The organism is Sphingomonas montana (genome assembly GCF_001956315.1).
GTDB lineage: Bacteria > Pseudomonadota > Alphaproteobacteria > Sphingomonadales > Sphingomonadaceae > Sphingomonas_R > Sphingomonas_R montana.
This window is the reverse complement of sequence record NZ_MOLY01000020.1, coordinates 1-48,749: the sequence shown is the minus strand read 5'-3', so window position 1 is coordinate 48,749 and position 48,749 is coordinate 1. Positions and strand designations below refer to the sequence as shown.

Genomic DNA, 48,749 nt, shown 5'->3' with positions numbered 1-48,749 from the left:
CCTCGAACGATGGGAACCGGCGTTGCGCATCCACCATCTGAACTGCGGCACGGACTGCCCCCTGGGCGGGGCGCTCTTTGATGGGCGCAGCAGGGGGTTGCTCGGCCGGATCATATGCCATTGCCTGCTAATCGAGACGGACGCGCACGGACTAGTGCTGATCGATACCGGCTATGGTTTGCGTGATGTCGCCCATCCGCACCGCGGTCCGGAACCGCGTATCACCCGGCCGTGGCGGCTGCTCCTGAACATTCGCCTGCGGGAATGCGACACCGCAATCCGACAGATCGAGGCGCTCGGTTTCCAGGCGTCGGACGTCCGTCATATTGTGGCGACGCATCTCGATTTCGACCACGCCGGCGGGCTGGAGGATTTTCCGAACGCCATCGTTCACGTCATGGCGCGTGAATATGATGATGCGACGGGGCCGCACGCGGGCGTCGTCGCGCGCAACCGCTGGCGCACGTCGCAACTGAACGACGTACGCAACTGGCGTCATTACGGCGCCTTGGGCGAACCCTGGTTCGGTTTCGACGCGGTGCGCAATCTGGACGGCCTACCGCCTGAAATACTGCTCGTGCCGCTGCCCGGCCATACCTGGGGCCACGCCGGCGTTGCGGTCCGCGGGTCCGACGGACGCTGGCTGCTCCATGCCGGCGATGCTTATTTCCATCGTGGTGAAATGCGGCAAGCGCGGCGACACTGCACGCCGGGCCTGCGCGCGTACCAGCGATTGATGGAAGTCGATGCGACCAGCCGCATGGCCAACCAAGGGCGGCTGCGCAGCCTTTCGATCGAACGTCGTGCCGAAGTGACCGTCACCTGCGCGCACGATCCCGTCGAACTGGAACGCTGTCGCGCCGGTTCGCCGCTCTGACCCTGCACCTCCAGGCTTGCGATCGGTCTCGACGACGCGAGCGAGGTCCCCGCCGATCCTCCCATGATCCCATCAAAGCAGCGGGTCCGCCCCGGTCGGCGGTCGGCATGATCGTGCACCTGCGCCTTGCATGGGCTTCGATCTCGACGGCAAGTGACGGTTTCACGCCGCCCCCTAGACGGACGGAATATTCGCCTATGCAGCAACGGTGAACCGGGCCTGATCGGTGCGGAACATGTTGCCTTTGTTCACCGGCCGATTGATTGATCCAGATCACATGGCAATAATATCATAGATCAAATATAATGCGAAAATCACTATTATTCCACCACAACCTTCAACTAATTCGGAACGAGTACGAAATTGTGATGTTCTGGTAATCACTGGATAACGATTAAAGCAGGGAACATCATGGCGCATCCTCGATATATCCTGTTTGCTGTCGCGAGTGCGGGGTTCATACCGACCGCGCTTCCTGCGCAGAACAGTATGACCGGTATCGCGACCGAGACACAGGAGCGACGGTCCGAAGGTCAGGACCAGCAGATCCCATGGGATTATCTGGGCCTGCTCGGTCTCGCCGGCCTTGCCGGGCTTCGCAGACATCATGCCGCCCCCGCCCCGCGAAACTGAAGTCCCCCGAACAAACCAAAGGATATTGTCATGAAGACACGGCTTTCGATCGTCGTTGCGGCATCGGCACTTGCTGCAATCACCCCTGCCACCGCGAATGCCCAGTCCACCAGCGACGGCGGAACCGCAACGACGCAGACCCGGGAAGACGATGATTTTCCCTGGGGTCTGCTCGGACTCGTCGGGCTGGCCGGGCTCATCCCGCGCAAGCGGCCGGTTCATGTCGACACCCGCACCGCGCGCTAGATCTGCCGACGGCTGCAATCGACGCTCCGATCGCAAGATCGGACCAAATCAGGGCTAGCACATGCTTGCGATGAATTACCGCGGTCCGTATCGGGTCCGCGTCGACGAGAAGCCGATGCCGATAATCCTCCATCCGGAGGATGCGATCGTCCGTGTTACTCGATCCTGCATTTGCGGGTCCGATCTGCACCTCTACCACGGCATGGTCCCCGACACGCGGGTCGGCATGACGTTCGGGCACGAGTTCTGCGGGATCGTCGAGCAGGTGGGGCCGGAAGTGCGCAACCTGACGGCGGGGGATCACGTCCTCGTCCCCTTCAACATCGCCTGCGGCAAGTGCCAGTTCTGCCAGCAGGGCCTGTTCGGCAATTGTCACGAGTCCAACGCGCAGGCGACGGCAGTCGGCGGCATCTTCGGCTACTCGCACACCGCGGGTGGCTATGATGGCGGTCAGGCGCAATATGTGCGCGTCCCCTATGCCGATGTCGGGCCGATGGTAATCCCGGACTGGATGGATCCGGACGACGCGGTGCTGCTGACCGATGTCGTCCCGACCGGTTACCAAGCCGCCGAAATGGGCGGCATCCAGTCGGGCGACACGGTCGTCGTGTTCGGTGCCGGGCCGGTCGGGCTGATGGCCGCGCGGTCCGCATGGCTGTTCGGTGCAGGTCGCGTGATCATCATCGACCACATCGAATACCGCCTCGATTTCGCGCGGACGTTCTGCCCGGCGGAAGTCTATAATTTCCGCGAGATCGACGACATGGTAGTGTTCCTGAAGAAGCAGACGGACTCGCTGGGTGCGGATGTCTGTATCGACGCGGTCGGCGGCGACGCGGCCGGCAATGCTCTTCAGACCCTGATCGGTACCAAATTGAAGCTCGAGGCGGGCAATGCGATCGCGCTGCACTGGGCGATCAACGCGGTGAAGAAGGGCGGCGTGGTTTCGATCGTCGGCGTCTACGGCCCGACTGGCAACATCATTCCGATTGGGAATGTCGTGAACAAGGGCATCACGATCCGCGCCAACCAGGCGTCGGTCCGGCGACTGCTGCCCCGGCTCATCGACCATATCCAGGCCGGGCACCTGAACCCCAAGGCGATGATCACGCACCGCGTGCCGCTGGCCGACATCGCGGATGCCTATCATCTTTTCTCGGCCAAGCTCGATGGCTGCATCAAGCCTGTGGTTCTGCCCAATGGCGCATGAAGGAGAACCGGTCATGAGCAGGGAACTGGTCGATACGTCGAAGATCCCCGGCTGGGGTGTGGACGCAGACACGCGCAACAACCCGACCTACCCGATCCGCCACCGTGAGGATCTACAGACGGACGGGCTGAACTGGGACCGCCCGACGCAACAGGCACCCGATGTCGAGATACTGCAGTCGATCGAACATAACCGCCTGCCCGCAGTAGTCGGCACGTCGACGCCGCCGACCGGGCTCAGCGGCATGATCCGCCGCTATGCGTTCCGCCGCAGCGAGTCCGACTGGTGGCATTGGCTTCTGCTGATGGGTGCCGATCGGATCAATGTTGTCGAGGGCGTGATCGAGGATCTGAGTCACGGCAAGGTGCCCAACATCCCGGCCGAAATGGGTGGACGTGCCGAATGGCAGCACAACAAGAAGGGACTTGCGGTCAAGGTCGCGGTACTCGCCGGTGTGACGCTGGGTCTGCTCGCCCTGCGCAGGCGGCGCTGACACAGGGCCGGAACCCCGGGGAACGCGGTACGCGCGATCCAGCCATCTCTCTTCAACCCATGCATCCTTGGCTGCGCAGCGTTGCCGGTCACATCAACGCCGGCACCGAGCGGCGGCAGCGATGCCCGCTCCGCCGCCCCTCGCCGCCGCGCTGCCGGACCGGACTTGCTCGTGACTGCCGTCCGCGCCGGCTTCACCATCCCGAACTTGGGCGCATGACGGGACCGATCACCGACACGGACCATGCCGACGAGGCACTGGCGATGCCGCGCCGTGGCGGCCGCCTGCGCCAACTGCTCCCGCTCGCGTTGTTTTCGATGTGGCGATCCCGCTGAAGTTGTTGTTATTCAGCGGCGTCGTGCTGCGTCTGCTCTGATCATCGCGATCGGCGGCAGGAACGATCACGCGAGGGACCCGCCGGATCATTGCAGATTGGTCTTGAAGGAAAATCCATGCGGCCTTTGCTCCTCCTGATTTCATGCTGCCTCGTTTCGGCCTGCGGCTTCGGCTCCGACGCGCCCACCGTCATCGACGGCACCAGCGCGGAAACGTTCAATCGTACGTTGCGTGCGGCACAGGCCGATCTCGGCCCACGCGACCGGCTGAAGTTCGAGGCCGCTCTTTCCGAGTTCAAGGCCCGGACATTCGCCAGGGCAGACTCCCGTCAGGAATATCAGCGCCTGCTCCGCCGCGGGCTGGACGGACTGACCGCGCCGCGCATCGTTGACCGGTTCGACCGGGATGTCGGCCGGGTTGGCGATCAGGCCGCCGACGCCGTGTTCGATGCCAAACGTGCCCTGAACAGCAAGTAGACAGCAGGATGAGCGCGCTTCATGGCCGTCACAGATATCGCGACTTGGACCTACGATCACGGCTTCCGGCTTGACCCGATCGTCCGCAGCCTGCTCGACACCGATTTCTACAAGCTGTTGATGCTCCAGATGATCCGGCATCTCTACCCGGACGTGCAAGCGACCTTCGCGCTCATCAATCGCACGAAGTCGGTCCGCCTGGCCGACGACATCGACGAGGCGGAGTTGCGGGCACAGCTCGACCATGCGCGCACGATTCGGTTCAGCAAGAAGGAGCCTATCTGGCTGGCGGGCAACAGCTTCGCCGGACAGGCACGGATCTTCAAGCCCGACTTCATCGCCTGGCTGGCAGACTTCCGACTGCCCGACTACTAGCTGACCAAAGTCGACGGGCAGTTCGAACTGCAGTTCGCCGGACCCTGGACGCACACCACGATGTGGGAAATCCCGGCGCTGACGATCATCAACGAGCTTCGGTCCCGCGCGGCGACAAAGGGTATGGGTCGCTTCGCGCTCGATGTCCTCTATGCGCGTGCCAAGTCCAGACTGTGGGGCAAGGTCGAGCGGCTGCGCGCCTTGCCCAACCTCGTCCTCTCCGATTTCGGCACGCGCCGCCGTCACGGTTTCCTGTGGCAGCGCTGGTGCGTCGAGGCGCTGAAGGAGGAGCTGGGCCCCCGTTTCATCGGCACGTCGAACGTCCTGCTGGCCATGGACAATGATCTGGAAGCGATCGGAACCAACGCCCATGAACTGCCCATGGTGCGCGCCGCACTGGCGGAAAACGACGGGGATGTCCGCGCGGCCCCCTATCGCGTGCTCGACGACTGGCGGCACCATTATGCGGGCAATCTGCTGATCGTGCTGCCCGATGCCTTTGGCACTGCGTCCTTCCTGGAACACGCACCGGACTGGGTCGCGGACTGGACCGGCTTCCGCCCCGACAGCGCGCCCCCCATCGCCGGTGGCGAACGGATCATGCGCTGGTGGCAAGCGCATGGCCGCGACCCGGCTACCAAGCTCCTGATCTTCTCCGACGGCATGGACGTCGATTCGATCGAGCAAACCTACCGCCATTTCGACGGACGCGTCCGGATGAGCTTCGGATGGGGGACCAACCTGACCAACGACTTCCGCGGCTTTGCGCCGAACGGTGCCGCGGGGCTGGAACCGCTCTCGCTGGTTGCCAAGGTGGTGACTGCCAATGGCCGCCCCGCCGTCAAGCTTTCGGACAACCCCGACAAGGCGACCGGCGATCCCGCCGAGATCGCGCGCTACCTGCGCCTCTTCGGCGAGGAAGGCCGGTCGCGGATCCCGGTGGTCGTCTAGCCAAGCGCTACCCTCGACGGGCCTCGGCCAGCGGCAACGATGACGCGGGGAACAGCACGCGCTGCCATGCGCTTTTCGCACGATAGGGAGAAGCATGAATGGCCGGCATATGTCTGGTGAAATTATCGTCGCACGTCGGCCGGGCCGTAGTGTCCGGGATGCCGACGGCATGAGCCTCCACTGGCCGAGCAGGCTCTGGATCGTCCGTCACGGTGAAAGCGCGGGCAACGTCGCCCGGGACGCCGCGCACGCCCTTGGCGCGGACCGCATCGATCTAGCGACGCGGGACGTCGATATCATCCTGTCCGATCGCGGCGAGGAACAGGCACGCGCGCTCGGTACATGGTTCGCGCAGCACGAAGCCGGCGATCGTCCCGACGTCATGCTTGCCTCCCCCTATGCCCGCGCCCGCGCGACGGCTACGCTGTTCCGCGACGCGGGCGGCACGGCCGACGATGGCCCGATCTGCGTCGACGAGCGATTGCGCGAGAAGGAGTTCGGCATTCTCGATGGCCTCACGGTCAGCGGTGTCGCGTCGGTCTATCCGGACCAGGCGGAGTTTCGCCGGTTGCTGGGCAAATTTTACCATCGCCCCCCCGGCGGGGAGAGCTGGTGCGACGTTATCTTCCGGCTGCGCTCGCTGATGGATACGATCGCGCTCCACTATGCGGGCCGTCGGGTGATGATCGTCGCGCATCAGGTCGTCGTCCTCTGCCTGCGCTACGTCATCGAGAACATGACCGAGGAACAGATCCTGGCGATCGATCGCGAAGGGGACGTCGCGAACTGTTCGGTGACGGAATATGTTTTCGACGCCGACGATGGCGGGAGCAGCGGCATGACGCTGGTCCGTTACAATGCGGTAGCGGACTTTGGTGAAACTGGGTCGGCCGTGACGACTGCTGAACCGGATCGTACCGTGGGCGTGCGCGGATGAACGACGCAGCGACGCCTTTGGACAGCGCCTGGATCGCGGCGCACCCGGTGCCGGTCCATGGTCAGGGCACGACCAAGAACAGCCGCGGCCGCGTGCTCGTCATCGGCGGTTCGCGAATGGTCCCGGGGGCACTGAGGCTGACCGGGGAAGCGGCCCTCCGGGTCGGTGCCGGGAAGCTGCAGCTGGCAACCGTCGCTTCCGCCGCGCTGCCGCTTGGGCTGCTCGTCCCGGAGGCAGCGTCCATCGCCCTGCCCGAAGGCGAAGACGGTGAGATCGGCGACGCCGCGGATGCCCTGAAAAAGGCACTGAGCGCGTGCGACGCGGTGGTCCTCGGCCCCGGAATCGGCGACCCGGACGTCGCGTCCCGCTTTCTGCGGCTGGTGCTGCAGGTCCCGCGCGACGATGTGGTGCTGGTGATCGACGCGATGGCGATTGGTTGCCTGAAAGATCTGCGGTCCGACGCCGCGTCGTTCCGCGGAACCCTGATCCTGACCCCACACTATGGCGAGATGGCCATCCTGACCGGCATGGATGAGGAACAGGTCGCCGCCGATCCGGAACGGATCGCGGGCGACGTAGCGCGTGATTTCGGTGCCGTCGTGGTGCTGAAAGGCAGCGATACGGTTATCGCCGCACCCGATGGCGCCGTGCTCCATTATGGCGGCGGCGGTACGGGTCTGGCCACCGGCGGCTCGGGCGACGTGCTGGCCGGCGCGATCGGTGGCCTGCTGTCCCGTGGAACGCCGCCCGTCGTCGCGTCCGGCTGGGGCGTCTGGCTCCACGGCCAGAGCGGTCGACGCGTTGCCACCACCAGCGGGCCGATCGGCTTCCTCGCCCGGGAATTGCCGGACGAGTTTCCCCGCCTGTTGCCGCAATGACGTCCGCCGTCATTCTTCTGACCGATCCGTCACAATCGATCGCTACGCCCGACTGACTAGCTCCCGCGCAGTCAGCTCTGGAAAGGCGCGTTCCGCCTACTACCGGCGAACGACGGACTGTCTCGGCCCGTCCGGTTCGTCGGCGGCGTTGATCGATCCGCCACCACGTCTCCACGCGCAGGTCCGGTCTGAATCGATCAACATGTCGATCTGCGCGTTGACGAAGTCCGTGTCACAGCGGAGCAACCCGCCATGCGCCGACAGTCTCAGCACCGCCATGCTCTGGGCATCGCCAAGCGTCGAACCGGCATGGCGCACCATGCCGTCTTCGTCACCCGACGCCATGCAGCACGTCCGTCCGGTCAGATCGATCACGCCCCAGATCGTCCCGCCGTCCGAGGGGTGCCCGTCTAGCTCCCCATCCCAGGCGCGGTCCGTCAGCACCACATGCCGCAGACCGCGAAGCACGCAGACGCGGGCGAACGCGTTCGCCACCTCGCCACCGCCAAGGATCGCGAGCATGGGTCCGTCTTCCACCGCCATCGTCGGCACCGTGTCAGGACGTGCGTAGAGCAACCGTTCCGGTCGCCGCCACCAGCCCGGTTCGTCCGCCACGGGATGGCGGAGCGCGCCGTGCGGCAGGCCGCGCCAGAGTTCGGCAAGCGCGGTCGGCTGCGGCGTCCCCGTCGCCAGGTCGAACACGCCCGGCTCATATTTTCCCTCACCGGTCAGCAGGGTATTCCAGCCATGACTGCCGAGCAGCGACCACGCCGTCACCGCCCGGACATCGACCCCCTCCGCCCGCAGCGCCACCGCCATGTCCCAGCCCTCGGCCGCCCAGCGCAGCTGTTCGTCGCGCGTGCTGCCGTTGTGAACCTCCGTCACCGCGATCGGCACACCGTAACGCTGCCAGCTGTCGCGCAGCGCGCCCGCCAGACCGGGCGGCTGCGCCCGAACCGCGCGGACGGCCTCCGTATCGGCATAGGCGACCGTGCCGTTCCCGCCATGCAGCCGCGCGGGATATCGGTCGAGCCGGTGATCGAGAAACCGGTCGCTCGTCAGATAATGGTTCACGCCGATGACATCCGGCGGACAGGGATCATACGCGATCCGGCGCAGACGATCGCCCAGCCCCATCCGCGCCAGCGCGCCGTGCAGGGGATGGTCGGGGGTCACCCGGCCGAACAACAGGTCCCAGCTCGCCCATCGCCGCACATTGTCGAACGCCGCCTGTTGCTCCAGCGGCGCGGTCGCGCTCGTATGGCCGATATCCTCGGTCTGGATCAGCCGTGCGGCCGGGTTGATCCGCCGGATCGCGCGCATCGCCGCCCGCGTCCCGTCGATCTGGTTCAGAAGCGCGCACCAGAATGCCCGCGCGTCCTGCGCATGCGGATACCAATGGCCGTACAGCGCGGCGAACCGTGCGGTGGTCAGCGGCTCGTTGACCGGGGTCCACGCCGCGACCCAGGGATAGCGCGCAGCGACCAGCCCGGCATAATGCCCGAGCCCGGTCGCGAAGCCGTCGTCGAGCAGGCTGGTATGGCGCGGCCCGCTGCCATGGTGGACCAGCCCGGCGATCGGCCGGATGCCGAGTGCGCGCATGCGGTGCAGCCGCGCATCGGGCCAGCGCCAGTCCGGTGCCGCGGCCGGATCCGGCATCGTCCGTTCCCACAATATCGGGTAGCGCAGCGCCTTCACGCCCAGGTCCGCGAACAGGTCGAGGTCGCTCAGCCGCTCCTCATGCCCGCTCAGCTTCGTCTGATCGCGATAGTGGTCGCCGGTCCGGTTCACGGTGCATTCCACACCGCCCCATAGCTCCAGCGGCATGCCGCCGGTTGTCGCGTCGCCGCTCACCGCCCCGGCCGAACCGTATCGACCGGCACGCCGTCCGTCTCCGCGAACAGTTGCGCAAGCGCATCGACGACCTGGAACCCGGCATAGGGTGCCACCAGCGCGCACCGTCCGGCACCGGACGACACCGCCGTGCCCCCGGCCGGATGCACCGTCAGCACGACCACCGCCCGCGCGGCCAGAATGTCGGACAACTCTTCCGCCTCATACCCTGTCACGGTTCGACTCACGATGACCCCGACTGGCGGATCTCCCGCCTCCAGCAACTGCACGCCGTCCGCCGCGGTCTGCGCGACGCCGCGGATCTTCGCGCCCGATCCGCGCAGCACCTTGTCCAGATAGGCCGCCTGAAACGCGTCCTCATGCACGATCAGCACGGTCCGCCCGGCCAGCACGTTCGTGCCCGGCATATCCACCGGCGCTACTCCGCCGCCACCGACAACGCGGTGTCCGGGGTGCGCAACTTTAGCCGGCGGTACGTCGCCAGCGCCTGCCCGACCACCTGGTCCATGTTGTAATAGCGATAGGTTGCGAGCCGCCCGACGAAGATCACCTGCTGCTCTGCCACCGCCAGCGCCTCGTACCGCTTGAACAGCGCCTGGTTTTCCGGTCGCGGGATCGGATAATAGGGATCGCCCGTCACAGCAGGATATTCGAAAGTGACGCTGGTCACATCCGCCGTCTGACCCGTCAGATGCTTGTATTCGGTCACGCGGGTATAGGGCACCGCCTCGTCGGGATAGTTCACGACCGCGACCGCCTGATGCTGCGCCACCGGCAAGGTCCGATGCTCGAACCGTAGTGACCGGTACGGCAGCGGGCCGTAGCAATGATCGAAATATTCGTCGATCGGGCCGGTGAACACCAGCAGGTCACTGGTCACCGCGTCCTTCACGTCCGCATATTCGGTACCCAGCCGCAGTTCGATATTGGGGTGATCCAGCATCGCGGCGAACATCGCGGTGTACCCGTTCGCCGGCATCGCCTGATGCGCATCGGTGAAATAGCGGTCGTCCGTATTGGTCCGCGTCGGCACGCGCGCGGTCACCGCCTTGTCGAGTTCGGACGGGTCGAGCCCCCACTGCTTGCGCGTATAACCGCGGAAGAACAGCCGGTAGAGTTCCTGCCCCACCGACGATATCACGACATCCTCCGACGTCCGGATCTCGGCCACCGGCTCCGCCCGCGCCGACAGGAACACGGCTGCGGCGTCCTCCGTCTCCAGCCCCGCACCGAACAGTGCGTTCAGCGTCGTCCGGTTGATCGGCACCGGCACCTGCTGCCCACGTACCTCGGCCAGGACGCGGTGCTCATAAGGCCGCCATTCGGTGAAGCGCGACAGATACTGGAACACGTCCGTCGAATTGGTGTGAAAGATATGCGGCCCATATTGATGGATCAGGATCCCGGCCGCATCCTCGACGTCATAGGCGTTCCCGGCAATGTGCGGGCGCCGGTCGATGACCAGCACGCGCATGCCGGCATCGGCCGCCAGCCGCTCCGCCATCACCGACCCGGCAAACCCGGCCCCGACCACGATGCAGTCATAATGATCGCGCGCCGCCGGCTCGGACGCCCCCACCGCTTCGATCGCCGCACGCATCGCTGCCGCCGTCGCATCCCACGATGTCGCGCCCAGCACCGCATCGGCCTCGTCCCGCCACGCCAGGCTGTCCCCGCGCGCCAGTGCCAGCGCCGCATCGCAGGCCGCGATGAACTGCGTGCCCGCAGCGGCGATCTCCACGCCGGCCAGCATGCCATAGCCGCTCACTACATCGACGACCGGGGTCGACACGACCGGACGCCCGGCCGCCAGATATTCCGGTGTCTTGGTCGGGCTGATGAACCGCGTCGCCGCGTTGATCGCGAACGGCATCAGCGCGACGTCCCAGCCCGCGACGATCGCCGGCAACTGATCATAGGATCGAGACCCGGTGTAGACGAGATTGGGACGCTGCGGCAGATCCGCGACGTCGATCTTCACGACCGGCCCGACGATCTCGATCGTCCAGTCCGGACGCGCATTCGCCAGATCGCGCAAAAGGTCGAGGTCCATCCGCTCGTCGATCACGCCGTAGAAGCCGAGCCGCGGCGGGCCCGCCCGGTCCGGCGTCGCGTCACGCGCCCGCGCGAAATGCGCGATCTCGACGCTCGACGGGAACGCCCGCACATTGGCGTGCCGCGTCCGTTTCGCCTCGTAAAGACTGTGCCCGCCCGTGAAGACCAAGTCTGCGGACTGCAGCAGCGCCTCTTCCAGAACCAGCAGTTCCGGTGGAGCAAAGCGGAACGCCGACAATTCGTCCATGCAGTCGTAAACCGTACATCGCGTCGCCACCGTGTTCGAGAACGCGAACATCATCGGCGTATAATACCACCGCACCGCGACCGGCTGTTCGCCGGCCAGGAACGCGCTCAGCAGCGTGGCCAGGGCCGCCTTCGTCTGCTCCTCGTCATAACCCGCGGGCAGCTGCGGCGTGACGATCCGCACTCCCATTTCGTCGCGAGCCGACAGGACAGGCACCATCGTCGCGCCTACCTGCGGCTCTTCCCAGAACACGACCGACCAGAATTTTGTGAAACGTATCATCAGATGTTGAGGCCGCTGGAACACGAAATCCCAGCGAAGGTGCGAGAAGCATAAAAACAAGTCAGGGCACGCCGAAGTGGACGATGAATGAAGCGATGCCACGGTATTCATTTTGCTCTCCAGTGAATTATGGCATCCATCTACGATAATAAGACTTTTATAAATTGATCTATGTTTGTACTAACATACGCCGATCCCAGCGACGTGGAACGTAGTATAAAAGTTAATCTATGTTACAATTATTAGTTAAAAAAATTTAGTTGACTTTACGCGAGTTCAGGTGTGTCCTAACTGCATGCAATTAGTTAGCGCAAAGTGCCTGCGTTCAAGCCACAGCGGGTATCGCCGACCGACGCCAGCGAATACGGGAATTGAGCGAAAGGTTGCGGCTTCACGCGAGAACCGGAGTCATTTACATAACAGCCGGCGCTAGACTGCTCGGTGAAGCGGGTGTCGCGCTGCAAGACTTAGATGCATTTAACCGGCCGTCGCTCCGCCGGCGCCTCGATCCGGTCCTGTTCGAACAGGATGATATCGCGCCGCTCGATCCCGGCGTTCGCGTCGTCGACGCGCGAAAGCTCCCCCTGCGCCTGGGCTGCAAGTTCATAGCGGTGATGTGATCGGCGCGGACGATCGCCAGCTGCGCCGCGGCATCCCGCGCTAGTTTAGGCAGCTCTGCCAACCGTATTTGCTCATCAGGCGGAAAAAGTTGGAGCGCTACTATCGGATCGATCGGGTCGGTTGCCTAGCTGACTGTCACGAGTTCACGCTCAACCGCAGTGCGGTCGCGGGCGAGTTTGACCCGCTCCTTTACGCCTGCGACAACGCGGGTCTTCAACTTCCGAACGGCATCGAAATACACAGCCGCCCGCTTGCGCCACACTGTAAAGGAGATCGTTTGTCCCGGTGCAATCTACGCTTCCCCAAGAGCGGCCGCGAGCTTGGTATCAATCCTGTCCAGCTCGGCGCGCCCTGCTCGGGATCTCTCGCAGCCTTGGCAATACCTGCTGCCTGCTGGCTCTCGGGACAGAACGACCGCAGCCGCTCCATCTGCTCGTCCGCGAGCCAAAACAAGTCACTCATCAAAGTCTTCCTGGCGTAGCCCGAATTAGGTAGCGACGCTCACATCGACGGGTGCTGACCCTAACTACCGCACCGCTGTCGCTGAACGAACGGCAGGAAAAGCCCTGTCGGCTTTCCAAAGCAGACAGTCCGTTCTCCACCAGAACGAGACGTTCCCAGCTGCTCGCATCAAGCGAAATGCCTGGAAATTCGAAGGCGGGCGGAGCCAAAACAGCCGTACCGCCAGCGCGCATCGTTGACTTTAAACCGTAACTGTATTAGTATGATAATACGGCACAGCGTGCCGTTTACAACATTAGGAGAAGCAACGATGCCGCACCCCGCTCGGGTTTTGGGGGTCGCGGACGTGCGTCGTTTGATACGTCGCGTCCGTACCCACCGTCACGCCACGCGCGACCACGCCATGATCATGTTGAGTTTCCGGGCAGGCTTACGAGCCTGTGAGATTGCCGGCCTGACCTGGGCCATGGTCCTGCGCCCGAATGGCACAATCGCTCCCCTACTCTTCATCGCCGGTAGCATCGCAAAAAACGGTAATGCCAGGCAGCTTCCAACCCACGCGGACCTGAAAGCAGCGCTGGCGACGTTGCACAAGGAAAGCGGGCAGCCTCGAGCCGGCCCCGTGATCCAGTCTGAACGTGGCAGTCACATGACTCCGCGCAGTATCGTGAACTGGTTTGCCGCGGTCTACGCCGCACTTAGCCTCGACGGATGCTCATCTCATTCAGGGCGGCGGACCTTCATCACGCAATCTGCTAGATTGATCGCCCGCACCGGGGGCTCGCTCCGCGACGTGCAGCTCTTGGCCGGGCACCGATCGCTCACGACGACCGAGCGCTACATCGACGGCGACAGTGCCGCCCAACGCAGGCTCATCCGGCTCCTCTGAGCCGACACATTACCTTTCCCCCTCATATGACCAGGAGATCCGACCATGAATGGCGGTGACGCAAACACGCATGCCCAAAACGTGTGCGACGGCATGTTTCGAAAGGAACGCATCCGGCGGATGAACGATGAACTGCGCCGTTACGGCCGGCACGGCGTTATCTCGATCACCAGGGGCATCAGCGCGCTGGGCAGCCTGCAGGTGATCGAGGTGTTGCAGGCCGTCCGCGACTTCGACCAATTCAGCGACGGCAACGATCCCTACCGCGAACATGATTTCGGGACGTTCCGACTGCTGGGCGATCGGATGATGTGGAAAATCGACTATTACGATCGCGAACGTCGCTACGGCTCACCCGACCCTGCCGATCCGGCGGTGACCTGCCGGGTGCTCACCATCATGCTGGCAGAAGAATATTAAGTTACGGGCCAGCTCCTCCCGCAGCAACGAGCAGCGCCATGGCAGCAAAACTAAGCCTCAAAATCTAAAGCCCAGATCGCGCGATCAAGTCGGCAACGCTCAGTTGCAAAGCGGATGCGATCTTAACGACGTTCAACAGAGTTACGTTGCGTTCGCCCCGTTCGATCTTGCCCATGTGAGACCGGTCTATCCCGGCTGCATCGGCCAATGCCTCCTGTGAGAAGCCGGCGACCTTACGCAAGGCTCGTATAGCAGCTCCTAGCTGCACCAGCGCTACTGCGCCCTCGCCTTGTCCCGATACCCGCGCCACCTGCAGAAACCTGCGTGGATGGCGTCGAAACGGCCACGGCATTTACGACCCACAAATGCTGTGCCACACCACCATAAAAGGAACTTCTATGTCGCGTGCTTCGAGACTGAAACTGATGACGCTTTCAACCGCCATTGCCTGCCTCGGCTGTGGAATTGTCTGGTACTACGTGTCGCCGGGCTGGACGGTGAACCGCATGAAGGAGGCAGCTGCTGCCAACGACCCCGACGGTGTCAGCGCGTTTGTCGACTACCCCATGGTCCGCGAGAACCTGAAGGCGGACTATAAGGCGGTGGCCGTGAAAGACCTCGTGACCGGCAATGCGCCGGCTGTCGAAATGATGGGCACAGCCATCGGCTTGCAGATGATCGATAACGTCGTTGACGGTTTGATCTCGAAGGAAGGCGTCCGCCAGATGTTCGATGTGGGTCTCGCGGCCAAGACCAGCCGGATGCCGTTTGGCCTGAGCGTTGTACGTGCTGAGCTTGTTCGCGATAGCTTCGACCAGTTCCGACTGCGGAATGCGAATGGCGGCGCCCTTGTGTTCGAACGGCGCGGTTTGAGCTGGAGGCTCATCGCGTTTCGTGGACCCGTAGGTCAGAACAAGAAAATGCTTGATACGCGAGCGGGAGACGCGACGCGAGGGGCAGAAGAAAACGACGAAGCTAAACCGGCCAACGCTGGTCAAGATAATACCACTTTCGTGGACGAAGCGGGTACTGCGATCGACGATAGAGCTGGGACGAAACCCGTCATGACGGCAGCTTGGTTGGTTGGAAAATGGGCAGCGTTGCCACCGGAACGGCGCGGCAAGCCCAACGATTGGTGCGAAACAGAGGGGGTGACATTCGAGGCGGGCGGCCGCTTCTCGGAAATGGAATTGCGTGGACGCTACCGGACGGACGGCCGCTCGATTACATATTATGACCTCGTCATTACAAACTTTGATAATGACGATGAAGATCTATCACGGTTCGACCAGCCGGTAACGAACGCTGTGAAGGTTATCGACGCCAACACCATTAATGAAGACGGTGCTGTATTGAGCCGTTGCAAGGGGGACTGATAAGTGCTGCATCGTCCTACAAGCAAGTGGGCAGCCGTAATGCTGCCCTTGATCATTCACACGGCCGCACTTGCGGTACCCGCAGGGGTCCGCTTATCAGGCGGCAACATTCAGTACCGCGACCCCAACGGTAATGTGCGCCAGCTTACCCAGGGCGGCAATTTCACCGACCCTGTTCTATCGTCGGATGGACATACCATCGCCTTCATCCATCTCGATGGCCGGCCGGCGGAAGAGGGTGAAGCCGGCTTCACATCGCTTTGGATTGCGGATGCCGTGAACGGCACGCAGCGCCGGCTTCTGGCCAGCCATCCCAACGATGAACCTTCACGAAACCTGGCGTCGTTCGGATCCCCCAGATTCTCGCTCGATGGCGGCTTCATCTACATCGACGCTGACGCTTGGACGACGTCTTCGGCCGTCCATCAAATCTCGGTAACGACGGGCAAAGAACGGTTTGTTGTCGCCGGCAACATCACCGCCATCATGCGCACGGGCCCGTACCGTGGCTATCTGCTGGTGAGTCAACACAAGTACCGGCAGGCACCAGAATTTGGTTCGTACGAAGCCATTTCGCTCATCAAACCCGATGGCACGCCAATCCTCGTCGTCCCGGGTAGTGACGGCGACGATAGTGCGGCGGCACAGGTGGCTTGGCTCAACTCGAACGGCTGGCGTGCCTGGTAGACTATATGCACGCCGCCAAACGCAGGCGCATCTGCGGCTACTCGTGACATTTTTGTAGAAATGTCATGAGTCGCCACAACTTGCGTTTTTCGTGCGGAAGTTTGCGGCATCAGCGACCTGTCGCGAATCTGCATCAAAAGTTCAATCAATTGCAGCCAAGTTTTGCGACACAGCAATTCAAGGGGGACAGCTGTTTTCCGCAAGTGTCGCAGAACTTCGTATTTTAGCGACAGGGTCGCTTTCCCGGCTTCGCCGTTGCTACTCGACCGTTATGAGAAAGGGCAATTGAGACCAGGAGTGCGTGATAGCAGCCTGAGTTGTCGGTGTGGCATTTTGCCCTCAGGCATTGCCGCTTATCCCCCCACCTCTACCGGTGCCGCGCCGAAGACCCGGTCGCAGTAGGTGTGCAGGAGGTCAGGCTGGTCAGCGGGACCGCGGAACGCGATGTGGCCATCTGGCCGGACGAGGATCAGCGCGGGCGTCTCACCAACACCGAAGGCGGAGTGCGCGACGCCATCCAGGTCGGACAGAACGAGCGTGCTTTCAGGCGGCAGGCTCTTCGACCCCAGCACCAGTCGCGGCCTGATCCAGTCCCATTCCCGCACTTCCGCAATCGCGGTCTGTAGGTGGGACATGCAGTCGGTTCGCCGGCCGTCGAAGACAAGCAGTGACCAGCCCCAACTGCGCCCGTCGGGATTATAGATGTGTGCGAACAGGGTGGTGTCGGAACCGTCAGGGGCGATCACCTCCACATCGGGCGCACGGTCGCCTGGGTGCGGCACGTGGCGCTTCAGCAACTCGCGCAGGCCGCCGAGATGGTCGTCGTTCAGGGGGCTTTTGGGATAACCCACCGACAGTTGCTGGAGATCGTCGGTGCCCTGGATCAGCGAACCGATGTTGGGGAGGAGCTTGGCACCGACGTTCATCGCCGCGTCCTTGATCGGTCCACGGTAAACGACATTGTCGAACCCTTGCGCCTGTTGCTTGTCGAGCCGCTGATGCTCGCCGCCCCGCTCGATATCGTAGGAATCGAGCAGCACCGGCTGCGCCTTGCCGGCCAGCACCATGGCGAGCCGCCAGGCGACACCGATCGCATCGTGGAAGCCGGCGTTCATGCCCTGCCCGCCGATCGGCAGCGTCCGGTGTCCGGATTCACCGACGAGCAGCACACGGCCCTGTTGGTAATGCTCGGCCGCACCATGCTGGAACCAGCTGTTACTGAGCCAGATCGGATCGGTCAGCGTCAGCGTATCGTCCTCGGTCACCTCACGAGCGATCGCCTGCATCTCTTCCAGCGTCGGCTCGCGGTCCGGGATGCCGTGGCTGTCGGCGAGGAAGTAGAGCCGGTGGTAACCGCCCCACACCGGCATGACGCCGGCAAAGCCGTTCTTGTAATAGAAGAACCAGAGCTGGTCGGGCTCGGTCGAGCGGCGCCAGCTGAGCTTCGCATCGACCTGGCGGTTCATGCGGTTCGGCAGCTTGGTCGGCTCGAAGTCCAGTCCTAGCTGCTTGCGGACGAAGCCCGGTCCGCCGTCCGCGCCGATCAGGTAGCGGCAGCGTAGCTGCTCGGTCGGACCTGTGGTCTCGTGCTCATCTTCGTCGGATACCGTGGCGACGGTCGCGGTCACGCCGTCTGCGTCCTGTTCGAACCCGACGACCTTGCGCCCCCGCTCTACGGTGCCGCCCTTGGCTTCGACCTGCTCGCTCAGCACCGTCTCGATGACGTCCTGACCGCTGTAGAGGACGTCAGCATAGGGACTTGCGACGGCATCGAGTTCAACGGGATCGACGATCTGGCCGTTCAGCAGCGTGTTCGCCTTGGTGATGCGGTACGACTTCTTGGCCAGAGCGTCGCGGATGCGGATGCTGGCCAGCAATTCCTGCGGCCGCGCCCAGAGATTGTTGGCGCGTGACCAACTCTTGGGTTCCTTGCGCTGCTCGAACAGCCGGAAATCTACGCCGTGGTGGCCGAGCGCGCAGGCGGTGGCCAGCCCGATCGGACCGGCACCGATGATGATAACGTCCGTATCGAACGCGGCGGACTTGGGGTCTTGCGTCATGGTCGATCCTCTCGGATGGGAACGGCATCCGTGCCGTGGTGTGGAGCGCGATCATGGTGTTCGTCCGGATCAGCGTCGCGAACGCTTCGACCCGGTGCGGTCCGCCTTTATCGAGCGGATCAGTTCGTCTGCGTTGCCGCTTCCGCCAGAAGCGCGTCGTCCGTGGCGACGGACCGGGCATACGCTTCGCGCACGGTCAGCGGCTTTACATAGGACAGAAACGCTTCGCGGGGCGGCAGGGTCTGCAGGCCAAGACCCCAGCCGATGTGCGATCCGACATACACGTCGGCCGCAGTGAACCGGTCGCCTGCGATGAACTGACGGCCCGTAACAGCGCGTTCAAGCTGATCTACCGTTCGTTCGTAGCTGCCATAGCCGAAGAAGAACTCTTGGCTTGGTGCGGGCACGAAGCCGGCCCGGTGGTTCGTGACCGCCTGTTCGACCGGCCCCGCTGCAAAGAACATCCAGCGTAGATAGTTGGCGCGCTCTGCAGCGGTCGGTGCCAGCCCCGCGCCCGGGAACGCTTCAGCCAGATAGGCGACGATAGCTGCGGCCTCTGTCACGACATGCCCGTCATGGACGATTGCCGGCACTTTGCTGATCGGGTTCACATCGGTGAAAAAGCGGGCGCGCTGGTCAGAGGCGTCGTTCGGGCGGTCGAGTGCCGCCCCGCCCCACGCATCGGCTGCGCTGGACGGCTGATAGTCGAGCACCACGGTCTCGTAGTCGCAGCCGATTTCCTCAAGCATCCAGCGAAAATCCGGCCGCGCGAGTTGGGGTTTGTGTAGAATGTCAGGCTCATCAGATCGGTCCTTTGAAACCGCGGCTGTCCCGGGGTGGATCGGGCGTCTTGCGCGACGGTGCGACGTCGGGTGTGCGGAGTCAGGCGACGCAGATGCCGGGCACTTCGACCTTGCGAAACAGGTGCGGGCTGATTGTCGTGCCGTCCGGATAAGCCCCGAGTTGCGCCTTGAATTCGGGATTGCTGAAGGCAGCGCGGAAGTGGGCGGCGGACTGCCACACGGCATAATTCAGGAAGGTGCTGCTTCCGGCGATGCCCCTGTGAAGCTGTGTCGAGATCAGGCCCGGCTGTCGCTTCATCAGGGCAGCGTCGTTCGTCCACACTTCCAGCAGCTTATCGGCCCCCTCGGGAGGGACGACGAACGTGTTGATCAGGATCACGGGACCGCCCTCGTCCTCCAGTTGGGAAGCGAGCGACACGGCCGGGTTCATTTCAGCAAATGTTGGCATATTTAATTCCTGTGCTGGCTAGGGGATGAGCATTGGCCGCGCGGCGGAGGCGGCCGGTCATTTTGAAGCCGTCGCGCATGTTCAGGCCAAGCAACGTGATGTTGACGGCACCGGCGAGGAGTTCGAGCGACTGCACCGCGTAGAAGGCCGCATCGAACACACCGGCTCGCGCCTTGAAGGCGAGAAACAGCGCCGAGGGGACGAGTACCAGGATACCGTTGGCCGCACTGATGGCAGTGCGCCTGATCTTCGTAGAGATGAGCTTGGGCCGCCGTCCGTTGGACAGCTTGAAGCCCGTTCCGCCAGTTGCCGCGAGCGCGGGGATCAGCAGTAAAAAACCCCACGGGATCGTGGTTTTGACCACAGCGACCGTTGCCGCCGAGCCGAACAGTTCACCGAAGGCGGTCGCAAGCCAGAAGGTGACGACGGTCAGCAGCGCCACCGCACCAGCGACCGGATGAACGATTTTCAGCATGGCTACCTCGCTTCAACATGGTGCTATAACGTCAACTTAAATGACGCATTAGAAGCTTTGACACTATGTTGTCAATTAACATGTATGGTGCTAAGTGGAAAATATGAAGCTAACGATGACCGGAACAGCCTTGAGTGAGACGATTTTTGACCTGCTGAGGCTCAACAGCCGCCTGCTCACAGCTGGTGACAGGCTTGTCGCGAGCGTAGGGCTGACGAGTGCCCGGTGGCAGGTTCTCGGCACGATGATCGCCGCAGAGCGTCCGCAGCCGGTTGCATGGATCGCCCGCGACATGAGCGGGAACCGGCAGAATGTTCAGCGCATCGTGAACGATCTGGAAAGGGATGGACTGGTCGAGTTTCGGCCGAATCCCCATCACCGGCGGGCGCAGCTCGTTGTTCTGACTGAGGAAGGAAAGAAGGCTTACGACCAGGCCATGCAACTACAGGCGCCCTGGGTGAACAGCCTGTCTGAGGGCCTCCCGCCCGAGGATGTCGCGGCGACCCGCAGGATCGCCGCGACCTTGCGGCTTAGGCTGGAAGAAGGCGATGTGGTTGACGCATAGGCATCGTTGCTCCGATGCCTTCCCGCTCAACGATCCATGCGCGGACTGTCACAACGGTCGTGAGCGAGCCGCAAACCAGCCGGTGAAAGCTGAGATTGCGACAGCCGGCACAGCCAGAACCCATGCTATTGCCAGGCCGAATGCCCAGAGCGAGCTAGATCCAGTGTTGAGCCATATGACAGGAAGCTGGGCAAACGTCAGGATGGCTCCTGCCATCCACCCCCTTCTCTTGAACGCCGCCCCTGTTAGCGCAGCAAGGCCCAACGAGGCGGGGTACCAGAGACGCCAGTAGGCGTCGGCATCCCAAGGTTCCGTCACGCCTGCTACCCAGCAGACGGAATGCCAGTACAGCATACTGCATACCAGTAAGACGGGGATCTTCATCAGTCCGGTGCTCATCAGCTATTGTTACATGCGACGTGCCTGGATCCTATTTCCGCCAAGCAGTTGGCCAGGGTCGAAACAGACCATCGCGGCTTACCGACCGGCTGTTCCTGAAACGCCATGACGATCAGGAAAGGTGTGGAGCGAAGAGCGATCATGATGCGAGCATGTCCCGCGTCGCAAAAAGCAGGACATGCGCAACATCGGGCCGTTTGGCATGGCTACAGCGGCTATCGCCCATTTGCGGATATTCAGGTGAGCTGCCCCGACTGCGTTCTCGCTCGACGATCGAGACGGGATACGTGAAGGCGTGTGCCTTTCTGTTTCCTATCCGTTCGAGCCAACAATCGTTCTTTTCGTCGCCTTGGAGCCCGTCTAAAAACAAGCAAAGCTCGCTGCCCTTCGTCAGGCCAGCGAGCTTCATATTAACCTGCGATCACCACCGTGCTCCGCTTCGAGCGGTAACCGACCGTCTTAGCGGCGGTACTGCCGGCCATAGCGCTGACGGTCATTGCGCTGGCGACGAATCTTAGAGCCAGCACGATCCTGTCGGTTGTCCAGACGAGCACGTTCACGGTTCGTCAGCCGACCCCCGCTCGAACGCATCCGGTCTTCGGCACGAGCAATCTTATTTTGGTTGCGCTGTAGACGGTCCGCCTCGCGTCCAGTGATCTGGCCTGTACGGACACCCCGGTCTATACGCTGCTGCTGATTGTCCTGGCGGCGGTTGACTTGAGCATCGGCTGGTGCTGCTGCTGCGACGGTGGTGAAACCCAGCGCCGCCAAGATAAGAAGCTTTTTCACTTTATCGTCCCCAAGCTTACGAATTTGAATCGATGACCGAATCATCGGCTTGTGGAGCTGACAAAACGCTGAATGGCGCATTCATTTAGTATTCAAGTTAGCTTGACCCCCAAATCAAATCAGTCTGGTTAATTAATGAAAGCCGGCATTGGTATACCAGGGCGAGAACTTTCGAAGTGGTCTCAGTCAACCGAACGCAGTCGACGATGTAGGTAGTTCTCGTCGAACCCAGCTATCTGGATGAGCTTGGCAAGGTCACAAATCGTGACGCTGCCGCGCCCCAGCGTCATCGCTCCTTCCAGCCGCAATTCCTTTAGAACACGATTAATATGCACGGCGGTCATGCCCAGGGCATCGGCCAGCACAAGTTGGGACAACGGTAGCGCAAACTCGTCATCATGGGTCAGCCCGATGCCACGCGCCCTGAGGTAGAGTTCGCAAACAAGATGTGCCACGCGCTCGATCGAATTTCGCCGCCCCATGCTGACGATCCAAGCGCGCATGATGCCTTCGTCGACAAGCTGCGCAGAATACATCGCAGCGGCGATGTTCGGATGCCTGTTCATCATCGCCTGCATCTCGTCACGCGAAATCGTCGCCACCGTCGCGTGCGTAAGCGTCTGGATACCGTGATCCATCTCGGCCAACAGCTTGATATGCAGGTCACAAGCGTCACCCGGCATCAGGAACGCCATGATCTGGCGAGCGCCGTTGGGCAGGATCTTGTATCGACAGACCCAGCCTTCGAGAACGACAAACATCGGTCCGGGTTCATCCCCCTCGCGGATCAGATCCTTGCGAGGGGCAAAGCGCCGGGGGCGGCTGGTCGCATGCTCGATCGCGGACACGTCGTTCGGGCCAAGTACGGCAAGACCGCTGAGCTTCTTCACGAACCGGTTCAGCATGGCCGGCCTGACACCACAATTGGTCTTCCCAAGAGGTTAACCGATCTTGTTATCTGATGTTGAACTGGGTGGGTGGGGAACGGTAAAAAGGCCGCTGTCTGATTTTGCCTGGCGAGGACCCGTGCAACCCACAGCCAGCCAGCAACGTAAATGCTGAAGCTTGATGAAAGGGTCGTGCATTGATGACGAATGCCAATGACGGCGAAAACAGCTCGACGACACCTTTCCCAGTTCAGGCGTGTGATCGGGCTGCTTTGATACTGGCGGAGAGCTTGCTGCGCGGGCTGCTGGAACGATCCGTTCTCACGCTCGGCGAGGCCATCGAGATCGTCGACACCGCAATCGAGATTCATGCCGAAGTTGTCGAGGAAGCGGACCGTAGGGATGAGACGGTGCAGGACAGCCATACCATGCTGACCGCTATCGGAGCATCGCTCAGAGTCGACCTCGCCAAAGTCGACCGGGACAGCACCTCCGGACCACCTGACCGTTAATCGAATGAGATCGATGTGAGGTTGGTAACCCCTCACGTCGAGTCCGCCACGGCGATTACCTTATTCGTTTCACACGTGATGCCTATGTTGAATGCTAACCGTTGTTAAGCCCCGTGCCGGGCTACTGTCTGGTATCGCACACTCCAAACATCGCTTTTGCATGGAACCGTCCCCTACCATACTGAAACAGCGAGCCTGTGGTTGCGTAAAACCTCCTTTGCTGACCTTGGCGGCCGATCATACGAGGCTGTTGCCAGGTTGGTTTTCGGTCCACCTCCGTGGAAGATAATGAGCATGCAACGACCTGATGACGTCTACACTTCCAACCTGCTGCTAAGCGCGATGGCGGCCAATGACCTGGCCCTTCTCAAGCCATGGCTGAGGCGTGTCGATATAATGCCCGAACAGGTGTTGGGCGGCGCCAACGAACTGATTGAACGGGTGTATTTCCTCGAGGACGGCATTGCCTCGATCGTTTCAATACGACCGGACAGTGGCAAGACTGAAGTTGGCATTTTCGGTCGCGAGGGCATGTCCGGCACGTCGCTCGTCATGGGGGTAGATTGCTCTCCACACGAAACCTTCATGCAGGTGGACGGCACGACCGCGCTTCGCATTGATGCAGAGCGGGTGATCGACGCGATGGATCAAAGCCGGTCGTTGACCAAGCTGCTGCTTGCCTATGTCCATGTCCTGATGACTCAGACTGCGGCATGCGCGGTCGGCAACGCGCATCATCACCTCGAGGCGCGGCTCGCCCGCTGGCTGCTGATGTGTCACGACCGCGTTGACGGCGACGAAATTCTTCTGACCCATGATTTCATGGCGATGATGATCGCGTCACAACGAAGTGGCGTGACCATCACGCTCCACGTGCTTGAGGGAATGGGTGCAATTCGGTCAAAGCGCGGCCGGGTGATCATCGTCGATCGTGACAAGCTGGAGGACCTTGCCGGGGACGCCTACGGTGAACCGGAGGGTGAATATCGCCGACTGATCGGCCCATTTGGTCGCAAAGGTGTCGTCATCCCATTCGACGCGCAAGAGCGAAGTGAACGTGAGGACGATTAGTCGAAAAGCCGACTACGCCTTGAGAAGGTTCGGAACGAAAGGGATTACGACACTGGCGGCGTCAGACGTGTCTGATAAGACAGGTCCGTTCGGGCGCTGCCCCCGCTCAATGAGTAACCCGGTCGTAGCATGTCGATCGACAGCGCGGGAGAACAGGTAGCCCTGGCCAAGAACACAGCCTGCGCGTTGCAACAGCGCGGCTTGATCCTCTGTCTCGATCCCTTCTGCGATAACGCGGATGCCGAGCTTCCTTGCTATTCGAAGGAGGCCCTCGACGATGATCATGGTGGCATTGTCGGGCGCCAGACGGTCGACGAAGCTCTTGTCGATCTTGATGATGTCCACAGGTACGGTGAGCAGATGGTTAAGCGAGGCATAGCCCGTCCCAAAATCGTCGAGTGCTACCCGGAACCCCTTCTCACTGGGGGACTCGAGCGCCCCCTCAACTGACAGGTCGCCGTCTCCCATGTAAACGGACTCCGTCACCTCGACGATGACGTGCTTCAAAGGAACACTCTCGCGTTCGAACGCCGCAGTGAGCATGGCACCCAACTTGCCACCGTGCATGTCGGCTGACGAGACGTTCACACCGACGTGCTGAAAAGGAATGCCCATGTCGAGCCAGGCGCGGAGATCGGCTGCAACAAGCGTCACCATCCGCTCCGTCAGTGCCTTCGCGATATGAACGTCCTTTGTCGCTTCATGAAAGGCATCAGCGGACACAACCTGACCGCCCAGGTGCATTCGGCATAGAGCCTCCAGGCCAACAATTTCGCAGGTGTCTAGCCGCACGACAGGTTGGTAAAAGGCATCGATCCTGTTTTGGCGAAACGCTGCATCGACCTCACGGATGTTGCCAAGGCGACGGGTAATGTTGGTTCCTAGGCCCGGCCAATACCGGACAAACCCGCCGCGTCCGGTTTCCTTGGCATGGTATAGCGCAAAATCCGCATTTCGACAGAGCCGCTCGGCATTACGGTCGCCTGCGGAGGGAATGGCGCCACCGACGGTCGCGCGCGGAACAATGATCTGATCTCTGCACTCTGCGGGCTCGGCTAACGCCGTCAATATCGTTTCAGCTGCTCGTTCAACATCGAGGGTCACGTCCTGCGCTCAAAGAAGCACACCAAACTCGTCGCCGCCGATCCGAAATGTAGAATCCGGGGCAGTAGCAGCAGCGATCCTGGCGCCGGCCGTCCGTACCAGGCTGTCGCCCGCCTGATGCCCGAACGTGTCATTCACCGTTTTGAGGTTGTCGAGATCGGTCGTGAGCATTGCCCATTGTTCAGGTAGATCACAATCAAGCTCTGCGAGTGCGGCGTCGAACGCTGCCCTGTTGCCGAGTCCGGTAAGAGCATTGGTGGAGGCGCGTCGCTCACGCTCCATGACGCGCTCGTGCCGCTCAAGTGCAATCACGCAAAGATGCACGCATTTTCGAACGATCTCTCGCTCAAGCTCGGTTGGGCCTCTACATTCCCGATAATAGAAGGCGAAGGTGCCGATCGCCTCACCAGCGGCATTCAAAATCGGCACGGACCAACACGCTCGCAGCCCAAAAGGAAGAGCCAGTTCCCTGTAAGCCGCCCATCGGACATCGTTCTGGATGTCGGTGAGCGTCACCTCCTCCCGAAGGTAAGCAGCTGTCCCGCAAGATCCGGCGTTGGGGCCAACTGCGAGACCATCCAGCGCTGCTCCGGCAGGCTGGGTCCTGCCAGAGGATGGATCAAGCCTACTGTATCGATTGCCAGAACCGAACAGATCACGCCAGGAGCGAGCTTCTCCGCCGCCTCACACATCCGAGCGGTCGTGTTCGCAAGCGTGTCGCCTGTCGCAATCATCTCGGGAATCGTGTTCTGGAGTTCTAACACGGTTACGGACCTTACGTCGGCACAAGGCATTGGGCTGGACTACCCAATACCTCATATAGATATTCGTAATTAATAGTTAATAATGAGTAATTGGTGCCCCCGCCGGGCTACCATGGTTGTAAACTGTCGAATCAACGGCTTGGATGCCGTTGACGTGTCGGGATGCCACTGCCGTAAGAAGCGTTGACCGCTCTCAAGATCCTGGGCGACAAATCGTTGCATGTTGGTAACTCAGAGCCGGTAGCGCTAGGCGAGTACGGTTGCGACCATCTGATTTCGCTCCGTAAAGCATTGCATCAGCGCTCTCGAGCCAGGCCGTCAGGGAGCCGATGCCAGGCGATAGTTCAGCGACGCCAAAGCTTGCAGTGACCCGAAGCTCGTTTTGGTCTGGCAGCTGCATCGGGTGCGCGGCGATCGCCTCGCGCAGTCGCTCCGCGACCACGACGGCGTCGGGACCCGTCGTCTCCGGCAGGAGCAATGCGAACTCCTCGCCACCCAGGCGCCCGAACATATCGCTCGACCGCAACATCATCTCCGCGATCTCCGCAATCTGGCGCAGCACGTGATCCCCGATCGCATGGCCGTGCGTGTCGTTGACCGATTTGAAATGATCGACGTCCAGCATGACGAGCGAACTTGGCCGATCGTAGCGGCGGCATCGCGCGATCTCGCGCTCTGCCTGTGCGATGAACCCGCGCCGCGTCAGCGCGCCGGTCAGAAAGTCGCTCTCCGCGATCTGCCGCAGCTCAAGCTCGTCGCAGACGATATTCGCGAAATTGCTCAGGATCGCGATGTCGTTTGAGCTGAAGTGCCGGGGCTGGTTGTCCATCGCGCACAACGCCCCGACCTTGTATCCCTCGGGCGTCCGGAGTGGAATGCCGGCATAGCTGCGGATATGCGGGGGACCGACGACCAATGGGCTGTCGGCGAACCGCGGATCGTTCAGCGCGTTATGGACAATCAGCGGCTCGAACTGCTGAATCGTATGAGTGCAGAACGAGATGGAGCGCGGTGTCTCCGTCATGCCCATGCCACGCTGCGCCTTGAACCACTGGCGATCGCGATCGACTAGCGTCACCGTGGCCATCGGCACTCCCAGCACGGCTCGCACCAGCGTCACGATCTTCTCGAACGGCTCTTCGATCACGGTGTCGAGTACGTCCAGCCTGCGGAGCGCGGCGATCCGGGCGTTTTCGTCCTGGAGCTTGGTGTCATCCACGTTAAGCGCCCCCCATCATGGCATGAATCGCTGCCGTAAGGTCCTCGGCGTAGCTATCGACCAGAGTGCGTACACTGGCGTCGACCATGTCCTCGTCGAGTCCTGCCGCGCGAAAGTTGGCGACGAGCTCCAGCAAGTGAGCTTGGTGGCGGAGTACGCTGTCCCACAGTTGCGGCGGAATCTCGAGGAGCTCGGCTGACGTCGGCGTTGGCTGAAGTTGATCGATACGCACTGGATCACCGTCTTCGTTACAATCCCCTCATCCTATGTAGCATGGGTTAACAGGCTGAGAACGGCGCACTCCGTATTGGCCGTCATGGAGTATGTGGACACGGACCCGACGGAAGACTGCAGCACAGCCGCCGTACCAGAACCCGCATCCGGCCCCACGGGATGTTCACGGGGCCGGATCGAGAGGTTCAACCAGCACTCAGAACGAGGTCTGATCTCAGGCTTTGCCACGGTCGTTATCAGTTTCGGCCGCTGCTTCGACGGTTTTCGCCCCTTTCGAGCGATCCACCGCCGACTTGCGGGGCTTCGAAGCTTTCTTTTCGACCACGGGCTTCAGAACAGCCTCGACCTTTTTGCGGCCCAGACCGAACGAATGCGCCAGTTCACGACGTCGCTCACTGTAAGCCGTCGACGTCATTGGGTAGTCCGTAGGCAGATTGTATCGCTCACGATATTCTGCTGGCGTCAGGCCGTTCTGCGCAAGATGCCGCTTCAGCATCGTGTAGGGCTTGCCGTCGATCATCGACAAGATGTGCTTCGGATTGGACAGCGATTTCCGAACGGTGGTGGCAGGCTCATACGTTTCTGGTTCGATCGGTGCGGGAGCACCAAGTGTCGTAAGCGCTTCGTAAACTGACCTGATGAGGTTGCCTACATCGCCCGTCGCAACGGTATTGTTTCCAACATGCGCGGATACGATGTCGGCGGTGATCGCCATCAAATCGGTGTCGGGGTTTGTCATATATAAATCCTGATACATTAGGAGACGCGGCTTTCAAGAAGAATGTGCCAAAGCACAATCTACTAAACGTTCAGAGGGCTCGTCGAATTATCGGTTACTGTGAGCCGGAAATCAGTCGCAATGAACGCACGTTGCAGTTCCAACACGCTACACCAATCGGGGCTCTACCGGCGGCCCATAACCGTCGATCCTGATTGATGCCAGGATTGCCAATAGCAACGTATAGGACCGCCACATCGGCGCTCCGGCACCGTCCGCTTCTTCCGCCTGGGCAAGCTGCACATCGACCGCTCTCTCGACGATCTCGACCGCCTGGAGGTTGCTCAACGTTGAGTTTTCACAAAGTCCGTGGATCAAGCTCTCGACCAGCAGCAGGGCCGCCTGCCCGTGATGGTCGGACGACGGGGATGCTGATCCCCGCATCGTGGAATCGTTGTCATTGGTAAGCATTAAAACGCCTCTCGATACAAGCGAGAGCAATTTCGCTCTCAGGCGCAGGCACCTTGTGAGGTCTGCCGGCGATGGGAGTTCAGTACGCTAATCACCGTGGACAACAACAACCCACAACAGGAACGGACAATAACATCAAGCAATGTTGGGATTATGCCAAAGGGGTGTAGAACCGCTCATGGCCAATCGCTTCGTCGAGAAATTAAGCGGGTTGGCCGAACTGACGGCCGCGGATAAGGCGGCGCTTGAAAAGGCCACCGCCCGCCCCCGGCGCTATGTCGCCCGGCAGGATTTGATCCGCGAGGGTGACGAGCCCGGACCGATGTTCGTGGTGCTCGAAGGCTGGGTCTGTCGGTATAAGATCTTGCCCAGCGGCACGCGCCAGATCATGGCCTTCCTGATGCCGGGCGATGCCTGCGACCTGCACATCAAGCTGCTGGCCGAGATGGATCACAGCATTCAGGCGCTCACGACAGCGATGATTGCTACGGTCTCCCGGGACGAGATGCAGGCGCTGATGAGTGGGCACCCGAACGTTGCGAGCGCGATGTACTCGGCACAGCTCGTCGACGAAGGCATCATGCGGGCATGGATCGTCAGCATGGGGCGGCGCAGTTCACCCGAACGAGTAGCGCATCTGATGTGCGAGCTTTATCTCCGAGCGCGCAACATCGGGCTGACCGGGAATGGCGAGTTTGCATTGCCACTGTCGCAACTGGTCCTCGCAGATGCATTGGGCATGACTGCGGTTCACATCAACCGCGTGTTGAAAGAGCTACGTCTGACAGGGGCGATGGCTCTCAAACGGGGCAGCGTCACCATTCTGGATCCGGTGAAGCTGGTGCAAATTGCGGGCTTTGACGAGAACTACCTGCATCGTCGAATGCGTCACGCGTCCTAGAAGGCCCATCACTCCAGGCGCCAAAACTCCAGATTGAGCATGGTACCACGCTCCGCTGTCCAATCGGGCTTCGCCCTGATCTGACGTGCCAGCCCTTCGATCAGGGCCATGCCTGTTCCTGACCCAGGACGGACGCCCGGCGTTTTCGGCGGCAACCCTTTTCCGTTGTCACAAATCCTGACCTGCAACCGGCCTTCGCTCTCCCGAGCCTCCACGACGATCAATGCCTCATCCGACTGACCTTCGCCCTTGAAGGCGTACTTCAAGCTGTTGGTTGTGAACTCGTTGAGAATGAGCCCCAGCGGAATGGCTATGTCGCTGCTGACCTCGACATCGTCGATCTGCACGTCCAGCCGGACGCCAACCTCTTCGTGAAGCGCGATCAAACCTTCGAGGAGTTGGGTGACGTAGGGCCGCAGCTCCAACCGGTCAGCGTTCCTTGCCGTATAGACGTGCTCGTGAACGAGGCTCAGTGCTTCAATCCGTTCCCCGATAACACCCAGTTCGTAGCGAACCTCATCTGACGAGGCCCGGTGCATCCTCAACCGGACAAGGGCGGTGATCGTCCCGATGTTGTTTTTGATGCGGTGCTGCAGCTCACGGAGCAGTGTCGCATTCTGATCGGTCGCCTGCTTAAGGGCGTGAACCTTGTGAAGCCGATCGATCACCGGGCCGAGAATGGCGGCGTAGGTTCGCAGGAACTCGGTATCGTGCTCGTCGGGGTTCCACGGCTTGCGACTGTCCACCTGCAATAGACCATAGGGTTTGTCGCCAAGCAGGAAGATGGGCACGTTGACGACCCCAATGACGCCGGCGTCCTTCATGAAGTCGGGAAACTCGAACCGGGTCTCCAGGCTCATGTCTGGCGTGATAACCGGGATGCCTTCCTTGATCGCAAAGGTTTCCGATGAATGCTCGCCCATCGGTAGATGGACCTTGCCGACGACACCCGCTTGCCAGCCGACGCCCGCCCGAACGAGCAGTGTCTGACTGTCCGTCTCGATCTCCAGGACCTTTGCTAGGTCGGTCCCGAGCGCGTCGCCGATCAGGCGGCACGCCTCGGTTAGCACTGCGTCCAGATCCTCGCTCTGCTGAGCGAACTCCCCGAAATCAGCGAGAATGCGTTGTCGCCGCTGCATTCGCTCAAAATCGGCCATGATATCTGTCCCACTGTTTCAGCTGCGCGTGGCCACTGTAAAGGCAACACGGAAACTTGCCGGGCACCATGGGTTGTAAGAGGTTGGATCAGTGGCTTGGCTGCCGATGACAGGTCGGAGTGCCAATGTCGAACGAAGCGTTAAGCGGTCTCAGGATCCTGGTGGTCGAAGATGATTTTCTTCTGGGGTTGGATCTGGCCACGATGCTCGAGCACGCCGGCGCTGAGGTCGTCGGGCCGGTGATCAGCGTGCAAGAGGCGCTTGATGCGCTCGATCCGCTGCCGGACATCGCAACTCTTGATGTACAACTCGGCGAGGAGACATCGTTCCCGATCGCTGACACGCTTGCGCAGCGCGGGATACCGTTCGTGTTTGCGACGGGCGCAGCCACCCTGATCCCGGCCATGCATCGGTCGCGGCCGCTTTGTCAAAAGCCAGTCTCGAACAACGCTATCGTGAAGGCGCTAATCGAAGCATTAGCGACTTAGCCGAGGCGTTCTAACCGTCGAACAGGCATCTGTTTGTAGAATATCGCAGTGAACCGTTTGTCGCGAAACTTAGCATTTCAGCGACATGGGCAGGCAAGACTTCGAAAGCAGCCTGTCTGATAACTCTCAAATATGGTCTAGGGTCAGGCGCCATTGAACTAGGTCTACACTTGGATACGCGTGTTGAATCTGCGCTTGCCGTTATTTGTACATCGTCACGTTGAAAACTTGCGCAAAATGCAGCGGAGCGGAGAAACGGTAATCAAGGGGCTCAACGAGTATATGCAAGACGGACAACATTTTTAGTAGCAGCGCCCGACCTGTCGATGGTCGCCCAATTGTCCCGCGCCGCAGTCTGCACGATCAGTTTTCGCATATCGTCTTCTGCCAGCGGTCCTTCAGCGGGAGCAACATAAATCCGTGCGACGACCATCTGACCCCCGGAGATACCGGTGGGCACCGTAGCGTGGGTGCGGATTCGGCGAACGGCTTTCAACGCCAGAGCGTCTACCGTCCGTTGTCCGGAGGAATGCAGCACCGAGACATGCGTAGCGCGTCCATCCACGCCTACTGCGAACAGAACGTCGACCACGCCTGCCTCCGCGTTCGCACGGCCGAGGGGACACGGCTCGACGAGAGCACGCTGCAGTCTTTTCTGGGCCTTTGCCTTCCAGCGTTCTAGCGTTGCCGGCATTTCAGTGTTCTGAGCGGCAGCTGGGAGGGCATGAATTGTGATTGTCGCAGCCAGTCCGGCTGCGACCCAGTTCATCCGGATCACCATGTTCTCTGCTCCTGTTAAGACAACGGCCTCGCCATCGTCGTCCCTGCTTTTAGCTTGAGCCCCGTGACGCTCTCCAACAACGATGTTGCGATCCTGTTCTGCGTAAGTGCAGAATGCGCGCGTGTTTGACTGGAATGACCTCAAGACCTTTCTCGCTGTGGCACAATACGGCAGCACGCTCGCAGCAGCGCGGCAGCTACGCGTCAGCCAGACAACAGCAGCCCGGCGGATAGCGGCGCTCGAGCTGTCGTTCGGGGTCACACTCTTTGAACGACGACAGGCGGGGTACTTGCTTACGCCCGATGGCAAGGCACTCGGGGAGCATGCCGAAGTAGTTGCCGCTGCGGCGACGACGTTTGGCGATGCTGCTGGCGCGCGCCTGCGTGAAGCCCGTGGTGTCGTCCGCCTTACCACTGCCGAGCTTTACGCTGTTTCGGTACTCGCACCCATTTTGCGCGACCATTAAGAGGCATTTCCGCTGATCGAACTCGAGCTCGATACGACCGATACGGTCCGCGACCTCAGTAACGGATTTGCCGATGTGGCCTTGCGGGCAGGCCATGATCTGACCGGCGGAGGGCTGGCAGGCCGTAGGATTGCCCCGGATCCGTGGGCGTTTTACTGCAGTCGTGGCTATGCGGAAGCACACGGCATCCCGCGTTCGCCGGCAATGCTCCGGAGCCACGCACTTATCGGCGGCGGCGGCGAGAATGTCTGGTCGATCTACCGAAAGTGGCTGCACGAGAATGATCTCGAGGCCAATGTCAGCATTCGGCATAGTTCGTCGACCAGTCTCTTATCAGCAGTGCGTGCGGGCGCGGGCGTGGCGGTGCTGCCGCGGATGGTCGCAGGCGGCGATCCCGATCTCATCCGCTGCCTGTCACCGGCACGGGGCGATACAATCAGCCTTTGGTTGCTTACCTACGAACGGGTACGGCACGCCATGCCGGTTCACACTGTAATCGACTTCATTTACGCACGGCTAAAGCGTACAGCGGCGCAGCTCGACGCGGAAGACGAAGCAGCGTTCGGCAGGCGCGATCTTTCTCCATTGGCGGATGCGCCTCAAACTCCAATTTAAGACACAATTGGCTATTTATGCCAATGGGTCCTGACCACAATCAGATTTCCATAACGTGTCGAGGTTAATGGTACGGGGCGGGAATCTATGCGGCAAAAAGCAGCGATATATGATTAATCGAAAATAAGCGTCATCACAGAAACCAGCCTTTGATGAAATCTGCGCGAGCCACCGTTCTGGGACCGCCTCTTCTTGCATGAATTTTTCTTAGTTAGCTGAATGCTTGGACCAGAAACTACGAAGTGACATTTGGCGAGGTTCCAAGTGTGTGGGGCTACTTGAACCTCCGATGGGCTGCGCGGCAACACGCCGCCCATCGGCTCGGCTTAAGCGGCCGCGGCCGCGGCCGCGGCCTCGATTTGAGGTTGGAGGGTGGTGATGAAACCGTCCATTGTCGTCTCCCGCATGTCGACTGCTTTCGCGCCGCCACCGGCAACCACGGTCACATCGGTGATGCCGATCACCCCCAAAATCAGGCGCAGGTACCGGGTCGCAATGTCGCGGTCGCGGATTGGCGATCCTTCGGTGTAAACGCCCCCGCTCGCGATCAGCACCGTTGCTGCCTTGTCCATGACGAGGCCCTTGCCGTCGAAGCCGAGCGTCATCCCCTTGCGAACGATATGGTCGACCCATGCCTTGAGCGAGGCGGGAATGTTGTAGTTGTAGACCGGCGTGGCGATCAGGATGTGATCGGCGGCGAGGATCTCCGCGACCAGCTCGTCAGACACACTCAGCGCCGCCTTCATCTCGGGCGACTGTTGCTCTGACGGCGTAAAATACGCCGCAAGCCACGGCGCATTGACGAACGGCAACTCGGTTTCCGCGAGATCACGATCCACGACGATCCCGTCGGAATACCTGGTCTGCCATTCAGCGACGAAGCGCCGGGTCATGTTGCGCGAGATTGAATGATCGCCTCGGGGGCTGGTTTCGACGACGAGTAGCTTGGTCATGAAAATTCTCCTCAGGGGTTAGCTCAGCCGAAGCGGAAACCGGAGATCGGCTTGCCGAGCGCATGGCCGTGGAAGTGGACGGTGCCCGGCTCACCCGATGCTGCGCCCGCCGCAATCATCAGCGGCAGCAGGTGATCTTCATGGAGCTGGGCGTCGCGGGCGTGCGGTGCCTCCTCCCAGCGGATCAGCGCGCGGTCGCGCGTCCCGCCATCGATCATTGCAGAGCGCAGCCAAGCGTCGAACGCCTCGGCCTTTTTGTCCACGCCGACCCTACCGAAGAAACCGCGCATGTTGTGATAGCTCTGGCCGCTGCCGACGATGAGCACCTCCTCGTCGCGCAAGGGCCGGAGCGCCCGCCCGATCGCAAGGTGCCCAGCCGGGTCGAGACCATGTTGCAGCGAAAGCTGCACCAGTGGAATGTCGGCGCCGGGCACCATCACCTTGAACGGCACGAAGATGCCATGATCCCAGCCCCGCGCCGTTTCCTTACCGATGGCGATGCCGGCAACCGACAGAAGCTCGTGCACGCGCGCTGCCACAGAGAGCGCACCCGGCGCGGGCCAGGTCAGCCGATAGGTGTGGTCTGGAAAGCCGCCATAGTCGAACAGCAGCGGCGGATGCGCGGCGGCATTGACGGTTGGCACGCGTTCCTCCCAATGCCCCGAGACGGCGAGGATGGCCCGCGGCTGCTCCGCGAGCCCGGCAATGAAGCCACGCAGGTAGGTTTCCAGTTCGCGCCACGTGTCGCGAATGGGTCCCGGTTCCAGGAAGAAGCAGGGACCGCCGCCGTGGTTGATGAAGAAGGTTGGTTGCATTCCACCCATGTGGTTGCTGGACGCAAATCGTGGGAGCGATAAAGATGTGATGATCCCTATCGGACGAGGTGATAGATGATCGGCAGTCTGACACTCGACCAACTCCGCGTGCTGGTGACGATCGCGGACACCGGCAGTTTTTCGGCGGCCGGGCGCAGGCTCGGACGAGTGCAATCCGCCATCAGCCAGGCTGTCGCAACACTGGAGGACGTACAAGGCGTCACGCTCTTCGACCGTTCAGGATTCCGGCCGACGCTGACTGACGTAGGCCGCGTGCTGGTGACACAAGCTCGCACCGTTCTATCAGGTGCCGCTCGCTTCGAGGCAGTGGCTGCCGGCACGCGCGCGGGACTGGAAGCCGAACTGACCGTCGCGATCGACCCGCTGGTGCCGACCACGGCTTTCATCGACAGCCTGCACGCGCTACGCGCCGAGTTTCCCTCTCTGCCTGTCAACTTCTCCACCGAGGGCCTAGGTGGGGCCGAGCGACGATTGCGACGCGGGGACGCCGCGCTCGCGCTCTGCATTCTGTTACCTGCGGTGCCTGACGACGTGGCAGCGCTGCCGCTGATCGACATCGACCTTGTCTCAGTGGTGTCGCCCACGCACCCCTTGGCCGCACTGGATAGCCCTGTAACGCTCACCGACTTAGAGGAGCATACCCAGCTTGTCCTGTCCGATCCGGCTGCGCCCGATGGCCCTAGCTACGGCATCATCGGAACCAGGGTTTGGCGCTTTGTGGAACTCAGCCGGCGGCTGGACTTCCTGCTTGCCGGCCTGGGATGGTGCCGAATGCCTGAGTACCTCGTGGCACCGCACTTGGCGGATGGTCGCCTCGTCTCTCTGGCGATCGAAGACCATGCCGCCCGCGCGACTGGTCCACTAACGATTTACGCTGCTCAAATGCGAGACCGCGCCCTCGGACGCGCCGGCAGTTGGCTCCTCAACGAGATGCGAGTTCGTCTCTCCTGACCACCCACCGCAACACAGTCCTTTGCCATCCCGTAATCACCGCAGCGATAGATGGGCGGCTTCTTGCCAATTCGCAAGCTGCCTGCTCATTCACTACCAATCCCGGACATTCCCGAAAATCGATCGCCTGCTAAAAGCTAAGGCAGCAGGCCATTGTCTAGAAAATGACTGTTTATTGAACACTGTAACGGATTGCTGGTCGCGAAACTGAGGACTTGCTCGACATAGCGAGCAGAGCTTGAAAGCGGACAGAGGCTCAGCCTTCACTTCGAAGCCTGCGAACGCGATCACACAAAATTGATACTCGCCCTGGCCTGCCACCCCTCTCAAACCGGTCGATCGTTCATCCCACGAAGGGGCAGTCGTTTCGCAATTGCGGTTGGGATACAGTCGAGCAAAGCGTGGAGACCATCATGCCGCCCGTTCCGTTCACGATAGACGTTCCAGACGCTGCAATCGTAGAGTTACAGGACCGGCTCTCCGCGGTGCGCTGGCCGAGCTCGATCGACGATGATAGCCGGGACGATGGCGCAAGCTTGTCCTTCATGCGCCGGCTGGCCGACCATTGGCTGAACCGGTTCGAATGGCGCCTACAGGAACGACGGCTCAACCGGCTGCCGCAGTTCATGACGACGATCGACGACCAAGCCGTACATTTCGTGCATTACCGTGGCGTCGGCCCTGCCCCAATGCCCATCGTCATAACCCATGGGTGGCCGGGGTCGTTCGTCGAAATGGAACGGCTGATCCCGCGGCTTGCCGATCCTGGCGCCTATGGCGGCGATCCCGCCGACGCCTTCCACGTAGTCGTGCCGTCGCTGCCTGGCTACGGCTTCTCGCCCGCGCCGACGAAGCGAAGCGTCAGCTCGCGAGAAATCGCAGTGCTATGGCGCAAGCTCATGGCCGAGCTCGGCTACCACGCCTTCGTTGCGCAGGGCGGCGACATCGGCGCTGGGGTATCTACCTGGTTAGCGCGGTTGTTCCCGGAGACCATCCGCGGCATTCGTCTGAACTTCGTTCCGGGCAGTTACCGGCCGTCGTTAGGGGCTGACGCGCCGCCGGTCACAGCTGAAGAACAGGCGTTCCTTGATCACGTCGCACGGTGGTCCGCACAGGAGGGTGCATATGCCTCGCTCCAGGGGACCAAACCGCAAACTCTCTCGTTTGCCCTCACGGACTCTCCTATCGGGCTCGCTGCCTGGATGACGGAGAAGTTCAGATCGTGGAGTGATTGCGACGGCGACCTCGAAAGCGTGATTTCGCTCGACGACGTACTGACCGACATTTCCATCTATTGGTTCAGCGGATCCCTGACCGCATCGCTCAGGCTTTACAAAGAAAACCGGTTGCGCCCGCTTGTGTTTGAGGCGGGTGAGCGAGTCAAACCGCCGCTTGGCGTATCAGTATTTCCGCGAGAGATCGCTATGCCACCACGTTCCTGGGTAGAGCGAGTGTTCGACGTGCGGCGCTGGACCAAAATGCCGGCCGGCGGGCATTTTGCTGCGCTGGAGAAACCGGATCTGCTTGCGGCCGAACTGCGGGAATTCTGCCAACCATTCCGATAATCAGCATTTATGTAATATAGGCCTTCAATGCCGAAGTTGAACCGTCCACACCGGATGAACGATCTCGCCCATTAGCGGCCGTTCAGCGGCTTGTTATATAAGGCTAGTTTAGATTGATTGTTTAACTTGAGCAGCAACCGCTAGATGTCTCGGGTCCTTATGCAATCAATGGAGCATTCAAGTCTCGAGCATCCTACTACTTATGTGCGCGAACTACCTAAGTGAATTCTGACCAGACTGTTGGCGGTCAACGTGGCCGAGGCCCTTACCGTGGTTGGACGGACTCATTGCTTTGATGCTCATAACGTCAACATGGATTTGTGCTGATCCGGCGGCGTCCACTAAGGCGTCGATAAGTGCGTCGCATTCTGCCTGCCCGGTCGCCAGAACCTCGCGGAAGTTTCGAACTCGCGACAGCGACCAGAGCGTGCTCGCCAGACCGATCGTGGGACTGCGATCCAACCACGTCTTAGACTTTGGATATATTGGGAAGCCAAGGGCCTTGATAAGACCGAACCTCGCCCGAACTCCCCGCGCCAGCACGACAGCTTCGCGCCACGACGCCCCCCCGCCCCGTCTTATGGCGGCGATCGAAATGCTTTCGGACGCTAGGCAGTGGAAAGCTGGCGCTGAACCATACCGGCGAGACGTGCGCGCCCGGACCATGGACCATGACGATGATAGGCTCGCTGGCCACCAGAAGAGGCGTGATCAGGTTCGCAACGGCCAAATGGAATTCAATCGCACCTGCTGGGCCGCTTCCGTCGCGGAACGTGATCGGAGCCTGTGCGGTCACGGGTCCGTCCGGCCCGTTGACTATGATCCGAACATGACGAGGCGACGCCGTTCGACCGGCGGCGCGACGTGCTGCGTCGAACGTACCGAGGCTTATAGATTGCCTACCGTCTGATTCTGCCGGCGCAGTTGGTTCGCATCTTCAGAAACCGTTCGTCCGTTTCCGATGTGGCTCCTGGATGCTATCGCAACATGGCTACCGGCGCCGGGTCGGGTTTCTCCGACGACGGCGAACAGGCGGATCGTCCGTTCGTCCCCCGACATCCATTCGGACGTTGTCGGTCATACGGTGACAGCATGATGGACGGTCCCGATGCCACCCGTTCCGGTCAGCGCGATGGAACCGTAGAGCAGGCAGACCTCGTCGACGACGGGCGTCACGGTGGATCCGCCGGCACTGTCGATCACTGCCCGTCCTGCGGTGCCTCCCCGACCGCTGCACGGACCTTCGGATGGGCGATGGCGAACCCTCCCGGTTCAGTCGCTCGAAGCCCGATCGTCCTCGACGCGCGTGCAAAGGCCGACCTCAACCCACGCGACATCGGTGACGGCAGCGTACGAGCCCGTTCGGTCCGCAAACGGTATGCCAGCCCTCGCGATCTCACCGTTGCAAAATCTTCCGCCGAACCCGTCGACAAGAAGTGTTTCTCTTGTACGCTGCTCAGGGAAACGACAAAAGCTCGCTTCGAGACGGGCGGCAATCACGGGCTTGCGTGATCGTACCAATTCAAGCGCGAAGCGGATCAAAACCGTGATCAGATATAGGCTCTACCCCGTATAAAGGCGCCCTCGCCTTTGTTCTGGCATCGAGCGCGCCTGCTGCCTACAGCCAACTCGATCGGTGACGCGGGTCGATCGAAGTTTGGTTAAATCCCTCGGGGCATGCCACGTCACGGTGCCGATCGATGGGGCCGTCTTGCCTGGGAAAGCGGCGGGGCAATATGCGAGTGGCGTCCAGCTTCTGGCGCGAAGGCCTTAAGTGCAGTCGATGGGAGCGGGCCGAGGATGCAAGGGAAGACGGTGGCGACTCAACCTGGACGCAGGACCCGGCGGGGGGCTCCTCCCGCACCCGCGCTCAACCGCGAGGTCATTATTGCTGCAGCGCTAGGTATCATCGACGAAGACGGCCTGGATGCCTTTAGCTTACGAGCGCTGGCGCAGAAGCTCGGGGTCTACCCGACCGCGGTCTATTGGTACGTGCCCAACCGCAATGAGATGATGGCCGGGATAGTCGCCCACATTCTCGGGAAGGTGTCGGTTAAAAGCCGGCGGCGCGAATGGCAGCAGAGCCTGCGCGATCTGTTCGACAACTTCCGGGCCGCGGTGGCGGCCCATCCGAACGCTGCCCCGCTGATCGGCACCGCAGTCGTGTCGAACACCGCCATGGATTTCGGCTTCGTAGAGCATGTGCTGTCGATCCTGTCGCGCGCCGGGCTGTCCGGTGCCGACCTGGTCGCCGGATACAATTCGATCATCGCCACGCTGGTCGGCTTCTCTGCGCAGGAATACGCGTCCATGCCGAAAGAGGATCCGATGGCCTGGCAGGTCATCGTGCAGAAACGGCTACTCGAGCTGGATCAGAACGCCTTTCCGATCTTGGCAGCCAATCTTCGCCTGCTCTCGAACAAGGCCTTCATCCTTCGCTGGCAAAACGGAGTCGAGGCACCCCTGGAGAGCAGCTATTTAACCTATATAACAATTGTAATCGATGGCATCGACGCGTTGGCGAAGCGTTCCGCGAAATAGCGCAAAGCAGCGGCGATTGGCCAGACTGCGGTCCAACCGCTCGATAGGAACCGCGACGTCGGCAAGCAGGACGACCCAAATCCACGGACCGGTGGCGACCAGTCATCTCGCCTAAATGTAGTCCTTCACCGCGTCGACGCAGTCCAGCGCGACGATCCGGCCTTGCCGGAGGTAGCCGAGCGAGAGGCCGCGCGCGCTCGGGTTTCCAGATGGTAGAAGGATTGGAGTCTCGTCCTTCTTCCAGAGACGCCAGCGCCTGATCGTCCCCAAACCAGCCTGGCTTCCGTACGACGGCGGAGATCTCCCGTCCCTCGACCGGTCTTCAGAGCCTGTCGTCATCGCTATCGATCGCCGCCGCGAGCCGCGCGATCCCGCGATGGATATTCACTTTAACAAGCGCAATCGACTGGCCGGTGGCTTCGGACGCTTCTTGAATGCTGTAGCCCTCCAGCTTAACCAACCGAATCGCATCAACTTGCGCCTGCTTCAGCTGACCGAGAAGTTTTTGCACGTCCAAGCTACCGGTCACGACAGAGCCATGGTCTTCGACCGACGCCTCGAAGCCTTCAATAAGGTCGAAGCGGTTGCGGTTCATGCTACGTAGCCGATCGATCCACTTGTACCTCGCGATCCCTGCCATCCATGCTTTGAACGGGCGGGCGGGGTCGTAGGTATAGCGCTTCATGTGGATTGCGATGAGCGCCTCCTGCACGATATCATCGACGTACGGCGCTGGAAGCCGATGCGCGTAATAGCGTTGCAGCCAGGCTGCAGTCTCGGTCAGCAGGCTACTATACGCTCCGCCGTTGCCCGCCAGGGCAGCGCTCATCATCTCACTCCAACGATCGCCGGAGACGCTGCGGCACATCCCGGGTGCGTCGATACGGCTGATCGACGCATCGGTAACCACGACCGGCAGCCTGGGTTCGGGTCGTGTCGCATCGGTTTTCTCGCCGGTTACGGTGCACATGGCAGTCCCCTAGCAGCTACCTATTGTACGGCGTACAAGCTGTTGTACGCCGTACAAGGGAATTTCTTGGTGGTGAATCGGTGATCATCGGCAGACGACGTCACAGTCCTGACTGCAGCTTCGGTCGGCAGGCGGTCATGACCGCCGCCCTTGCCAGCCAGGCCAGCTGTCGAGGTCTTAATCGAAAGGTCGTCGGAGCCACCGGGGTGCCGCGGCGCCTCTCGTCCGACCCGGCAAAGGTGATCGGCAGCGCAAATGCCATTCGCCATGGCGGTTCTCCTCGAGCATCACGTAACCCTCAATCCGTGATGCTTTTGTCCCGCCATTGGGCCGGGAGAAGAACGTACCAAGCGTGTATGAAGTCGATGCGCAGAAGCTATGCGATCGAGAGAACGTCGCACCGGATCGGTAGTCTGGCGCGACCCATTCGTTCGACGGCGGCCCGCCTGACAGGCGGCGCCCGACTTTCGCGCTTCGCAGAACTATCGATCCTAGTGGTGCTTGTGTCATAAGATGCGAGCGCGACCCTCGACACGCGCAGCGAGACGATAGCGTCGCGATGATCTACGATGGCCCTGCGATCCCCTCACGTGCGCAACGATGCACGGAGGTCGCGACGAAACAGTCGCGCTGAGATGCAGAACGATCCAGTCGCAGTGTCTTCCAGAAGCGCCCTTAGATCCTAACCAGCTGCGCGGGCTCGCTTTTCGCAAAGCCGAGGCCCGCATGCGCAGGTCCCGGATAGCGGAGTGGCAAGGGATGCCCTTCGTGGCGCATCCGGTCGCTCGCCTCGGGCCAAGACGGAAGTTCGGCGCTGTCCTGAACCCACCGAACGGTACTTGCCTCGTCGCCCCATTCGCTCATCTTGGGCATCGCGCTGCGGTGGGCGCCACCGGCGACATAGGCCAGGAGCGCCGCCTCGTCGCGCCATACGCTTGTCGTCCAATAGGCGTGATCGCGATCGTGGCGGAGCGCTCCGGCCATGTAGCCGTCCGCTCTCCTGATCTGCGCCAGGCAGCGCTGCGCATGGATCAAAAAGAAGGGCAGAAACCGCAGGCTGCGAACGCGGAAGCGGGTGACGCTGACGACGAAGCTGTCGGTCACAGCGTCACCACCAGCTTCGTCGCCGAGACACCGCGCCGCTGCCGCTCGAGCGCCGCCGGGATCGCCGCCAAGCCGTGCCCTACAACCTCGACCGCAGGGGCTGCCACGTATCGGCCATCGGCCAGGGCGTCGGGCAGGAATGTATCGAAGATCATCGGCCCCACTTCGTTGCTGATCAGCGTGCTGCCCCAGATCATCTTGAGAGTTACCTTCTTGCGGCGTGCGCGTACCGCGAGCGCGATGTTGCCTGCGACCGTGCGGGCTATCGCGGCAATCAACTTGCGCCAGTGACCGCGCCTCGCCGGGACTTCATCGAAGGAAGCCGGCGGCGTCGCCGTCGCGATGAAGCGTTTGCCCTCGCACGTTCCCAGAATATCGATGCACGGCTGCACCGACCCCGCGCCGATCGCGACGGCGCCAGCGACCGTCTTCCCGCGCAACGCTGCGGAAATGGCGGCAACGACAGTCGGGTCGCGATAATCGAAGACAGCCGTTGCGCCGAGCCGCTTGAGAAGGTCGAAATTGCGCGGCGAGGCCGTGGCAATCACGTCGTAGCCAGCGGCGACCGCCAGTTGCACCGCATTGCTGCCGACGCTGGTCGACCCGCCCCACACCAGGACGGTCTGACCGGTCGCCAACGCTCCCTTGGCGGGCGGGTTCAAGGCGAGAAAATCGCGCTGGAAGAGCGCGCAGGCCGCCGTCGAGATGCCGAGCGGCAGCGCGGAAGCGTCTTCGAACGCGAGCGCATCCGGTATCGCCGCCGTCATGTGCTCGAGCAAGACGACATGGGTCTGGAAGGCGCCTTCTGCGGGGCGGTTACGCGTCTTGTCGGTGCTGGCGGCAAAGCCGACGACCCGGTCGCCGACCATGAACCGTGTGACGTCCGACCCGACTGCAACGACTTCGCCGGCGACGTCGGAGCCCAGAATGGCCGGGTACTGCAGATAAGGGGTCATCAGGTCGCCGGAGGTCTGTACCAGACGGTCCATCGGGTTCACCGCGATCGCACGGGTGCGAATGACGATTTCGCCCGACTGTGCGCTCGGAAACGGCGCCGGCCCCAACGCGAAGGCGGCACGCTTGGATGAAAGCCAGAGAGCGGTGTTGTCGGTCATGATCTATCTCCCGCGGTGCCATGTGAAGATGCATCGCTGGATCTGAGATAGGCCGGTGACACTGGACGGCCCATGCTGCAAAGTCCGCATATCCATCGCCAGCGTCCAGGAGTTCTCGATATGGATCCATTGTCGGACGTACTTGGTCTGCTGAAGCCGAGCAGCTACGGATTTCGCGGCCTTGATGCCGGCGGGGACTGGGCGCTCGACTACCCCCCGGCCGAGGGTGTCAAATGCTTCGCCATCCATACCGGGACGTGCTGGATCGCGCTCGAGGGCGGGACCGAGCCCATGGCGCTTCAGGCGGGCGACTTCATCCTGCTGCCCGGCCGGGCTGCGTTCAGCCTCTACAGCGCCGCCGACGCGCCGGTGACCGACGCCTTTACATTCTTCCCGTCGTTCCCCGCCGGCGAGACCGGCGTCCTGGGCGGCGGCGGCAACTGTTCGGGCGTAGGCGGCTTCTTTGACTTCACAGGGCTCCACACCGAACTGCTGCTCGGCATCCTGCCCCCGATCGTTCACATCCGGGCGGAAGCGACCAAGGCGGCGCTCGGCTGGCTGATCGAGCGGCTGATGCGCGAACTGCGGGACCCGCAACCGGGCGGCACGCTGATGGCCGGGCATCTGGCGCAGACGCTGCTGATCGAAGCGCTGCGGCTACACCTTGCCGAGCGCTCGCCGCACAGTCCAGGCTGGCTGTTCGCCTTGGCCGACAAGCAGATGCGCGCCGTGATGTCGGCGATACACGCCGACCCCGCTCGTCGCTGGACGCTCGCCGACCTTGCCCGGGTAGGTGGCATGTCGCGCTCGAGCTTTGCGGTTCGGTTCAAGGAAACGGTCGGCGAGCCCGCCATGGATTACCTGACCCGCTGGCGCATGATGGTGGCGGCCGATCGGCTGGCGAGCGGACGTGTCTCGATCGCAATCGTGGCACCAGCGGTCGGCTATGAGTCCGAAAGCGCGTTCAGTGCGGCGTTCAAGCGATCGTTCGGTCACTCACCGAGGGAGTTTACCAAGGCAATGGCCACGTAACCGGGATGGTGGACGCTGGCGACAATCTACCGGACGTACCAGCATGGGACGTCCGGACTCGTCGATCTATTCAGGGTTATCACCAGCCGGGGAATGACCGATGGCCTAAATTCAATGCGACCGTTTCGGGATTGTCGGCGCCACGGGACCGACCATCAGCCAGTACCTCGTTGCTCCCGTCCTGACCACTCGGGAGCGCCAGGTGGTAGCGCTGGCCGACCGGGAACCATTATCGAGCCTTGCGACGGGCAAACGCCTGATCGTGCGCGCCTTGTTCGGAGCCGAGACAGCAAGAGCGCTTGCCGACCCGCAGCTTGAAGCGCTGCGGCGGTTCGTCGTCATGTATCGCCATGGGCGGCGTGGAGCTGCTGCCGCTGCCGAAGTCTTGGTTAGCCTCGGGTTCTCGCGACAGCTGCTGGACGATGTTCGCGCGCTGGTTACGGTGTCGATGCGCCCCCGCTAGCCGCCGGTGACGTTGAGCACGCGGAGTCAAGTTGGTGCAAAGCTTTGATACGTATTGCCATTCGGCAATGTAACGCCGGCAAACCGTCCAAGACCCACCATTGGACATTCAGCCTGCCCTTGTCCCGTCTCGAAAGCTGACGTTCGTTAATTTCGATCGGACCGGGATTTGGTATAAGCGAGACAGTCTAATCCGAACCGCCGTCGAAGGTCATAAATGCCTAAATCCCCGCCTCCGCGCTCACCTTGGGCGTCCACGACCTTACCAGTGGGGAAGGAACAACTGGTGCTGGATGCCGACTGCGAAGGTGCGGACGACCCGACGCTGGATCTATCGGCCGCCGCCCGGCACGGGAATACGCTATTCCTCGGCAGTGACGAGGGAGTCACCCTCGAACGGTTGAGCCGCGGCGAAGGAGTGTGGTCAGGCCATCAACGGTTTCCGCTCGACGCCATCTTCGATCTCGATGCATCCGGCGAGGCCGATATTGAAGGGCTTGCCGAAGACGATGGCTGGCTCTGGGTGCTGGGGTCACATGCGCGAACGCGTCCGAAGGTCGGGAAAGCAGGCGACGACCGGATCGACCTGTCTGCATTCGCGACCCTGAAGTATACCCGGCCCCGCTGCCTGCTCGCGCGTGCACCACTGGTCGCAGACCGGAACACCGACGGCACGATGGAGCCAGTACGGATCGACGGAGATCGCCGGGCGGGAATGGTGCGCCAGACCCGGCACGGCAACCGACTGGCGCGGATGTTAAAGGACAGCCCGCTCCTCAAGCCGTTCACTCGGATAGCGGCCAAGGAGGGCGGTGTTGATCTTGAGGGGATTGCTGTCGCGGGTAGCAGGGTCGCGATCGGCATGCGCGGGCCGGTAATCCAGACTTATGCCGTGCTGCTGGAACTGGAAATCGTCGCCAAGGCTTCGGGGCGCTTGACGATTGCCGGTCCGCTCCACAAGCGAATGCTCGAACTGGACGGACTGGGTATCCGCGACCTGAAGCGTGATGGCGCGGATCTCCTGATCCTTGCCGGACCAACGACCGGGCTCGATGGGCCATGCGCTGTTTACCGCTGGACAGACTGGCTCGGCGATCCGCCGCAGGACGATCAGGTCGTGCGACGGCACAGACCGGAACGGATCATCGACCTCCCGTTTGGACGTGGTGATGATCATCCGGAGGGACTGGTGTTGCTGGACGGGATCAACGGAGAGCGCGATCTACTCGTGATTTGCGACAGCCCCGCCGCGAGCCGTCTTGATCCTATGAGGCGGAGCGTGCGGTGCGATCGGTTCCGCCTGCCCGTCAAACAGCAGAAGTCTAAAAGGCCGACCGCCCATAGCCCGGAGCCTTCTTAGTTGACCTGGAACCGCCCCACGGTGTCCGCAGCTGCCCCCCGATGCGGACGCTCGATCACGCATTCCACGTAGGTTTGCGTGACGACAACCTGGTTTCGTTGGCCGAAGAGACCGCCGCGGTAGCCGCATCACAATGCGGGCGTATGACAAGCAACCGGAGTTCGTTTATCGCGCCGCAATTGACCATCAATGTGTCCATCTGCCCGCTTCGTGCCCTTGTCGGTTCCGCGTTACTATTACTCGTGGCGACGCCTGCCCAAGCGCAGCAGGAAGACGAACAGTTCTGGCTACAGGTCAATTCCAATGTACCCGTTACGGACAAACTTCGGTTGACGTTGGAGCAGATCGGTCGGCTCAGCGACGCAGCCGGCGGCCTCTTCCATACCGAACTTGGTGGCATCGTCAGCTACCGCGCATCCGCCGCTATCGAGTTCGGTGTTGGTTATCGCCATGTTAGTGGCCACAACGGCAATCGAGCCGACGACGAGAGCCGAATTCGCCAGCATGTCGTGGCGACTTTCGGGGCGGTGACGACCCGACTGAGGCTTGACGAGCGCTTCCATCCCGACGGCGACGAGATTGGGTTCCGCATTCGTCCGTTCATCCGGTACACCCATCCATTAGGTCGGAACGGCTCAGCACTTTTCGTGAGCCACGAGAGCTTCTACTTGCCGAACAGCACACGCTGGGGACAGCGGCGCGGCTACGAACGGATGCGCAATACAGCCGGGTTCGTATTGCCGCTGAGCAGACGTCTAAGTGCCGACGTGGGCTACCTGAACCAATTCCGACCAGAGCGACGCGGCACCCGCGCGCAGATGGAGCACGCACTTAGCACGCAACTGACAATCAATCTGGGTCGTCGGCGGGAGCGGTCGAGCGAGGACTGACTTGGCCTACATCCGGATATTCGTCAGTCATTTTGAGCGCACTAAGTCCGGCTACACATTCATGCAGGGGGCGGTGAATCGCGCCATCACCGTTTTTGTCACATGTCTCGATGTTCGCCTTGCTCACTGCTGTGGCTGGCAGTGACTTTTGCCCGCCCAGGCTTTGAAGCACAGTTGAGGCCGGGGCTGTAGTGTACGTGCGCGGCCGGTGATACAATTCAACTTTGGCATGTCTTTGGAGCAGCGAAAGAGATGAGCTGGATGCTGTTGGCCCTGCGTCGCTATGTGGACTTCAGAGGCCGGTCGCGACGCCGGGAATATTGGATGTTCGTGCTGTTGTGCCTGATCGCGATCGTGCTTGCCGGGGTCGTGATGATTGCCGCCACGGGGTCGTTCCGAACTCAAGAACAAATGGCCACGAAGTTTACGGCTTGGGCGGGCTTTGCGATTGCGCCCCTGATCATTCCGCTGATCGCGGTCACGATACGACGCGTGCACGATCTGGGGTTGAGCGGCTGGTGGCTGCTTGCCCTCCCTATCGGAGCGGCCATACCGATGCTCGACACCATCGTTGGAATTGCACAGATCATCGTCATGGCAATTCCCGGCAAGACTGGAGCGAACCGCTTTGGGGATAGCCCGAAGGCAAGCACGACAACCGGCATACCTTGGTCGGATACCTCTGGCCGGTAATGACCTGACGAGCGCCTTGTTCGCGTCGCGTTGCTGCCGCTGACTATGGCGCGCAGTGTGGTCCTCGCTTAAGCAGGCCATCCAATTCACGCACGTCGCGCATGTTCGTCCGCTTTCACTCTTTGCGAAAGGACCTTTCAAGATGCCGCTTCGACTTCCCGCTTTAGCTCCATATCTCCGACGTTCAGTCCGTGTGTCATCACTGGTCACCGCATCGCTGATCCTGGCGGCATGCGGACAAGGTGGTTCAAACGAAACCGCCGCTACGGCAAGTGCTGATCCAGTGCCCGTAGCTGTCGATCCGACCTCTGCGACCGGCTCTGTCGTTCGCGATACCGCGCGGCCGGCTCCGGCACCTGCTCCGGTGGTGACGCCGATCCAGACACAACAGGGGCCCGAAGGCACTCGCGTCGATCTTACGCGTGCTGCCGTGACCGGTGACATCCTGACCGTTCAGCTTGCCTATACCGCGGCAAGCGATAAATCGTTCAGTGACTATTTCCGTGCTGATGAAGTCAGCGTCATCGATGATGCGACATCGCAGCGATATGGCATCCTCAAGGATCAGACCGGCGCATGGCTGGCCGCGCCGCTGTTCGTGTCGCACAGCATCCGGGCGTCTGGTCAGAAGGGCGAGACGGCGATCGTCTGGATGAAGTTCCCGGCTCCTCCTGCGACGAGCCGCGCGGTTTCCGTGAACGTGCCCAAGGTTGGGCCTTTCGACGGCGTTCCGATCAGCCGCCAGCAATGAGGTTGGGCCTTTCGACGGCGTTCCGATCAGCCGCCAGCAATGAGGTTGGGCCTCGCCCTGTTTGGCTGCCTGGCGCTCGCCGCCTGTTCCGAGCGCCGGGGAGCCGACGCGCTTGAAAACACTCAGGCGAGCAAGGATTTGGTGGACACAAGTCCGGCCCCGAGCCAACCGGTTGAGCCCGTCATCACACGTGCGCCTCTGGGCGGTCAGCCACTCACCAGCTCCGTGAGTGGGCTTTCCGGTGCCGTCACAGGCTTCGACGTGCGCCGTACCGATACGCAGACGATCGTCGAC

55 protein-coding genes and 1 pseudogene are annotated in these 48,749 nt (G+C 61.6%); 31 read left to right on the top strand and 25 right to left on the bottom strand.

Translation table 11 applies throughout. From position 1 onward, the window contains the following. From BKY59_RS07640 to BKY59_RS07600, 9 genes and pseudogenes are all read left to right on the top strand, one after another. Positions 1-877 (top strand): MBL fold metallo-hydrolase (locus BKY59_RS07640; protein WP_240500015.1); only part of this gene is annotated, 877 nt, incomplete at its 5' end. Between the two features lie 411 nt (positions 878-1,288). Next, entirely contained in the window at positions 1,289-1,510 is a 222-nt protein-coding gene (locus BKY59_RS18340) for a WGxxGxxG family protein (protein ID WP_076070294.1), read from the top strand. Between the two features lie 30 nt (positions 1,511-1,540). Further along, positions 1,541-1,756, top strand: coding sequence for a WGxxGxxG family protein (locus BKY59_RS07630; protein ID WP_076070293.1), 216 nt, complete (start codon positions 1,541-1,543; stop codon positions 1,754-1,756). 115 nt (positions 1,757-1,871) lie between these two features. Next, positions 1,872-2,966 carry a zinc-dependent alcohol dehydrogenase gene (locus BKY59_RS07625; protein WP_206362035.1) on the top strand — a complete coding sequence of 365 codons (1,095 nt, stop codon included), beginning with the start codon at positions 1,872-1,874 and terminating at the stop codon, positions 2,964-2,966. A 13-nt stretch (positions 2,967-2,979) separates the two neighbouring features. Beyond that, entirely contained in the window at positions 2,980-3,459 is a 480-nt protein-coding gene (locus BKY59_RS07620) for a hypothetical protein (RefSeq protein WP_076070303.1), read from the top strand. Positions 3,460-3,911: 452 nt separating this feature from the next. Further along, complete coding sequence (locus BKY59_RS07615) at positions 3,912-4,271, top strand: hypothetical protein (RefSeq protein ID WP_076070291.1); 360 nt, start codon at positions 3,912-3,914, stop codon at positions 4,269-4,271. Positions 4,272-4,292: 21 nt separating this feature from the next. Next, a pseudogene (gene pncB, locus BKY59_RS07610) lies at positions 4,293-5,597 on the top strand (nicotinate phosphoribosyltransferase). Positions 5,598-5,766: 169 nt separating this feature from the next. Continuing rightward, a complete protein-coding gene (locus tag BKY59_RS07605) occupies positions 5,767-6,534 on the top strand; it encodes a histidine phosphatase family protein (protein WP_076070290.1) in 768 nt (255 codons plus the stop codon). Beyond that, positions 6,531-7,412, top strand: coding sequence for an NAD(P)H-hydrate dehydratase (locus BKY59_RS07600; RefSeq protein ID WP_076070289.1), 882 nt, complete (start codon positions 6,531-6,533; stop codon positions 7,410-7,412). Before BKY59_RS07605 ends, BKY59_RS07600 begins: the two co-directional genes overlap by 4 nt. Before the next feature lie 99 nt (positions 7,413-7,511). On the opposite strand, the gene BKY59_RS07595 is transcribed toward BKY59_RS07600, so the two are convergent. From BKY59_RS07595 to glf, 3 genes are read right to left on the bottom strand one after another with little or no spacing between them, the layout of a single operon-like run. Next, a complete protein-coding gene (locus BKY59_RS07595) occupies positions 7,512-9,239 on the bottom strand; it encodes a family 1 glycosylhydrolase (RefSeq protein WP_129586273.1) in 1,728 nt (575 codons plus the stop codon). A 23-nt stretch (positions 9,240-9,262) separates the two neighbouring features. Beyond that, positions 9,263-9,679 (bottom strand): hypothetical protein, encoded by a 417-nt coding sequence (locus BKY59_RS07590; RefSeq protein WP_129586272.1) that lies wholly within the window; start codon positions 9,677-9,679, stop codon positions 9,263-9,265. A 5-nt stretch (positions 9,680-9,684) separates the two neighbouring features. Beyond that, the gene (gene glf, locus BKY59_RS07585; protein WP_076070286.1) at positions 9,685-11,850 is read right to left on the bottom strand and encodes a UDP-galactopyranose mutase; all 2,166 of its coding nucleotides are present in this window, start codon (positions 11,848-11,850) and stop codon (positions 9,685-9,687) included. A 1,345-nt stretch (positions 11,851-13,195) separates the two neighbouring features. Between glf and BKY59_RS07575 the strand changes: the two genes are divergently transcribed. Next, positions 13,196-13,822, top strand: coding sequence for a tyrosine-type recombinase/integrase (locus tag BKY59_RS07575; RefSeq protein ID WP_338056522.1), 627 nt, complete (start codon positions 13,196-13,198; stop codon positions 13,820-13,822). A gap of 120 nt (positions 13,823-13,942) precedes the next feature. After that, on the top strand, positions 13,943-14,242 hold the full coding sequence (locus BKY59_RS07570; protein WP_240500014.1) for a DUF3768 domain-containing protein: 300 nt from the start codon (positions 13,943-13,945) through the stop codon (positions 14,240-14,242). Positions 14,243-14,306: 64 nt separating this feature from the next. On the opposite strand, the gene BKY59_RS07565 is transcribed toward BKY59_RS07570, so the two are convergent. Then, a complete protein-coding gene (locus tag BKY59_RS07565) occupies positions 14,307-14,594 on the bottom strand; it encodes a helix-turn-helix domain-containing protein (RefSeq protein ID WP_240500013.1) in 288 nt (95 codons plus the stop codon). Between the two features lie 46 nt (positions 14,595-14,640). Between BKY59_RS07565 and BKY59_RS07560 the strand changes: the two genes are divergently transcribed. Further along, a complete protein-coding gene (locus BKY59_RS07560) occupies positions 14,641-15,618 on the top strand; it encodes a DUF2939 domain-containing protein (protein WP_165374807.1) in 978 nt (325 codons plus the stop codon). A 39-nt stretch (positions 15,619-15,657) separates the two neighbouring features. Beyond that, positions 15,658-16,305, top strand: a complete 648-nt coding sequence (locus BKY59_RS07555; RefSeq protein ID WP_129586269.1) for a TolB-like translocation protein — start codon at positions 15,658-15,660, stop codon at positions 16,303-16,305. A 353-nt stretch (positions 16,306-16,658) separates the two neighbouring features. Here the strand turns inward: BKY59_RS07555 and BKY59_RS07550 are convergent, their stop codons facing one another. The 4 genes from BKY59_RS07550 to BKY59_RS07535 form a co-directional block, all read right to left on the bottom strand. Then, positions 16,659-18,365: an FAD-dependent monooxygenase gene (locus BKY59_RS07550; protein ID WP_076070280.1), complete on the bottom strand. Its 1,707-nt coding sequence runs from the start codon at positions 18,363-18,365 to the stop codon at positions 16,659-16,661. Positions 18,366-18,484: 119 nt separating this feature from the next. Next, positions 18,485-19,114: a glutathione S-transferase N-terminal domain-containing protein gene (locus BKY59_RS07545; RefSeq protein WP_076070279.1), complete on the bottom strand. Its 630-nt coding sequence runs from the start codon at positions 19,112-19,114 to the stop codon at positions 18,485-18,487. A gap of 133 nt (positions 19,115-19,247) precedes the next feature. Further along, entirely contained in the window at positions 19,248-19,616 is a 369-nt protein-coding gene (locus BKY59_RS07540; protein ID WP_076070276.1) for an antibiotic biosynthesis monooxygenase family protein, read from the bottom strand. Continuing rightward, the gene (locus BKY59_RS07535) at positions 19,600-20,091 is read right to left on the bottom strand and encodes a hypothetical protein (protein ID WP_076070274.1); all 492 of its coding nucleotides are present in this window, start codon (positions 20,089-20,091) and stop codon (positions 19,600-19,602) included. Before BKY59_RS07535 ends, BKY59_RS07540 begins: the two co-directional genes overlap by 17 nt. Before the next feature lie 103 nt (positions 20,092-20,194). Between BKY59_RS07535 and BKY59_RS07530 the strand changes: the two genes are divergently transcribed. Next, positions 20,195-20,656: a MarR family winged helix-turn-helix transcriptional regulator gene (locus BKY59_RS07530; RefSeq protein ID WP_129586268.1), complete on the top strand. Its 462-nt coding sequence runs from the start codon at positions 20,195-20,197 to the stop codon at positions 20,654-20,656. A gap of 538 nt (positions 20,657-21,194) precedes the next feature. Here BKY59_RS07530 and BKY59_RS17330 read toward each other — a convergent pair. From BKY59_RS17330 to BKY59_RS07515, 3 genes are all read right to left on the bottom strand, one after another. Beyond that, the gene (locus BKY59_RS17330; RefSeq protein ID WP_129586267.1) at positions 21,195-21,464 is read right to left on the bottom strand and encodes a hypothetical protein; all 270 of its coding nucleotides are present in this window, start codon (positions 21,462-21,464) and stop codon (positions 21,195-21,197) included. 50 nt (positions 21,465-21,514) lie between these two features. Continuing rightward, complete coding sequence (locus BKY59_RS17325) at positions 21,515-21,925, bottom strand: hypothetical protein (RefSeq protein WP_129586266.1); 411 nt, start codon at positions 21,923-21,925, stop codon at positions 21,515-21,517. Positions 21,926-22,026: 101 nt separating this feature from the next. After that, complete coding sequence (locus BKY59_RS07515) at positions 22,027-22,749, bottom strand: Crp/Fnr family transcriptional regulator (RefSeq protein ID WP_076070269.1); 723 nt, start codon at positions 22,747-22,749, stop codon at positions 22,027-22,029. A 182-nt stretch (positions 22,750-22,931) separates the two neighbouring features. Between BKY59_RS07515 and BKY59_RS07510 the strand changes: the two genes are divergently transcribed. Next, entirely contained in the window at positions 22,932-23,243 is a 312-nt protein-coding gene (locus BKY59_RS07510; protein ID WP_129586265.1) for a hypothetical protein, read from the top strand. A gap of 288 nt (positions 23,244-23,531) precedes the next feature. After that, on the top strand, positions 23,532-24,314 hold the full coding sequence (locus BKY59_RS07505) for a Crp/Fnr family transcriptional regulator (protein ID WP_083671960.1): 783 nt from the start codon (positions 23,532-23,534) through the stop codon (positions 24,312-24,314). A gap of 12 nt (positions 24,315-24,326) precedes the next feature. Here BKY59_RS07505 and BKY59_RS18060 read toward each other — a convergent pair whose 3' ends face one another. The 5 genes from BKY59_RS18060 to BKY59_RS07470 all read right to left on the bottom strand — a co-directional run bounded on the left by BKY59_RS18060 (position 24,327) and on the right by BKY59_RS07470 (position 28,824). After that, positions 24,327-25,418, bottom strand: coding sequence for a GGDEF domain-containing phosphodiesterase (locus tag BKY59_RS18060; RefSeq protein WP_240500012.1), 1,092 nt, complete (start codon positions 25,416-25,418; stop codon positions 24,327-24,329). A gap of 9 nt (positions 25,419-25,427) precedes the next feature. After that, entirely contained in the window at positions 25,428-26,000 is a 573-nt protein-coding gene (locus tag BKY59_RS18055) for a diguanylate cyclase domain-containing protein (protein WP_240500018.1), read from the bottom strand. A gap of 375 nt (positions 26,001-26,375) precedes the next feature. Continuing rightward, positions 26,376-27,401, bottom strand: a complete 1,026-nt coding sequence (locus tag BKY59_RS07485; RefSeq protein WP_076070258.1) for a sensor domain-containing diguanylate cyclase — start codon at positions 27,399-27,401, stop codon at positions 26,376-26,378. A 448-nt stretch (positions 27,402-27,849) separates the two neighbouring features. Further along, on the bottom strand, positions 27,850-28,374 hold the full coding sequence (locus BKY59_RS07475) for a Ros/MucR family transcriptional regulator (protein ID WP_076070297.1): 525 nt from the start codon (positions 28,372-28,374) through the stop codon (positions 27,850-27,852). Between the two features lie 147 nt (positions 28,375-28,521). Further along, on the bottom strand, positions 28,522-28,824 hold the full coding sequence (locus tag BKY59_RS07470) for a hypothetical protein (RefSeq protein ID WP_129586264.1): 303 nt from the start codon (positions 28,822-28,824) through the stop codon (positions 28,522-28,524). A gap of 178 nt (positions 28,825-29,002) precedes the next feature. On the opposite strand from BKY59_RS07470, the gene BKY59_RS07465 reads away from it, so the two are divergent. Continuing rightward, positions 29,003-29,725, top strand: a complete 723-nt coding sequence (locus BKY59_RS07465) for a Crp/Fnr family transcriptional regulator (protein ID WP_076070252.1) — start codon at positions 29,003-29,005, stop codon at positions 29,723-29,725. Positions 29,726-29,733: 8 nt separating this feature from the next. On the opposite strand, the gene BKY59_RS07460 is transcribed toward BKY59_RS07465, so the two are convergent. Further along, positions 29,734-30,882 carry a sensor histidine kinase gene (locus BKY59_RS07460; RefSeq protein ID WP_076070250.1) on the bottom strand — a complete coding sequence of 383 codons (1,149 nt, stop codon included), beginning with the start codon at positions 30,880-30,882 and terminating at the stop codon, positions 29,734-29,736. A gap of 125 nt (positions 30,883-31,007) precedes the next feature. Between BKY59_RS07460 and BKY59_RS07455 the strand changes: the two genes are divergently transcribed. After that, positions 31,008-31,370, top strand: a complete 363-nt coding sequence (locus tag BKY59_RS07455; RefSeq protein WP_076070248.1) for a response regulator — start codon at positions 31,008-31,010, stop codon at positions 31,368-31,370. Positions 31,371-31,641: 271 nt separating this feature from the next. Here BKY59_RS07455 and BKY59_RS07450 read toward each other — a convergent pair whose 3' ends face one another. After that, positions 31,642-32,151, bottom strand: coding sequence for a TonB family protein (locus BKY59_RS07450; protein ID WP_076070246.1), 510 nt, complete (start codon positions 32,149-32,151; stop codon positions 31,642-31,644). 106 nt (positions 32,152-32,257) lie between these two features. Between BKY59_RS07450 and BKY59_RS18050 the strand changes: the two genes are divergently transcribed. After that, complete coding sequence (locus BKY59_RS18050) at positions 32,258-32,617, top strand: LysR family transcriptional regulator (RefSeq protein ID WP_076070244.1); 360 nt, start codon at positions 32,258-32,260, stop codon at positions 32,615-32,617. 12 nt (positions 32,618-32,629) lie between these two features. Next, on the top strand, positions 32,630-33,232 hold the full coding sequence (locus tag BKY59_RS18045; protein WP_338056523.1) for a LysR substrate-binding domain-containing protein: 603 nt from the start codon (positions 32,630-32,632) through the stop codon (positions 33,230-33,232). Between the two features lie 326 nt (positions 33,233-33,558). On the opposite strand, the gene BKY59_RS07435 is transcribed toward BKY59_RS18045, so the two are convergent. Both BKY59_RS07435 and BKY59_RS07430 read right to left on the bottom strand, forming a co-directional pair. After that, complete coding sequence (locus BKY59_RS07435; protein ID WP_076070241.1) at positions 33,559-34,185, bottom strand: FMN-dependent NADH-azoreductase; 627 nt, start codon at positions 34,183-34,185, stop codon at positions 33,559-33,561. 23 nt (positions 34,186-34,208) lie between these two features. Beyond that, on the bottom strand, positions 34,209-35,000 hold the full coding sequence (locus tag BKY59_RS07430) for a DODA-type extradiol aromatic ring-opening family dioxygenase (RefSeq protein ID WP_076070239.1): 792 nt from the start codon (positions 34,998-35,000) through the stop codon (positions 34,209-34,211). 75 nt (positions 35,001-35,075) lie between these two features. Here BKY59_RS07430 and BKY59_RS07425 point away from each other — a divergent pair, with 75 nt between their 5' ends. Both BKY59_RS07425 and BKY59_RS07420 read left to right on the top strand, forming a co-directional pair. Then, positions 35,076-35,972 (top strand): LysR family transcriptional regulator, encoded by an 897-nt coding sequence (locus BKY59_RS07425; RefSeq protein WP_076070237.1) that lies wholly within the window; start codon positions 35,076-35,078, stop codon positions 35,970-35,972. Positions 35,973-36,373: 401 nt separating this feature from the next. Further along, positions 36,374-37,537 (top strand): epoxide hydrolase family protein, encoded by a 1,164-nt coding sequence (locus BKY59_RS07420; RefSeq protein ID WP_206362034.1) that lies wholly within the window; start codon positions 36,374-36,376, stop codon positions 37,535-37,537. Positions 37,538-38,006: 469 nt separating this feature from the next. On the opposite strand, the gene BKY59_RS18335 is transcribed toward BKY59_RS07420, so the two are convergent. Both BKY59_RS18335 and BKY59_RS18210 read right to left on the bottom strand, forming a co-directional pair. Further along, the gene (locus BKY59_RS18335) at positions 38,007-38,357 is read right to left on the bottom strand and encodes an FMN-binding negative transcriptional regulator (RefSeq protein ID WP_420822082.1); all 351 of its coding nucleotides are present in this window, start codon (positions 38,355-38,357) and stop codon (positions 38,007-38,009) included. A gap of 257 nt (positions 38,358-38,614) precedes the next feature. Then, positions 38,615-38,740, bottom strand: coding sequence for a hypothetical protein (locus BKY59_RS18210; protein WP_276205488.1), 126 nt, complete (start codon positions 38,738-38,740; stop codon positions 38,615-38,617). A 51-nt stretch (positions 38,741-38,791) separates the two neighbouring features. Between BKY59_RS18210 and BKY59_RS17315 the strand changes: the two genes are divergently transcribed. Together BKY59_RS17315 and BKY59_RS07410 are read left to right on the top strand one after the other, a co-directional pair. After that, positions 38,792-39,049: a hypothetical protein gene (locus tag BKY59_RS17315; protein ID WP_129586262.1), complete on the top strand. Its 258-nt coding sequence runs from the start codon at positions 38,792-38,794 to the stop codon at positions 39,047-39,049. A gap of 288 nt (positions 39,050-39,337) precedes the next feature. Continuing rightward, the gene (locus BKY59_RS07410; RefSeq protein ID WP_076070232.1) at positions 39,338-40,078 is read left to right on the top strand and encodes a TetR/AcrR family transcriptional regulator C-terminal domain-containing protein; all 741 of its coding nucleotides are present in this window, start codon (positions 39,338-39,340) and stop codon (positions 40,076-40,078) included. 322 nt (positions 40,079-40,400) lie between these two features. On the opposite strand, the gene BKY59_RS07405 is transcribed toward BKY59_RS07410, so the two are convergent. The 3 genes from BKY59_RS07405 to BKY59_RS07395 all read right to left on the bottom strand — a co-directional run bounded on the left by BKY59_RS07405 (position 40,401) and on the right by BKY59_RS07395 (position 43,267). Further along, positions 40,401-41,048, bottom strand: a complete 648-nt coding sequence (locus BKY59_RS07405; protein ID WP_240500011.1) for a sigma-70 family RNA polymerase sigma factor — start codon at positions 41,046-41,048, stop codon at positions 40,401-40,403. 675 nt (positions 41,049-41,723) lie between these two features. Next, entirely contained in the window at positions 41,724-42,152 is a 429-nt protein-coding gene (locus tag BKY59_RS07400; RefSeq protein WP_076070229.1) for a DUF3291 domain-containing protein, read from the bottom strand. Then, positions 42,149-43,267, bottom strand: coding sequence for a zinc-binding alcohol dehydrogenase family protein (locus BKY59_RS07395; RefSeq protein WP_076070227.1), 1,119 nt, complete (start codon positions 43,265-43,267; stop codon positions 42,149-42,151). The genes BKY59_RS07400 and BKY59_RS07395 overlap by 4 nt, the downstream gene beginning before the upstream one ends. A 120-nt stretch (positions 43,268-43,387) precedes the next feature. On the opposite strand from BKY59_RS07395, the gene BKY59_RS07390 reads away from it, so the two are divergent. The 7 genes from BKY59_RS07390 to BKY59_RS17920 all read left to right on the top strand — a co-directional run. Next, on the top strand, positions 43,388-44,299 hold the full coding sequence (locus BKY59_RS07390; RefSeq protein ID WP_076070225.1) for an AraC family transcriptional regulator: 912 nt from the start codon (positions 43,388-43,390) through the stop codon (positions 44,297-44,299). A 202-nt stretch (positions 44,300-44,501) separates the two neighbouring features. Then, complete coding sequence (locus tag BKY59_RS17310; RefSeq protein ID WP_129586261.1) at positions 44,502-44,762, top strand: hypothetical protein; 261 nt, start codon at positions 44,502-44,504, stop codon at positions 44,760-44,762. Positions 44,763-45,047: 285 nt separating this feature from the next. Continuing rightward, positions 45,048-46,121, top strand: a complete 1,074-nt coding sequence (locus tag BKY59_RS07385; RefSeq protein WP_165374806.1) for a DUF3616 domain-containing protein — start codon at positions 45,048-45,050, stop codon at positions 46,119-46,121. 41 nt (positions 46,122-46,162) lie between these two features. Further along, positions 46,163-47,011, top strand: coding sequence for a DUF2490 domain-containing protein (locus tag BKY59_RS07380; protein ID WP_240500010.1), 849 nt, complete (start codon positions 46,163-46,165; stop codon positions 47,009-47,011). Between the two features lie 261 nt (positions 47,012-47,272). Beyond that, positions 47,273-47,704, top strand: coding sequence for a DUF805 domain-containing protein (locus BKY59_RS07375; RefSeq protein ID WP_206362033.1), 432 nt, complete (start codon positions 47,273-47,275; stop codon positions 47,702-47,704). 193 nt (positions 47,705-47,897) lie between these two features. Continuing rightward, positions 47,898-48,455: a hypothetical protein gene (locus BKY59_RS07370; protein WP_129586260.1), complete on the top strand. Its 558-nt coding sequence runs from the start codon at positions 47,898-47,900 to the stop codon at positions 48,453-48,455. A 39-nt stretch (positions 48,456-48,494) separates the two neighbouring features. Further along, positions 48,495-48,749: hypothetical protein (locus BKY59_RS17920; RefSeq protein ID WP_206362032.1), on the top strand; the 255-nt coding region annotated here is incomplete at its 3' end.

Coding starts and splice junctions, on each gene's coding strand:
- BKY59_RS07430 (WP_076070239.1), bottom strand. CDS start 35,000: ATGCAACCAACCTTCTTCATCAACCACGGCGGCGGTCCCTGCTTCTTC.
- BKY59_RS07545 (WP_076070279.1), bottom strand. CDS start 19,114: ATGCTTGAGGAAATCGGCTGCGACTACGAGACCGTGGTGCTCGACTAT.
- BKY59_RS07410 (WP_076070232.1), top strand. CDS start 39,338: ATGCAAGGGAAGACGGTGGCGACTCAACCTGGACGCAGGACCCGGCGG.
- BKY59_RS07460 (WP_076070250.1), bottom strand. CDS start 30,882: ATGGCCGATTTTGAGCGAATGCAGCGGCGACAACGCATTCTCGCTGAT.
- BKY59_RS07405 (WP_240500011.1), bottom strand. CDS start 41,048: ATGTGCACCGTAACCGGCGAGAAAACCGATGCGACACGACCCGAACCC.
- BKY59_RS07450 (WP_076070246.1), bottom strand. CDS start 32,151: ATGGTGATCCGGATGAACTGGGTCGCAGCCGGACTGGCTGCGACAATC.
- BKY59_RS07620 (WP_076070303.1), top strand. CDS start 2,980: ATGAGCAGGGAACTGGTCGATACGTCGAAGATCCCCGGCTGGGGTGTG.
- BKY59_RS07615 (WP_076070291.1), top strand. CDS start 3,912: ATGCGGCCTTTGCTCCTCCTGATTTCATGCTGCCTCGTTTCGGCCTGC.
- BKY59_RS07575 (WP_338056522.1), top strand. CDS start 13,196: ATGATAATACGGCACAGCGTGCCGTTTACAACATTAGGAGAAGCAACG.
- glf (WP_076070286.1), bottom strand. CDS start 11,850: ATGATACGTTTCACAAAATTCTGGTCGGTCGTGTTCTGGGAAGAGCCG.
- BKY59_RS07395 (WP_076070227.1), bottom strand. CDS start 43,267: ATGACCGACAACACCGCTCTCTGGCTTTCATCCAAGCGTGCCGCCTTC.
- BKY59_RS07465 (WP_076070252.1), top strand. CDS start 29,003: ATGGCCAATCGCTTCGTCGAGAAATTAAGCGGGTTGGCCGAACTGACG.
- BKY59_RS07515 (WP_076070269.1), bottom strand. CDS start 22,749: ATGCTGAACCGGTTCGTGAAGAAGCTCAGCGGTCTTGCCGTACTTGGC.
- BKY59_RS07505 (WP_083671960.1), top strand. CDS start 23,532: ATGAGCATGCAACGACCTGATGACGTCTACACTTCCAACCTGCTGCTA.
- BKY59_RS07510 (WP_129586265.1), top strand. CDS start 22,932: ATGACGAATGCCAATGACGGCGAAAACAGCTCGACGACACCTTTCCCA.
- BKY59_RS07530 (WP_129586268.1), top strand. CDS start 20,195: ATGAAGCTAACGATGACCGGAACAGCCTTGAGTGAGACGATTTTTGAC.
- BKY59_RS07565 (WP_240500013.1), bottom strand. CDS start 14,594: ATGCCGTGGCCGTTTCGACGCCATCCACGCAGGTTTCTGCAGGTGGCG.
- BKY59_RS07535 (WP_076070274.1), bottom strand. CDS start 20,091: ATGCTGAAAATCGTTCATCCGGTCGCTGGTGCGGTGGCGCTGCTGACC.
- BKY59_RS07390 (WP_076070225.1), top strand. CDS start 43,388: ATGGATCCATTGTCGGACGTACTTGGTCTGCTGAAGCCGAGCAGCTAC.
- BKY59_RS07570 (WP_240500014.1), top strand. CDS start 13,943: ATGAACGATGAACTGCGCCGTTACGGCCGGCACGGCGTTATCTCGATC.
- BKY59_RS07630 (WP_076070293.1), top strand. CDS start 1,541: ATGAAGACACGGCTTTCGATCGTCGTTGCGGCATCGGCACTTGCTGCA.
- BKY59_RS07435 (WP_076070241.1), bottom strand. CDS start 34,185: ATGACCAAGCTACTCGTCGTCGAAACCAGCCCCCGAGGCGATCATTCA.
- BKY59_RS07375 (WP_206362033.1), top strand. CDS start 47,273: ATGCTGTTGGCCCTGCGTCGCTATGTGGACTTCAGAGGCCGGTCGCGA.
- BKY59_RS07380 (WP_240500010.1), top strand. CDS start 46,163: ATGCGGACGCTCGATCACGCATTCCACGTAGGTTTGCGTGACGACAAC.
- BKY59_RS07550 (WP_076070280.1), bottom strand. CDS start 18,365: ATGACGCAAGACCCCAAGTCCGCCGCGTTCGATACGGACGTTATCATC.
- BKY59_RS07455 (WP_076070248.1), top strand. CDS start 31,008: ATGTCGAACGAAGCGTTAAGCGGTCTCAGGATCCTGGTGGTCGAAGAT.
- BKY59_RS07470 (WP_129586264.1), bottom strand. CDS start 28,824: ATGCTTACCAATGACAACGATTCCACGATGCGGGGATCAGCATCCCCG.
- BKY59_RS07560 (WP_165374807.1), top strand. CDS start 14,641: ATGTCGCGTGCTTCGAGACTGAAACTGATGACGCTTTCAACCGCCATT.
- BKY59_RS17315 (WP_129586262.1), top strand. CDS start 38,792: ATGGCGAACCCTCCCGGTTCAGTCGCTCGAAGCCCGATCGTCCTCGAC.
- BKY59_RS07600 (WP_076070289.1), top strand. CDS start 6,531: ATGAACGACGCAGCGACGCCTTTGGACAGCGCCTGGATCGCGGCGCAC.
- BKY59_RS17330 (WP_129586267.1), bottom strand. CDS start 21,464: ATGAAGCTCGCTGGCCTGACGAAGGGCAGCGAGCTTTGCTTGTTTTTA.
- BKY59_RS18340 (WP_076070294.1), top strand. CDS start 1,289: ATGGCGCATCCTCGATATATCCTGTTTGCTGTCGCGAGTGCGGGGTTC.
- BKY59_RS07605 (WP_076070290.1), top strand. CDS start 5,767: ATGAGCCTCCACTGGCCGAGCAGGCTCTGGATCGTCCGTCACGGTGAA.
- BKY59_RS07475 (WP_076070297.1), bottom strand. CDS start 28,374: ATGACAAACCCCGACACCGATTTGATGGCGATCACCGCCGACATCGTA.
- BKY59_RS07625 (WP_206362035.1), top strand. CDS start 1,872: ATGCCGATAATCCTCCATCCGGAGGATGCGATCGTCCGTGTTACTCGA.
- BKY59_RS17325 (WP_129586266.1), bottom strand. CDS start 21,925: ATGCGCCATTCAGCGTTTTGTCAGCTCCACAAGCCGATGATTCGGTCA.
- BKY59_RS07540 (WP_076070276.1), bottom strand. CDS start 19,616: ATGCCAACATTTGCTGAAATGAACCCGGCCGTGTCGCTCGCTTCCCAA.
- BKY59_RS07425 (WP_076070237.1), top strand. CDS start 35,076: ATGATCGGCAGTCTGACACTCGACCAACTCCGCGTGCTGGTGACGATC.
- BKY59_RS07595 (WP_129586273.1), bottom strand. CDS start 9,239: ATGCCGCTGGAGCTATGGGGCGGTGTGGAATGCACCGTGAACCGGACC.
- BKY59_RS07555 (WP_129586269.1), top strand. CDS start 15,658: ATGCTGCCCTTGATCATTCACACGGCCGCACTTGCGGTACCCGCAGGG.